Origin of the sequence: Enterobacter cloacae complex sp. SHL012 (genome assembly GCF_049237505.1) — a bacterium.
In the GTDB taxonomy this organism is placed as follows: Bacteria; Pseudomonadota; Gammaproteobacteria; order Enterobacterales; family Enterobacteriaceae; genus Enterobacter; species Enterobacter kobei.
The window spans coordinates 1-55,517 of record NZ_JBMKIZ010000007.1 but is presented as its reverse complement, the minus strand read 5'-3'; the positions used below and the strand labels follow the sequence as shown (position 1 = coordinate 55,517).

Sequence of the window (55,517 nt, the reverse complement as noted above, 5' to 3'; positions counted from 1 at the left end):
AACGAGGTTATCAGATCAGGCTCTCGGAGGAGGGGATCAGCTTGGGATTAAGGCAATTTTCATAATATTGCTGGATCTCAGCAAGACGGGTGCGCGAGCGTTGATAGCGGCGCAGCGCCATAATACCGTTCCAGACAATGGCGATAAGCATGGCGATCATCAGCAGAGAGGTGCCAATGTATCGCCACAATCCTGCGCTATCCGGCATCCGGTGCAGGCCGATATGACGGGTGCCGTTGGCATCGGTATAAATACTGGTGACAATCCCTTCGGCGCTGAAGGGGGTTTGCATCAGCATCTGCGCCAGACGCTGGAACTGACCCCACTGCTCCTGTGCCGGATAGTCATAAAGCGCCACCTGCGGGTAAGGCTGATCGACCAGGTCGCTGCCCTCATCGCTGACAATCACAAAGCCGCCCGGTGCCGGGCTGTTGAGCGCCTGCGCCGCACGGGTGGTTTCGCGCATCATAAACGGCGATGTCGACGTGGCGACCAGGTTATCCAGCGATTCGGCGCTTACCGGGCGCAGCAGGACGTTGACACCGTCCAGTCGTCCCGCTTCGGCGCGTTTGACCAGTGAGTCCCAGTCTTTGCTGTTCCCCAGGTTAACCAGCGCGTTTTTGAGGCGTATGCACTCATCCTGCGAGGAACATAAATCCTGGGTTTTGAGAACGATATCGCCAAAGTCATCCAGGAGAACCATGCCTGACTTCTGGATGGCAGAACGCAGCGCAGGGCTGACGCGTGAATCGTCATCCGCTTTCGGGTGCAGCTGGCGGTTAACCGTCTGGGTCAGCGCCGTGGCTTTATTCACCACTTCGGATTCCGGTAATGGCAGCGGCGGCGCGTCGTTCCAGATAATTTGCGAGCAGTCGAACGGCATGAAAGGCGAGCTCTGCCGCGTGTTCCATCCGCCCGGGCTGTGGATATTACACATCCCGGTTCCCTTCAGGCGCAGCGTATCGCCCACCCGTACCCCTGCTTCATCCAGCTGGTTGACGCTGGTCGCTTCGATGGTCTGCGCGCCTTTAATCCACGACAGGGTGAATTTGATGGGCATATCCAGCGGCACGAAAAGCAGCAGCATGATAAACACCAGCGCGGCGCCGCCAGCAATGACCGTGCTACGGAGCCAGTGCTGAAGCGGGAAATTTTTCACTTCATCATGCAGAGACAGGAAGCGTCCCTGACGCACAACGTGGCGGTCAAGGTAGATATCAATATCGGTTTTCTGCCCTAAATCCTGCGCGATCCACGGTTGCCAGTGGCGCGGATAGATAAGGTCGATAATACCGAGCGAAATATTGTTGAGATGCTCCTGATCGTTTTCACCGAACAGACCCCAGCGCTTTGGTGTGCCGCGCAGGCAGTGGATCTCCCGCAACGAGGTTTTGGCCGGCGGTGCAAAAAGCCCCCACAGTCCGGCAGCCAGAAGCAGCACAGCGCCCCCCGCCAGCCACGGAACAAAGACGTCCGGCGTCAGCAGGCAGACAAAAAAGAGCAGGAAAGCGGCAACGATCAGAATGGCTTCACGGATGCCGTCCGGACGGCTCAGGGCGTATTCTTCATGCGTTTCCTGACGAATGTTCAGCAGTTCGATCTGCTCGGTCTCTTCGCCACGAATGGAGGCCTGTGTTGAACTCGCGCGTTCCAGCGCAAAACGCGGAGCTTCGTGAAGATATTCACTCAGGGTATGACCGTTAAGCGAGATAACCAGCGGCAGCGAATCGGTATGAATCAGCTCAACGCTGTTTTCGTCGTTAATGTACTGTTCCCAGGAGGGGGGCAGATGTACCTCGACGGAATCAAGATAGTAGCGCCACTTGTTGGGGTCGTCCGTTGTGATACCGTAGCGAGTAATGGAACGCGTCACGCAGAGCACGGTGTCGCTCTGCGCGTTAAGTTTCAGTGCGACAGGCGCAGCTGTGGCTCCCGTCGGCCCAGGCGATAACTGGGTACGGTTCAGCGTTTCGAGATAGTTTTCAACTGCATCGCGCTCATCTTGCGCGAGTTTACGGGTGGTCGCACCCGCGAAGGCATTTAAAAAAGGCAGCCGGTAACGGCGCTGTGCGCGTCGCCAGTACAGCCACCCTGCAATCAATGCGCTGGCCAGCATAGCAGCGAGAACAATCAAAATGGTGCTCATGCTTTCCCCATCTTACTAATCTTCTTACAGGTGTAATCAGTAGCACCTTTACATTGAATGAGAGTCTGTGGCTGGCTATCGGCAAGTATGGAGTCGAACTTGAGCATTCTGAAGCGCATCCCAGTGACCGGTGATGATAGCAAAGCCTCTTATGGCGCGATATCAGCAAATTCCTGGAAACATTTCAACCTCTTGACATTTGTTTTGAATTGAGGATTGATCCCAGCTACGTTGCATAAATGTAAATAAAGAGCGATTGACATTGCCGAAACCGTGCGGCATATCGCACAATAAAGCCAGTTCACACTGTTAAGACCCCATCAAGATGAGCAAACCACTACAAAAACCCACCATTCTGAATGTTGAAACTGTCGCCAAATCGCGCCTGTTTAATGTTGAAAGTGTGGACCTGGAGTTCAGCAACGGTGTGCGTCGTGTTTATGAACGTATGCGCCCCTCTTCGCGCGAAGCGGTGATGATTGTCCCTATCGTCGACGATCATCTGATTTTGATCCGCGAATACGCCGTGGGAACAGAATCTTACGAACTTGGGTTCTCCAAAGGACTGATCGACCCGGGTGAAACGGTCTTTGAAGCGGCAAACCGTGAGCTGAAAGAAGAGGTGGGTTTTGGCGCGAATGAGCTGTCTTTCCTGAAAAAACTGAGCATGGCGCCGTCCTATTTTTCCAGCAAAATGAATATTGTGGTGGCTGAAGATCTCTACCCTGAATCGCTGGAGGGAGATGAGCCGGAACCGCTGCCGCAGGTGCGCTGGCCGCTGGCGCATCTGATGGATCTGCTGGAAGACCCAGACTTTAACGAGGCCCGCAACGTGAGCGCGTTGTTCCTGGTTCGGGAATGGTTGAAGGGGCAGGGGCGGTTGTAGGTCATAAAAAAAGCCGGGTGGCGGCTTCGCCTTACCCGGCCTGGGATTCTTTGCCCGGTTTTTACCGGGCATTTTTATGCTTAGAACAGCTCGTGCGTTTCGCCGTTATCAATAATCTCTGTACCCACCTCATGCACCGCCTGCGTGGTTGGCTGCGTGCCTTCGATGAAATACTCGGCGCGGCTATTACCGCCATTAGCGAGCTGTCCGGTGCTACGGTCGATATTGACCGTGACCACACCCGGCGGTGGCGTTAATGGCTGCTCTGGTACGCCTTCAAGAACGGATTTCATGTACGCATCCCACGCCGGTTGTGCGCTTTTCGCGCCGCCTTCGTAGCCGGAAATCTGATCTTTAATCGCGCCGGATGCCGTAGTACGACCTAAGTCACGGCGATGATCGTCGAAACCGATCCACACCGAGGTCACTACGCCCGGACCGTAGCCGGAGAACCACGCATCTTTCGAGCTGTTGGTGGTACCCGTTTTACCGCCGATATCATGGCGCTGTAAATCGCGTCCCGCACGCCAGCCGGTACCTTGCCAGCCTGGTTCACCGAAGATGTTGGTGTTCAACGCGCTCTTGATCAGGAACGACAGCGGCGTGTTGATCACATGCGGGGCATACTCCTGCGCGCCGGTCTGTGCAACCAGCGACTGGTTAGCCTGCTCCAGCTGTGGCTGCGGTACAACGATATTCGGCTGCTCCTGAGACACGGCAGGGTCTTCCATGTCCTTGTTTTCAAGCACCTCGGATTTCGGTGTATTGCCGTAAATGACCGGGATATCACACTCAGGGCAGGCAATTTTCGGTTTTGCCTCAAACAGCACGCCGCCCTGATCGTTCTCGATTTTACTGATGAAGAACGGGTCAACCAGGAAGCCACCGTTGGCCATCACCGAGTATCCACGTGCGACCTGAAGCGGCGTAAAGGAAGCGGAGCCTAACGCCAGCGACTCGGTGCGAACGATGTTCTGCGCCGGGAAGCCGAAACGCTGCAGATACTCTGCCGCATAGTCAACGCCCATTGCGCGCATGGCACGTACCATCACCACGTTTTTCGACTGTCCCAGACCCTGACGAAGACGAATAGGGCCGGCATATTCCGCAGGCGAGTTTTTCGGCTGCCAGTCGGAACCGGCACCAGCGTCCCAGCGGGAGATAGGCACGTCGTTAAGGATGCTGGCAAGGGTTAAGCCTTTATCCATCGCCGCGGTGTAGAGGAACGGCTTGATGTTGGAGCCAACCTGACGCAGTGCCTGAGTCGCGCGGTTGAACTTGCTCTGGTTGAAATCGAACCCGCCAACCAGCGCCATGACCGCACCATTCTGTGGATTGATCGAGACCAGGGCCGAGTTGACGTCAGGGACCTGCGCCAGCCACCAGGCATCGCCCACCTTACGCACCCAGATTTGCTGTCCGGTCTGTACCACATCGGTGACTTTACGCGGGGTTGGCCCTTGCAGAGTGTCCGAACGGTAAGGTCGTGCCCAACGCATCCCGTCCATACGCAGGGAGACGGAAGTGCCATCCGCCAGGGTCGCAACGGCTTCCTGAGGATTGGCCTGCGTCACGACAGCAGGGAGGAGCGGGCCATAGGTTGGCAGCGCCCTCAGCGTGCTGGTGATTTTTTTGCTGTCCCACGCGCTTTCACCCACTTTCCAGAGCACGTTTGACGGGCCGCGATAGCCGTGACGCATGTCGTAGTCCATCACGTTGTTGCGCACCGCCTCCTGAGCCGCCTGCTGCACTTTGCGAGTGACGGTGGTGTACACGCGATAGCCATCTTCATAGGCCTTGTCGCCATAACGGCTCACCATCTCCTGGCGCACCATTTCGGTCAGGTAAGGCGCAGAGAAGGCGATCTCAGGGGCGTGGTAGTTGGCGTCGATGACATCATTGCGCGCCTGGTCGTACTCGCTCTGGCTGATATAGCCTTCGCTCAGCATACGTGACAGGACGACGTTACGACGCGAGGTGGCGCGATCGAGCGAATAGAGCGGGTTAAACGTAGAAGGCGCTTTAGGCAGACCGGCGATGGTGGCCATTTCGCTTAAGGTGAGTTGATCCACCGGTTTACCGAAATACACCTGTGCCGCAGCCCCCACGCCATAAGCACGGTAGCCCAGGTAGATTTTATTGAGGTACAGCTCAAGGATTTCGTCCTTGCTCAGCAACTGCTCAATACGGATCGCCAGGAACACCTCTTTGATCTTACGTATCAGCGTTTTTTCAGGGCTGAGGAAGAAGTTACGCGCCAGCTGCTGCGTAATGGTACTTGCCCCCTGGGAGGCATGACCAGAGAACAACGCAATGCTCGCGGCGCGGAAAATCCCCACCGGATCGACACCGTGGTGCTCGTAAAAACGGCTGTCCTCGGTGGCGATAAAGGCTTTCACCATCACGGGCGGAATTTGGTTTAAGGTCAGCGGGATACGACGCTTCTCGCCATACTGCGCCATCAATTCGCCATCGGCGCTATAGACTTGCATCGGGATCTGGAGCCGCACATCGCGAAGCGTGGCGACATCAGGTAGCTGTGGCTCAATATATTTGTACAAACCGTAAATCGAGCCTGCTCCCAGCAGAATGCAACAGACTGCAAGGATGAATAAATACTTTACGAACTTCACCGGAGATTTCCCATTTGGTTTCACTTGGGCAGTTTCTAAACAATCGCGCGGTAGTATAAAGGCAAGCCTGATTCATTGATATAGCCGTCACGGCGACGGGCGATAAGGAGATCGTGAAGCATGGCTTTCAAAACATGGCAAACGGGCGTTCATATTCAACAGGATAGGGTGCTGATTGCGGCGCTGGCCCGGGAGAGAGGCGGCTGGTGTTTACGCCGCTGGTGGGCATTCACTCTTGCTGAAGGCACGATTCGTGACGGCAAAATTTGCCAGCCGGAACAGCTGGTTAATGCGTTGCGCGACTGGCGAAAGACGCTGCCGCATTATCACCGGGTCTATCTCTCATTCCCAGCCGCGCGCACTCTGCAAAGGTCGCTTCCCCGCCCGGCGGTTGCGCTGCGCGACAGCGAACAGCTCTCATGGCTGGGCGCGTCGCTCTCGCGCGAACTGGAGATGTCCGCAGATACCCTCTGTTTCGATTACACGCAGGATACGTTCAGCAATACGTATCACGTCACTGCCGCACAAAACAAGGAGGTTGAAACGCTGCTGGCGCTGGCGAAAACACTACATTTGCGGCTGGCGACCATCACCCCGGATGCCAGCGCGCTGGCGAACCTGCTCCCTGCGGTAGCACCGACGCCGTGCGTCGCCTGGCGGGATCAGCATCAATGGCTGTGGGCCATGCGCCACCAGTGGGGACGTCGATACACCACTGAAGCAGAAAACGTCACTGAGCTGGCGGCGCTGCTGGCCCTCAACCCGAACGACATCGCGCTGTTTGATACCCAACGGACGCCATGGGAAACCCTGCAACGCTGCCATGCTCCTCTCCCCGAATGCGGAGCTGACTTTACCGTCGCGCTGGCACTGGCTATGAGTGAGGAGCCTGAATGAACGTCACCAATTTCCTGCCCTGGCGTCAGCAGCGTCGCGCGCGATGCCTGCGTTTCTGGGGCGGCATGTTTATCAGCACGTCGCTGCTGATCCTCATGATCGTTTTCAGTCTGCGAATGAACCATCAGGTAACGCTGCGCGCGCTGCAAAGTCAGCTTGTGGGAACCCAGTCCGTGCAGCGTGGCCTTATGTCTCGCCAGAAACTGACCACCGTGACGCAGAAGCCTGCGGGCACGCTGCAACGACACGCATGGCAACCGGTGCTGGAATCACTTTCCCGCGCCATGCCCCCACAGGTCTGGCTGACAGAGCTGCGTTATCAGCCTCCCGCGCTGATGATGATCGGGTATGCCTCCACCCTTCCGGCTCTCTCTGCGCTGCGCAACGGGGTGGGACAACTCGCCGGCTTTACGCCCGGGCCTGAAGGGGAGCTTCGGCAGGATAGCCAGGGGCGCTGGATGTTCACGCTGTACCTGAAAAGCGAGGGGTAGCGCGTGGAGACTTTGTTAGAACGCTGGTGTGATAGCCGCCCCTGGTGTCGGCTGATCTGCATGTGTCTGGGGATTTTCCTTGTGGGACTGGCAGCATGGAGCACGGTGCTTCGGACAGTTGAGAGGCAGTGTACAGAGCGACAGCAGCAGCTGGTCCAGGAGGTGCGGACTAACGCGTCGCTGTGGCCTTCCGCCAGTAAGACAGCGCTTCGTCCGGAAACCCAGACGGCACGGGAGATGATGCCATTTTCGCCGCTCGATTTTCAGGGTGAAGGAACAAAGCTCCTGCACTGGAAGCCGTTGCAAAACGGCGGCGAACTGGCGCTGGAATCGGCGTGGCAGGCGATCCCCGCACTCTTTTCCCGGCTGGCACAGCGGGATGTGCAGGTCGCTGCTTTTACGATTTCGCCCCAAAGTACGGTGTTACGCCTGCGGCTGGAGCTGGAACATGCGAAATAGCGCGAAGTGCCTGCTGGTTTGTTCCGTGCTGTTATTGACCGGCATGCGCGATCCGTTTCGTCCGCCGGATGACCCTTGCGCTACGGGCGAGCTGGCGCAGTGGCACTACCGCGGAATGGTAGCAGGACAGCAGCGACTGGCTATTTTACAGGACGGGCAACAGCGCTGGCATCGTATGAAAATGCGCGATCGTTTTCCGGCGGGCTGGCAGATAACCGCCATCAATGAAACGGAACTGGTCATTGCCGTGGGGGAGACATGTGAACCCGGGCAATGGACGTGGCAACGAGAAGGAAAGGATACAAATGACGTTAAGGATAATAGTGCTGTTGCTGCTGGCGTTCAGCCACCCGCTGTGGGCCGCCGCGCCAAAGCCGGTCACGCTGGTGGTGGATGATGTTCCTGTGGCCCAGGTGCTCCAGGCACTGGTTACGCAGGAGAACCGTAATCTGGTGATATCGCCCGATGTCAGCGGCACGCTCTCGCTTAATCTGACGGGCGTCCCCTGGCGGCAAGCATTGCAGACGGTCGTTGCCAGCGCCGGGCTCGTTTTGCACGAGGAGCGCAGCATTTTTTATGTTCATACCCCGGCATGGCTGCGCGATCGGCGGGAACGTTTAGAGCAGGAGCGGGCGCGTCGACAGCTTGATGCACCGCTGGTCTCGCAAAGCCTCCCATTTTCATATGCGGATGCCGGGGAACTGCAAAAAGCCGCGGAAAAGCTACTGAGTCCAAAGGGGAGTGTATCGGTCGACAAACGTACCAACCGCCTGCTGGTCAGAGATAACGCGGCCGCGCTGGAAGCACTGCAGCAGTGGGCGTTGCAGATGGATATTCCCGTCGAGCAGGTTGAGCTGGCGGCGCACATTGTCACCATTAATGAAAAAAGCCTCCGTGAGCTGGGCGTGAAATGGAATCTCGCTGACGCTACCGAGGCGGGCAGGGTTGGACAGATTACGACGCTTGGCAGCGATCTGTCCGTGGCCAGCGCAACCAGCCATGTGGGGTTTAACATCGGGCGGATTAACGGCAGGCTGCTGGATCTGGAGTTATCTGCGCTGGAACGAAAACAGCAGGTCGATATCATCGCCAGCCCCCGGCTGCTGGCCTCGCATATGCAACCGGCAAGCATCAAGCAGGGCAGTGAGATCCCGTATCAGGTCTCCAGCGGCGAAAGCGGCGCGACCTCGGTGGAGTTTAAAGAGGCAGTACTCGGAATGGAGGTCACGCCGGTGGTATTGCCCGGTGGACGCGTGCGACTGAAATTACACATCAGTGAAAACATGCCGGGACAGGTATTGCAGCAGGCTGACGGTGAAACGCTGGCCATCGACAAGCAGGAGATAGAAACCCAGGTGGAGGTCAAAAGTGGAGAAACGCTGGCGCTGGGCGGGATTTTCTCGCAAAAGAATAAAACCGGTAGTGACGGCGTACCCGGGCTTAGCCGCATCCCCTGGCTGGGACAACTTTTTCGCCATGATGGAAAAGACAATGAACGGCGTGAGTTAGTGGTGTTTATTACACCACGTCTGGTGGCTATTCACTGACGGGTAACGATCCCCGCAATGATTTTGCATTCAGTTTGTTGCAGATGTTTGACGTGGGGCATGAATTAGCATACAAGGAGTACCGATTTGAGTTGGACTTACGTCTTATTACCTTATGCGACCGGCGTGGTGATTTAATCAGTTGCCAAACAAGCCGGAGTATTGAGATAATTTTTAGTCTGACTCTCGCTCTATTGCATATGAGGTTTCAGTTCATGTCCTGCTACGCCGGGTGTCTGCGAAGCGGGGATTACCATTAACGAATAGTCTTAGTAGTACCGATAAAATGGCAGAGAAACGCAATATCTTTCTGGTTGGGCCTATGGGTGCCGGCAAAAGCACTATTGGGCGTCAGTTAGCTCAACAACTCAATATGGAATTTTACGATTCTGATCAAGAGATTGAGAAACGAACCGGAGCTGATGTGGGCTGGGTTTTCGATGTAGAAGGCGAAGAAGGTTTCCGTGACCGAGAAGAAAAAGTGATCAACGAACTCACGGAAAAACAGGGCATCGTACTGGCAACAGGCGGCGGCTCTGTGAAATCTCGCGAAACCCGCAACCGTCTCTCCGCCCGTGGCGTAGTGGTCTATCTTGAGACGACCATTGAGAAACAGCTGGCACGTACGCAGCGCGATAAAAAGCGCCCGTTGCTGCAGGTTGAAACGCCACCTCGCGAAGTTCTGGAAGCGTTGGCCGATGAACGCAATCCGCTGTACGAAGAGATTGCCGATGTGACCATTCGCACTGACGATCAGAGCGCTAAAGTGGTTGCAAACCAGATTATTCATATGCTGGAAAGCAACTGATTCTGGCTTTATATACACTCGCCTGCGGGTAAAGCATTAAAGGTGGATGTCGCGTCATGGAGAGGATTACAGTTACTCTCGGGGAACGTAGTTACCCTATCACCATCGCGGCTGGTTTGTTTAACGACCCAGCTTCCTTTTTACCACTAAAAGCGGGTGATCAGGCGATGCTGGTCACCAATGAGACGCTGGCTCCGCTTTATCTCGACCGCGTACGCCACCTGCTTGAGCAGGCAGGCGTTAAAGTCGACAGTGTGATTCTGCCCGATGGCGAGCAGTATAAAAGCCTGACGGTACTGGATACCGTCTTTACCGCATTGCTGCAAAAACCGCATGGTCGCGATACAACACTGCTTGCCCTGGGCGGCGGTGTTGTGGGCGATCTGACCGGCTTTGCGGCCGCAAGTTATCAACGTGGCGTTCGTTTTATTCAAATCCCGACCACGTTGCTGTCACAGGTCGACTCCTCTGTCGGCGGCAAAACCGCAGTCAACCATCCGCTCGGCAAAAACATGATTGGCGCGTTCTACCAACCCGCATCGGTCGTGGTGGATCTCGACTGTCTGAAAACCCTGCCGACGCGCGAGCTGGCTTCGGGTCTGGCTGAAGTGATCAAATACGGCATTATTCTGGATGGCGAGTTCTTTAACTGGCTGGAAGAGAATATGGATGCGTTGTTGCGCCTGGATGAAGCAAAACTGGCATACTGCATTCGTCGTTGTTGTGAACTGAAAGCAGAAGTTGTCGCCGCAGACGAGCGTGAAACCGGCTTACGTGCTTTACTGAATCTTGGGCATACGTTTGGTCACGCCATTGAAGCCGAAATGGGTTACGGCAACTGGTTGCACGGTGAAGCCGTCGCAGCCGGAATGGTCATGGCAGCCCGCACCTCTGAACGTCTGGGTCAGTTTAAACCGGAAGAGACGGCACGTATCATTGCGCTGCTTGAACGTGCAGGTTTGTCGGTAACCGGGCCGCAGGAGATGTCGGCGCAAGCGTATTTACCCCACATGATGCGCGATAAAAAAGTATTGGCAGGTGAGATGCGTCTTGTACTCCCGCTTGCAATAGGGAAGAGTGAAGTGCGCGGCGGAGTGTCGCACGATGTCGTTCTTGGCGCTATCGCTGATTGTCAGCAGGCGTAACAACTAGAAAGGTCAGGCCACTTTTACCGGTGGTCGTTTAGCTTCAGGCGAAATGCAAAGACGTAGGCATAAGCCTTTGAGTGGGGTGTTAAATGGATGAATTCAAACCAGAAGACGAGCTGAAACCCGATCCCAGCGATCGTCGTACTGGTCGTTCTCGTCAATCTTCAGAACGTGATAACGAGCCGCAGATCAACTTTGACGATGTTGAACTGGATGCAGACGATCGTCGCCCTTCGCGTAGCCGCAACGCGCGTGATGAGCGAGAAGAAGAGGATTATGAGTCCGAAGAAGATTCAATGGACGAACAGCCTGTAGAGCGTCGCCCGCGTAAACGTAAAAAAGCCGCTGCGCAGAAACCGGCTTCCCGCCAGTATATTATGATGGGCCTTGGCGTTTTGGTGCTTGTGCTGCTGATTGTTGGCATTGGCTCCGCGCTGAAAGCACCGTCAACGAACTCAACCGAGCAGACGGCTTCTACTGAGAAGAGCATTAATCTTTCCGGTAACGATGCGACGGATCAGGCGAACGGTGCGCAGCCAGCGCCGGGCACCACTTCCGCTGAGCAGACTGCCAGCAACACCACGACGCCGCAGGATGTTTCCCTGCCGCCTGTGTCATCAACCCCAGCTCAGGGCCAGGCTCCCGTTACGCCTGAAGGCCAGCAGCGTGTAGAAGTTCAGGGAGACCTGAACAATGCACTGACGCAGCCACAGAACCAGCAGCAGGTTGATAACGTTGTGGTGAACTCTACGCTGCCAACTGAACCTGCAACCGTTGCGCCGATTCGCGGTGGTAACGCTCAGCCGCAAACTGCGGCGACGGAAACCAAGCCGCGTCAGACGCAAACGGCGACACGTCCTGAACGTAAGCAGGCGGTGATTGAACCTAAGCGTGAAACCAAACCTCAGGCCGTAGTCAAAGCGCCTGAAGTGAAAGCCGCACCGACACAGCCGAAACACACGGCTACAGCTGCCGTGAACGAGCCGGCCAAAGCGCCAGTCACGCAGACTGCACCGAAAGCGACGGCGACCACAACGGCACCGGCGGCCACCACTGCGCCTGCCGCGACGGCTTCCAGCACGACAGCAGGCAAAACCGCAGGCAACGTCAGCTCGCTGAAATCTGCGCCATCCAGCAACTACACGCTGCAGTTGAGCAGTTCGTCTAACTATGACAACCTCAACGGTTGGGCGAAGAAATCAAATCTGAAAAACTACGTGGTTTATCAGACGACCCGAAACGGTCAACCGTGGTATGTGTTGGTTAGCGGGGTTTATGCATCCAAAGATGAAGCGAAACGTGCCGTGGCGTCGCTGCCTGCAGATGTTCAGGCTAAAAACCCATGGGCGAAGCCGATTCATCAGGTTCAGGCCGATCTGAAGTAATGTTTAAAGCGCAGGATGCTGTCGGAGCTTTCTCCACAGCCGGAGAAGGTGTAATCAGTTAGTCAGCATGAAAAAAAATCGCGCTTTTCTGAAATGGGCAGGGGGGAAATACCCCCTGCTCGATGATATTAAAAAGCACCTGCCAAAAGGCGAGTGTCTTATCGAGCCCTTCGTGGGTGCAGGATCGGTGTTCCTGAACACTGATTTTTCTCGTTATATCCTCGCGGATATCAACAGCGACCTTATCAGCCTCTATAACATCGTCAAACTGCGTACCGATGAGTATGTGGAAGAGGCGCGTAAGCTGTTTACGCCTGAGAACAACAACCCTGACGTCTACTATCGGTTCCGCACGGAGTTTAATCAGAGCCAGGATCCGTTCCGCCGCGCTCTGTTGTTCCTCTATCTCAACCGTCATGGTTACAACGGCCTGTGCCGGTATAATCTGCGTGGTGAATTCAACGTGCCGTTTGGTCGTTATAAGCGCCCGTACTTCCCGCAGGACGAGTTATATCACTTTGCTGCAAAAGCGCAGAATGCAGAGTTCCACTGTCTCTCCTATGAGGAGTGTATGGAACTGGCGGGCGTAAATTCGGTGGTTTACTGTGACCCTCCGTACGCCCCGCTGTCGGCGACGGCGAATTTCACCGCCTACCATACCAACAGCTTCAGCCCGGCCGAACAGGCGCGTCTGGCGGAGATGGCGGAAAAGCTGGTCAGCAAAAGAATTCCGGTGTTAATTTCGAATCACGATACGCCTGATACGCGCGAATGGTATAAAGCCGCGAAGCATTTTCAGGTTAAAGTGCGGCGTAGCATTAGCAGCAACGGCGGCACACGTAAAAAGGTGGACGAACTCCTGGCTCTTTATCGCCCCTGAGCCGTTTTGCCCGCCGGTAAACACATTTCAAGGAGATGCGGATGAAACAGTTTTTGATTGCTCCCTCAATTCTGTCGGCCGATTTTGCCCGCCTGGGTGAAGATACGGCTAAAGCTCTCGCGGCTGGCGCAGATGTCGTCCATTTCGACGTTATGGATAACCACTATGTCCCCAACCTGACGATTGGCCCAATGGTGCTCAAGGCGCTGCGTAACTACGGCATCACCGCGCCGATCGACGTTCACCTGATGGTCAAGCCGGTCGACCGAATCGTGCCAGACTTCGCCGCGGCGGGGGCCAGCATCATCACTTTCCATCCGGAAGCCTCAGAACATGTGGACCGCACCCTGCAGCTGATCAAAGAGAATGGCTGTAAGGCGGGTCTGGTGTTTAACCCGGCCACGCCGTTGAGCTATCTCGATCATGTCATGGATAAACTGGACGTCATTTTGCTGATGTCTGTTAACCCGGGCTTTGGCGGTCAGTCGTTCATCCCTCATACGCTGGACAAGCTGCGCGAAGTGCGCCGTCGTATTGATGAGTCAGGATACGATATTCGCCTGGAAGTGGACGGCGGTGTGAAAGTGAATAACATTGGTGAAATTGCGGCAGCGGGCGCGGATATGTTCGTTGCCGGGTCGGCCATTTTCGACCAACCGGATTACAAAAAAGTCATTGATGAAATGCGCCGCGAGCTGGCGAAGGTAAGTCATGGATAAATTGCAGGCAATTCGGGGTGTAGCGTTCGACCTCGACGGCACGCTGGTTGACAGCGCGCCGGGCTTAACGAGCGCCGTGGATCAGGCGCTGTATGCCCTTGAACTGCCCGTTGCGGGCGAAGAACGTGTTGTGACGTGGATTGGCAACGGTGCCGATGTGCTGATGGAGCGCGCGTTAACGTGGGCTCGCCAGGAGCGCGCGTCGCAGCGTTCCGCGCAGGGCAAACCGAGCGTCGATCACGCGGATATCCCTCAGGATGAGCAGCTGCGTATTCTGCGCAAACTGTTCAATCGTTTCTATGAAGAGACCGTTGAAGAGGGGAGTTTTCTCTTCCCGGACGTCCAGGAAACCCTGAGCGTGCTGCATGCCAAAGGCATCCCGCTTGGGCTAGTGACCAATAAACCCACGCCGTTTGTTGCCCCTCTTCTCGACGCGCTGGATATCGCGAAATATTTCTCCGTGATTGTGGGCGGCGATGATGTGCAAAACAAAAAGCCGCATCCGGAACCGCTGTTGCTGGTGGCAGGAAAATTATCCTTAACACCTGCGGAGCTGCTCTTTGTCGGGGATTCCCGCAATGATATTCTGGCTGCCCGCGCGGCAGGATGTCCTTCCGTCGGATTGACCTATGGCTACAACTACGGTGAGGCCATAACGCTGAGTGAGCCGGATGTTGTGTTCGACCACTTCAAAGATTTGTTGCCCGCACTCGGGCTTTCGCACAGTGAACATCAGGAATTGAATAATGACTAAGCCCATCGTATTTAGTGGCGCACAGCCGTCAGGTGAATTGACCATTGGTAACTACATGGGTGCGTTGCGTCAGTGGGTCAGCATGCAGGATGACTACCATTGCATTTACTGCATCGTGGATCTTCATGCTATCACTGCGCGTCAGGATCCTGAGAAGCTGCGCAAAGCCACCCTGGACACCCTGGCCCTCTATCTGGCCTGCGGCATCGATCCTGAGAAGAGCACCATTTTCGTTCAGTCACATGTACCAGAGCACGCACAGCTGGGCTGGGCGCTGAACTGCTACACCTACTTCGGTGAACTGAGCCGCATGACCCAGTTCAAGGATAAATCCGCACGCTATTCTGAAAACATCAACGCCGGTCTGTTTGACTATCCGGTGCTGATGGCGGCTGACATTCTGCTGTACCAGACCAACCAGGTTCCTGTCGGTGAAGACCAGAAACAGCACCTGGAGCTGAGCCGCGATATCGCCCAGCGCTTCAACGCGCTTTATGGCGAGGTGTTTAAAGTACCAGAGCCGTTTATTCCGAAATCGGGCGCACGCGTCATGTCGCTGCTGGAACCGACCAAGAAGATGTCCAAGTCAGACGATAACCGCAACAACGTTATCGGCCTGCTGGAAGATCCGAAATCCGTGGTTAAAAAGCTTAAGCGTGCGGTGACCGACTCCGACGAGCCGCCAGTGGTGCGCTACGACGTGCAGAATAAAGCGGGCGTTTCCAACCTGCTGGATATTCTCTCCGGTGTCACCGGCCAGAGCATTTCAGAGCTGGAACAGCACTTCGAAGGCAAGATGTACGGCCACCTGAAAGGTGAAGTGGCAGACGCCGTTTCCGGCATGTTGACCGAGTTGCAGGAGCGTTATCACCGCTACCGTAACGACGAAGCTTTCCTGCAGAAGGTGATGAAAGACGGCGCGGAAAAAGCCAGCGCGCGCGCGTCAGAAACCCTCAAAGCGGTGTATGAAGCGATTGGGTTTGTGGGTAAACCATAGGTAAAAGCAAAACGGTAACCACGTTACCGTTTTTAGGGTTTGTTCCCTCTCCCTGTGGGAGAGGGTCAGCGTGAGGGCATCAGGCCGCACTTCCCAAAACTAAAAAACCGGGAAATCCCGGTTTTTTTACGCCTGAAAACGACTTACTGCTGTGCCGCCTGTCCGCAACCACCGATGATCTTCGAAATTGAGATCGCCGGGTGCAGCAGATAATCGTAGCTGCAGTTATTTTTGGTGTTTTGAACGTGACCGGTACAGGCCGTCAGGGTCGATAACAGGCCAACCAGAACGGCGGCTTTTGCCAGCTTGAACATACGCATTCCTTGTCTAAAAAATTGGATGTAATACGAGGGAATAAATGGAAAAGTTCCACTATGCGGGCGGTATGTTAGCGGTAGCCGTTAGAGGGGAGTAGTCCGCTTAAGGACTACTCGAAGAGGGAAAAATATGTGTCAGTGATTCGAGAACCAGTTCAGCTTATCGCGTAATTCAACCACGCGACCCACCACAATCAACGCCGGACTTTCAACCTGCTGCGCCAGCTCGCCGAGTTGAGTCAGCACACCATCGACCACACGCTGCGTAATGGCGGTACCGTTTTCCACCAGCGCAACGGGCATATCTGCCTCCATGCCGTGCTCCAGCAGTTTCGCCTGAATGGTGGCGGCCTGATTTAGCCCCATGTAGAAGACCAGCGTCTGCTTTTCAGCGGCCAGGTTATGCCAGTCCAGTTCGCTGCCGGTTTTGAGGTGGCCCGTCACAAGACGCACGCTCTGCGCGTAATCGCGGTGGGTCAGCGGGATGCCGGAGTAGGCTGAGCAGCCGGACGCCGCCGTAATCCCTGGCACCACGGAGAACGGAATACCTGCGTTGCACAGGGTTTCCAGCTCTTCGCCGCCGCGACCAAAGATAAACGGATCGCCGCCTTTCAGACGCACCACGCGCTTACCTTTCTGCGCCTCGCGCAGCAGGATCTGGTTAATCTCTTCCTGCGGTACGCAGTGGTAGCCCGCGCGCTTGCCGACGAAGACGCGATCGGCGTCGCGACGCACCAGGTTCATGATGTCATCGGAGACCAGGCGGTCGTAGACCACGATATCCGCCTGCTGGATCTGTTGCAGGCCTTTCAGCGTCAGTAAGCCTGCATCGCCAGGACCCGCGCCGACCAGCACCACTTCACCACGGTGATCCAGCGGTTCGTTCAGTAACTGTTCGGTCGTCTCTTCCACCGCTTTTGTGTCCTGGTTCGCCAGCGACTGCGCCAGCCTGTCGTTCACAAAGAACTTTTCCCAGAAGCGACGGCGCTCCCCTACGGTCGCGAAGGTTTGCTTCACGCGGGAACGAAGTTGTCCGGCATAGTGGGCAATCTGACCAAGATGCTGCGGCAGCACGGCTTCCAGTTTTTCCCGCAGCAGGCGGGCGAGAACAGGAGAGCGTCCACCGGATGACACCGCAATCATCAGCGGTGAGCGGTCGATAATCGACGGCATGATAAAGCTGGCTTCTTTCGGCGCATCTACCACGTTGCAGAAGATACGCCGCGCTTCGCAGGCATCGCTGACGCGCTGATTCACGGCATCGTCATCCGTTGCGGCAATGGTCAGCCAGCAGGTATCCAGCAGGGATTCATCAAACTCTCCTTGTACCCGCGTGAGCATCCCTTCCTGGGCCCAGACGTCAAACTGCGGGGTGAAGGTGAGAGCATTCACGGTCAGTCGGGCCCCCGCTTCCAGCAGCAGGCGCGCCTTGCGCTCAGCCACATCGCCGCCGCCTACAAGCAGGCAGTCGCGATGGCGTAATTGACAAAAAATCGGCAGGTGGTCCACGACGATACCTCACAGCATTCAAGGAGGGGGTAAGCATTGACGTCAGGATAACAGCAGGAATCGCCGAAAATATACGGTTTTTCCTGCCGTTACCCATAAGGGGTCATAAGCCTTTCCTATTGAAAAGGCGGGGGGTTACGCTTTGAGCTGCACCTTGCCGTCCTTCACGCGGACGTCATAGTGCTTCACGGAGACGCTTTCATCTTCCATGCAGCGTCCGTCGGTTAAACGGAAACGCTGCTTTTTCAGCGGGCTGGCGACCCACAGTTCACCCTGGTGCTCGGCAATCAGGCCACGGGAGAGCACGCTGGCCTCGAAGAACGGGTCGATATTGCTGATGGCAAAAACCTGTTCATCGTGACGGGGACGGAAAATCGCGACCTGCTCGTTACCCAGCAGCGCACACACGCCGGTGGCGGGCAGAATGTCGTTAATCTCGCAAATGTTTACCCACTGGCTCATGCGTTTTCCTCCACCAGCGTGACTGGAATGCGTTCATACGGTGTTGCCGGGCGATGCTGCTCGCGCTCTGGCACTACCTGCACATTCGGGTCGCGCTGGGTGCTGTTGATAAAGTGTTTGAAGCGTGTCTGCGCCGCAGGGGTATTCACGGTTTCGGTCCACTCGCAGATCACTGCCTCGCGCAGGCGAGCCATCTCTGCTTCCAGATGCTCGTTCAGGCCCAGCTTGTCGTCGATGATCACCGCTTTCAGATAATCAATGCCGCCTTCCAGGTTATCCAGCCAGGACGCTGTACGGGTCAGCTTATCGGCGGTACGGATGTAGAACATCATGAAGCGGTCGAGGTACTTAATCAGCGTGTCGTGGTCAAGATCCGCTGCCAGCAGGTCTGCATGGCGTGGTTTCATCCCGCCGTTACCGCAGACGTACAGGTTCCAGCCTTTTTCGGTGGCGATAATACCCACGTCTTTACCCTGCGCTTCGGCACATTCACGGGTACAGCCGGAGACGCCGAACTTCATTTTGTGCGGGGTACGGATGCCTTTGTAGCGGTTTTCCAGCTCCACGCCGAAGCCGACGCTGTCGCCCACGCCGTAGCGGCACCAGGTGCTGCCCACGCAGGTTTTCGCCATACGCAGCGCTTTGGCATACGCGTGGCCGGTTTCGAAGCCTGCTTCAATCAGCTGGCGCCAGATTTCTGGCAGGTCGTCTTTCTGCGCCCCAAACAGCCCGATACGTTGTGAACCGGTAATTTTGGTGTACAGGTTAAATTCGCGGGCGATCCGGCCCACCGCGACCAGCCCTTCCGGCGTGATTTCGCCACCGGCGGAACGTGGAATGACGGAGTAGGTGCCGTCTTTCTGAATGTTCGCCAGGAAGTTGTCATTGGTATCCTGCAGCGGCGTGTGCTCGGGTTTGAGCACGTATTCATTCCAGCAGGAGGCCAGCAGGGAGCCGACGGTCGGTTTACACACTTCACAGCCGTAACCCTGGCCGTGTTTCGCCAGCAGTTCGTCGAAGGACTTAATGCCTTCCACACGGATCAGGTGATACAGCTCCTGGCGAGAGTAAGCAAAATGCTCGCACAGGTTGTTGTTCACTTCGATGCCCTGTTTCGCCAGCTCGGCGTTCAGCACCTGAGTTACCAGTGGAATACATCCGCCACAGCCGGTACCGGCTTTAGTTTCGGCTTTCAGCGCGGCAACGGTATGGCAGCCCTTGTTGATGGCAGAGATCAGCATGCCTTTAGTGACGTCGAAGCAGGAGCAAATCTGCGCGCTGTCCGGCAGTTTATCCACCCCGATGGACGGTTTACCGCTGGAGGCGTGCGCCGGGAGGATCAGCGCGTCCGGGTTTTCCGGCAGCTCGATGGCGTTGAGCACCAGCTGGAGCAGGTTACCGAAGTCGCTGGTATCGCCTACCAGTACTGCGCCGAGCAGGGTTTTATTGTCCTTACTGACGATAAGACGTTTGTAGACTTCTTTGCTTTCGTCGAGATAGACGTAGCTGCGAGCGCCAGGCGTGCGACCGTGCGCATCGCCGATACCGCCCACGTCCACGCCCAGCAGCTTCAGCTTGGCGCTCATATCCGCGCCGGTGAAGGCGTTTTCGCTGCCGAGAATATGGTCCACGGCGACCTGCGCCATTTTGTAGCCTGGCGCCACGAGACCGTATACGCGGTTATTCCAGCTGGCGCATTCGCCAATCGCGTAGATATCCGGGTCGGAGGTCTGGCAGGTATCGTTAATCATGATCCCGCCGCGCTGCGCGACGGCCAGACCGCACTGGGTTGCCAGTTTGTCGCGTGGACGAATACCGGTGGAGAAGACGATAAAATCTACTTCCAGCTCGCTGCCGTCAGCAAAGCGCATGGTTTTACGTGCTTCGGTGCCTTCCTGCACGATCTCTTTGGTGTTCTTGCTGGTGTGAACTTTCACGCCCATGCTTTCGATTTTACGGCGAAGCTGGTCGCCACCCATGTGGTCGAGCTGTTCGGCCATCAGCATCGGGGCAAATTCGATGACGTGGGTTTCTACGCCGAGGTTTTTCAGCGCGCCCGCGGCTTCTAAGCCCAGCAGACCGCCGCCGACAACGGCGCCGCGCTTGCTGCGGCGTGCGCAGGATTCAATGGCGTTGAGGTCTTCAATCGTACGGTAAACGAAGCAATCCTGAGTTTCAGAACCTTTAATAGGCGGGATCCACGGATACGAGCCTGTCGCCATGATCAGCTTGTCGTAAAAAACCGTACGCCCGGCGCTGGAGTGGATCACTTTTTCCTGACGGTTGATGGTGATGGCGCGTTCGCCCACCAGCACTTTTACGCCATGCTTCTCATAGAAACCTTCACGCACTAAAGAGAGCTCTTCGGCGGTATGATGGGAGAAGTAGGAAGACAAGTGCACACGGTCGTACGCCTTGCGGGGTTCTTCACAGAACACGGTAATATCGAACTGGTCGGCACCGGCTTTATCGAGAAGATCCTCAATAAAGCGATGGCCGACCATGCCGTTACCGATGATAGCGAGTCTGACTTTGCTCATTTTTGCCTCGATTTCTTTTCTATTACTGCCTACCTTAACGATTCAGCAGGGGCGCTTATTGATGTAAATCAAATACGTCTTCGCCTACTCCTTAGGTGGTATGCGGCTGATTTGTCAGGATTTTTATAAGTTATGGAAATCGCAGGCTTTTCGGGGGCGTCGATTTTGTGTACAAAGCAATGGCGTATTTTTGAACAAAAATATGCTTAAACAACGTTGCGTTGATCAGGGGATAAGAAATGTCTACAACACCGCTTTGGCTTGTTCAGAATGTTCGCTTACCGGGCCGGGAAGGACTATGGCAACTCGCCATTGAGAACGGGCGATTTGGTGACATCACCCCAATGGACGACACCCGCGCTGAAAGTTATGAAGTGTTGAACGCGCGCGGTGGGCTGGCGATCCCACCGTTTATCGAGCCGCATATCCATCTTGATACCACCCAGACGGCAGGCGAGCCGAACTGGAATCAGTCGGGCACGCTCTTTGAGGGCATTGAACGCTGGGCGGAGCGCAAAGCGTTACTCAGCCATGACGACGTCAAAGCGCGCGCCTGGAAAACGCTGAAGTGGCAAATCGCCAACGGCATTCAGTTTGTCCGTACCCATGTGGATGTCTCCGACCCGACGCTCACCGCCCTGAAGGCCATGCTGGAGGTGAAGCAGGAGGTGGCCCCGTGGGTGACGCTGCAAATCGTCGCGTTCCCCCAGGAGGGTATTCTCTCTTACCCGAACGGCGCGGCGCTGCTGGAAGAGGCGTTAAAACTGGGTGCCGACGTGGTGGGGGCGATCCCGCACTTCGAATTCACCCGCGAGTATGGCGTCCAGTCGCTGCATATTGCTTTTGCACTGGCGAAGAAATATGACCGTCCGCTGGATATCCATTGCGATGAAATTGACGACGAACAGTCGCGGTTTGTCGAGACGGTGGCTACCCTGGCCTACGAGGCCGGCATCGGTCCGCGCGTGACCGCCAGCCATACTACCGCCATGCACTCCTACAACGGTGCGTACACCTCGCGCCTGTTCCGCCTGTTGAAGATGTCGGGGATTAACTTCGTCGCTAACCCGCTGGTCAATATCCACCTGCAGGGGCGTTTTGACGACTATCCTAAGCGCCGCGGCATCACGCGCGTGAAGGAACTCCAGGAAGCAGGCATTAACGTCTGCTTTGGTCATGACGATGTTTTTGACCCCTGGTACCCGCTGGGAACCGGCAATATGCTCCAGGTGCTGCACATGGGGTTACACGTCTGCCAGATGATGGGCTATCCGCAAATCGACAGCGGCCTGGATCTGATCACCCATAACAGCGCCCGTACCTTTGGCCTGAGCGATTACGGTATTGCCACGGGCAATCCGGCGAATCTGGTGATTTTGCCTGCGGAAAGCGGGTTTGAAGCGGTGCGCTGTCAGGTGCCGGTGCGCTGGTCGATTCGTCAGGGGCGGGTGATTGCCACGACGCAGCTGGCGCAGACGTGGATCCAGATGGATATCGGGGGGGAGGAGGTCAGCTTTGCCAGAAACAGCCCCTCTGCGTAGCGCAAAGGGGCGTGAAGGTTAGTGAGACGCTACCGCGTTGTGCTGGCGGTGGCGAGTCACGAAGCCCAGCACGAAGCACATGATGAACACCACGGCATACAGACCGTTAGCGGTGTGCAGCGCCGCCAGCGGGCCGCTGTGGGCAACGATCGGCCCCGTCACCACAAAGGTGAGCATGGTGCCGATGGTACCGCAGGTCAGCACGAAGTTAACCAGCTTCGGCGAAGCTACTTTGGTTTGCAGGGAGCCCAGCGTGATGATAGAGGTGTAAATCGCGCTGGAGAAGAAGCCCAGGGTCATAATGAACCACGGCATATTGTCCGGGGAACCGTTGATGAACAGATACATCAGCACGGTTGCCAGGCCCGCCAGCACCGTCAGGATGCGCTGCAGATCGAAGAAGCGCAGGATGAAGCTAAACGCCCACATGCCGAACATGTAAGACATCCAGAAATCGCTTACCAGTTTACCCGCGTCGTTCAGGCTCATGCCCAGGCCTTTCGCGTATTCCGGTACCCAGGAGATAAAGCCCAGCTGGCCCAGGATATAGCACAGGGCGGCGATGGAGAGGAACAGTACGCCGATGCCCCATTTCTCTTTCGCGACGGGTTCTGCGCTGGTTTGCGCTTTTTTGCCCAGAACCGGGAATTCACAGCCGAAGGTCAGAATAAAAATTGCTACATAAACCAGACCGATACAGGCATAGACCCAGTACCACTCAATGCTGCGTGCCAGCAGAACGGCGGCCACCATCGGGAAAATCATCCCGGCCATGCTGAAGAAGGAGTCGGTGAACAGCAGGCGCGCGCCGCGCTGACGGCCTTCATACATATGGGTAATCAGGAACGTACCGATCGACATGGTGATCCCGCTGACCAGGCCGAGCACGAACATGGCGGCGGAGAACAACGCGATGCTGTGACTCAGCATCAGACCCGCCACGGCGGCGACCATCAGCACAAAACCAAAACGCAACTGCGTCTTCAGCGGCACGATTTCCATCAGCCAGGCATTCAGGAAGATAGAGATGAGAATACCGGCGTTGAGGAAGGTAAAGGTGTTACTCATACTGGAGACGGGCAGCTGGAAGTAGTCTGCGATATTCCCCATCACCATCCCGGTGACGATCACCAACGCGCCGGTCAGGGCGTAGGAGAAGAAGCTGATCCATGTGAGCTTGATGCGATTGCTGTTAGTCATGTCTGGCCTGTTCAAAAAAAGAAAAGCGCCCGGAGGGCGCTGAGAGCGGGCAGATTTTAGACATTAAAGTGATCCATTCATACCTTTTCAAAGAAATTTAAACTTCATTGCAGTTTTTTATGTGATCTCTATCACATAAAAAGACGCCGTAACCAATCGTTTGCGTGGTTACAACTGTTTCAATTTCGTAAAATTAGGTAAAAGGCTGGTCTCCGTTCATACTGCTCTTTAGAATCAAGCCATTCGCTTTTTATACTGCGCTTTGTTAAGGAATTCTCATGCTCAAATCAACACTGGCGGCTGTCGCAGCTGTGTTTGCTCTTTCTGCCGTTTCCCCTGCTGCGCTGGCAGCCAAAGGGGACCCTCACGTTCTGCTGACCACCTCTGCCGGGAATATTGAGCTGGAACTGAATAGCCAGAAAGCTCCGGTTTCCGTGAAAAACTTCCTCGACTATGTGAACAGTGGTTTTTATAACAACACCACTTTCCACCGCGTGATCCCTGGCTTCATGATTCAGGGCGGCGGTTTCAACGAGCAGATGCAGCAGAAGCAGCCGAACCCGCCGATCAAAAACGAAGCGGACAACGGCTTGCTGAACAAGCGCGGCACGATTTCCATGGCACGTACGGCGGATAAAGACAGCGCCACCAGCCAGTTCTTCCTCAATGTGGCGGATAACGCCTTTCTCGACCATGGCCAGCGCGACTTCGGTTACGCGGTCTTCGGTAAAATTGTGAAAGGGATGGACGTGGCGGATAAGATTTCTCAGGTTCCTACTCATGACGTCGGCCCGTACCAGAATGTGCCGTCCAAACCGGTCGTGATCCTCTCCGCAAAAGTACTGCCGTAACCCTCTTTGACACGGGCGGCGCTCGCCCGTGTAATGCCCCCTCCCTGCGAAAGCGCGTTTTGCTGCTTATACTTGTGGCAAACGGACTATTCAGGGAGGCGTTAAGTGAAAAAACTCACCGACAAGCAAAAATCCCGTATTTGGGAGCAGCAGCGTAACGTCAATCTTCAGGCCAGTTGTCTCCTTGAAAAAGGTCATGGTCCTTCAGAACCCCATATTGAGACGCTGGAGCTCGGGCCTTCCGCGCCCGGTTTACCCCATCTTTGCCTTATTCACCGCCATCTGTATCGCAAAGAGCTGAAGCGGGCGGGCGAATACCGTACCGACGATATTTTTAAAGGTGACATTCCTTTCTGCCACTTCGAGTACATCGAGAAGATGGGCAATGAATTGATGGCGGACCTGGAAAGCGAAAAGTATCTGGTGGGTCTTCAGAAAGAAACCTTTGTGAACAGAGTTAGTCACTACTACTGTGAAATCAATATGCTGCATCCTTTTATGAGCGGCAATGGTATTGCCCAACGGGTCTTCTTTGAGCAGTTGGCCATTCATGCCGGGTATATGCTGGACTGGCGGGGTATCGATCCCGAGCAGTGGGTGGCGGCGAACCGAAGCGGCGCCACGGGCGATTTGACTGCGCTGAACGCTGTCTTTGCCAAAGTAGTGAGCGAAGCGCGGGAATCTGAGTAGAATAGGGCGGCATTTTTTTCGGGAGCCGCCATGATTCTGCTGATTGATAACTACGATTCCTTCACCTGGAACCTTTACCAGTATTTTTGTGAGCTGGGAGCTGAGGTGGTTGTCCGCCGTAACGATGACGTGACTCTGACCGATATTGCGACGCTGGCTCCGCAGAAAATTGTGATTTCACCCGGCCCCTGCACGCCGTCGGAATCGGGCGTGTCTCTGGATGTTATCCGGCACTATGCTGGCAAGCTGCCCATTCTGGGCGTCTGCCTGGGCCATCAGGCCATTGCCCAGGTATTCGGCGCCACCATCGTGCGTGCCGCGAAAGTGATGCACGGAAAAACGTCGCCGGTCACGCATACCAGTACCGGGGTATTCACGGGGCTCAATAATCCCTTAACCGTGACGCGCTACCATTCGCTGATGATTGACCCGCCGACGCTGCCAGACTGCTTTGAGGTGACCGCCTGGAGCGATACGCAGGAGATCATGGGGATTCGCCACCGCGAGTGGGATCTTGAGGGCGTGCAATTCCATCCGGAAAGTATCCTTAGCGAGCAAGGGCATGACCTGCTGGCTAATTTCTTCCATCGCTGAATATCTGTTGCCTTGCTGTGATTTTTTATGCATATTTTGTGATTATATTTTCACAATCAATGTGACATAAAATGGATGGGCATGACATGGCAACTGAACAACCAGCAATTACCCGCGCAACATTCGATGAAGTGATTCTGCCGATTTATGCACCGGCTGAGTTTATCCCGGTTAAGGGGAAAGGCAGCCGCGTCTGGGATCAGCAGGGAAAAGAGTATGTGGATTTCGCGGGCGGTATTGCGGTCACGGCGCTGGGTCATTGCCATCCTGCGCTGGTGGAGGCGCTGAAAACCCAGGGCGAAACCCTGTGGCACACCAGTAACGTATTCACCAACGAGCCGGCGCTGCGTCTGGGCCGCAAAATCATTGATGCCACGTTTGCCGAGCGTGTGCTGTTTATGAACTCCGGCACCGAAGCCAACGAAACCGCCTTTAAGCTGGCGCGCTATTACGCGACGACGCGTCACAGCCCGTACAAAACCAAAATCATCGCCTTCCACAACGCCTTCCACGGGCGCTCGTTCTTTACCGTCTCCGTCGGCGGCCAGCCGAAGTATTCCGACGGCTTTGGCCCAAAACCGGCCGACATCATCCATGTGCCGTTTAACGATCTGCATGCGGTGAAAGCGGTGATGGACGACCACACCTGCGCGGTAGTCGTGGAGCCAATTCAGGGCGAAGGCGGCGTGACGGCGGCCACCCCGGAATTCCTGCAAGGGCTGCGCGCGCTGTGTGATGAGCATCAGGCGCTGCTGGTGTTTGATGAAGTGCAGTGCGGAATGGGACGTACCGGCGATCTGTTCGCTTATATGCACTACGGCGTGACGCCGGATATTTTGACCAGTGCCAAAGCGCTCGGCGGTGGTTTCCCGGTGAGTGCGGTGCTGACGACTCAGGAGATCGCCTCTGCGTTTCATGTCGGTTCGCACGGCTCAACCTATGGCGGTAACCCGCTGGCGAGCGCCGTGGCGGGTGCGGCATTCGATATCATCAATACTCCAGAAGTGCTGAACGGTGTGAACGCGAAGCGTGAGCTGTTCGTAAAACATCTGCAAAAGATCAATGACCAGTATGATGTGTTCAGCGAAATCCGTGGCATGGGTCTGCTGATGGGTGCCGAGCTCACGCCACAGTACAAAGGCCGCGCCCGCGATTTTCTGCATGCTGCCGCCCACGAAGGGGTAATGGTGCTGAATGCGGGGCCAGACGTGATGCGTTTCGCCCCGTCGCTGGTGGTGGAAAAGAAAGACATTGAAGACGGGTTAACCCGCTTTGCCGCAGCGGTCGCGAAGATCGTTAAAGGCTAATACTCGGTTCGTTTTAACCGGCGCGTTAACCAAATGCCATGATGCGGACGCTGACGCCATGCCACCGACGAAATGGTGTGCATGGTGTTCAGGTGGCCCAGCACGCGCTGCAAATGCTGCTCCAGGGTGCTCATCGGCCCGTGGGTCAGCGTTTCCGGCGCTTCCAGAATGTTCGAATCCCCCGACTCACCCGGCGCGTCATACTCCAGACGCTGCTGACACCTCTGCAGGGCGATTTCACACGACTGCAAATAACGCTGCGCCAGATCCGGCGTCAGCATCGTGTGCTCGCGCGCCAGGGTGGTCATGGCGTTAATATGCTCGACGATAAACTGGCTATGCGTGACCCAGAGCTTCATGTCCGCCAGATAGTGCGCGTTAAAGCCTGGCTCCTGCATCGCCTGGTTGAGCGAGTTAAACAGGGCGTTGTGCGCCTGATTAACTTTCATCCGCTGATACGCCAGCGGGGAGGGCTGCGGGTCGTCGCTCAGGATCAGACGAATGGCCTGCTGGTCAGCCTCCAGCGCGTCGTGGGCGTTCTGGCGCAGCAATCCGCTTTGCCACTGCGGCCACAGCCAGACCATGCCACCAAAGGCGATCAGGCAGCCAATCAGCGTATCGATCAGGCGGGCAACGATAAACTGTTCGCCGTTTAGCGTAAGCAGCTGAAGGGTATATACCGCCGTCACCGTAAAGCCCACCATCGCCCAGCCGTAGTTTTTGCGGATAATCAGGTAACTCACCAGCGTAATCACCAGCATCCCAGCCAGGGTATACCCCTCGGGAACGTGGAAGTGTAGCGTTACGCCCGCAATAATCAGCCCCGCCATCGTGCCGCCTGCCCGGTGCAGAATACGTACCCGTGTGGCGCCGTAGCCGTTCTGGGTGACAAACAGCACGGTCATTAAGATCCAGTACGGTTTCGGCAGATGCAGCGCCATGCCCATTAGACTGGCGATACTGAGCATAACGCTAATCCGCGCGGCATTGCGCAGGGCAGAAGACTTAAGCGAGAGATAGCTTCTGAGTGCTGGCAGGAGCGGCAGACGTTTTTGCTTATCCGCCATCAGGTCGCGGGGATACAGCGGGCGCTGGGTGCGCAGCACGCGGGCAATGCGGCTGAAGTGCCAGGCGGCAAACTGGCCGACCGGGTTATCCGGATGCTGACGAGCAATTTTCTCCAGCGCGCCGAGCTGTTTATCCATGTTAAAGCGCGTGGGGTAGCGGTGATAGAGAATGTCGTCCGCCAGCACCCGCAGGCGCGCGGAGACGGTCTGCGCATTCCAGCGGATCACCGCCTCGGCGTGGCTGCGCTCGACCAGCTTTTGCACCTCTTGTGGGTGATGAAGGCTCACGGAGATATGCTCCTGCAGATCCAACCCCACCTGGAAGGTGCGCAGCAGGCGTTTATATTCGTGATTCTTGTTAGCGGCGAGCATATGCAGCTGCTGATAGCACTGGCTTATCAGATCCACCACCTTTTGCTGGCGCGTCAGCAGCGGCGGTAAGGATTTTTCCGGGTCGGTATGCTGGGTCAGCAAGGTGTATTTGGCTTCGCAGTAATCCGCAAGCTGGACATACAACAGGCTCAGAGATTCACGCAGCGGCTGTTCCCGCCACAGCCAGAACCAGAACCAGTTAAACAGCCCGTACCACAGCGTGCCGAGGGCATAGATCAGCAGCGGCTCCCACACCGGCATATTCCCGGCGAGGCTCAGTGTGAAGATGGCGGCAATCAGTGAAGCGGGAAGCAGGCGGGCGTGCAGGGAACTGATTTCTGCGGTAACACCGAGGCTCATCGCCAGTACGGTCAGGATCAGCGGCAGCGGAATATCGCGCGCCAGTAAAAGCTGCACGGCGAGGCTACAGCCAGCAAACAGCGAACCGCCAACGATCAGGCGTTTGAAAAAGCGTTTATGCGGCGTGTCCAGACCGGCGATGTTGCAGCAGGCGGGAACGAGAGAAAACAGCAGACCCTGCTGGAGATGTCCCAGAATCAGGCCCACGGCCACAGGAAGGCACAACACCAGCGTTTGTCGCAGTGCGTAATTAACTTCCGGGTGATAGATCAGCCTGCGCCACATGGGGAATAGAGACAAAAACGGCGTGACACCTTGCGATGGCACGCCGTTTGAGCGGAATTAACGCGTTCCGTAGACCACGATGGTTTTACCGTGGGCAGAGATCAGGTTCTGATCTTCCAGCATTTTCAGGATACGACCCACCGTTTCGCGGGAGCAACCGACGATCTGACCAATTTCCTGACGGGTAATTTTAATTTGCATGCCGTCCGGGTGGGTCATGGCGTCTGGCTGTTTCGCCAGGTTCAGCAGGGTCTGCGCGATACGACCGGTGACGTCCAGGAAGGCGAGGTTACCCACTTTCTCGGATGTGACCTGCAGACGACGCGCCATCTGGGAAGAAAGACGCATCAGGATGTCAGGGTTTACCTGAATCAACTGACGGAATTTCTTGTAAGAAATTTCAGCCACTTCACATGCTGTCTTTGCACGAACCCAGGCGCTACGTTCCTGGCCTTCTTCAAACAGGCCCAGTTCACCGATAAAATCGCCCTGGTTCAGATAAGAAAGGATCATCTCTTTCCCTTCCTCATCTTTGATCAGCACTGCCACCGAGCCTTTGACGATGTAATACAACGTTTCCGCTTTTTCACCCTGGTGAATCAGCGTGCTCTTCGATGGGTACTTATGAATGTGGCAATGAGACAAGAACCATTCGAGAGTCGGGTCTGTTTGCGGTTTGCCAAGCACCATGCGCTGTTATCCTCTGTTATAAGCTGTCACCAGAGTCATCAGATGCATCCGGACTCTGGGGTTGCAATCGAATTCTTACCCATACCCTGGGAAGTCGGCTGTCGTAACGTTTCGCAGCCAGTAAAGTTTGATGTCCTCTGCATACATGTGTAACGTCAATGTATTACTGTAGCATCCTGAGTGTTTTAGCATAGCTTTCGCCGCGTGTCTCCTGGTGTCTCGCTTCAGCATGATGCAGGTCGCCTTCCGTTGCGAGAAATGTAACGCACGCGTAATCTGTCACCGAAAATGCAACGTTGGAGTTAAAGAATATGCAAGCGCGCGTGAAATGGGTTGAAGGTTTAACGTTCCTGGGCGAATCCGCGTCAGGGCACCAGATTTTGATGGACGGTAACTCCGGCGATAAAGCCCCCAGCCCAATGGAAATGGTGCTGATGGCGGCGGGTGGATGCAGCGCGATTGACGTTGTGTCGATTCTGCAAAAAGGTCGTCATGACGTAACGGATTGCGAGGTTAAACTCACCTCAGAACGTCGCGAAGAGGCGCCACGCCTGTTCACCCACATCAATCTGCACTTTGTGGTCACCGGTAAAGCGCTTAAAGACGCGGCGGTTTCGCGTGCGGTGGATCTGTCTGCTGAAAAATACTGCTCTGTGGCGTTAATGCTGGAGAAAGCGGTAAAAATCACGCATTCGTATGAAGTGATCGAGGCTTAATCTTTTGGCGGGTGGCGCTTCGCTGACCCGCCCTACAAAAGCATGAACGTAGGCCCGGTAAGCGCAGCGCCACCGGGCAGAACAACTCACGCAATCTGCTTCCCTTCCATCAACCGCTCCACCAGCGGCGTCATGATGAGCTCCATCGCCAGCCCCATTTTTCCGCCTGGTACCACTAACGTATTCATGTGCGAAATAAACGAGCCCTGCAGCATCGCCAGCAGCCAGGGGTAATCAATGCCTTCGAGATTGCGGAAGTGGATCACCACAAAGCTCTCGTCCAGCGACGGGATGGTTTTCGCCGCGAACGGGTTAGAGGTGTCCACCGTCGGCACGCGCTGGAAGTTAATGTGCGTGCGGGAGAACTGTGGCGTGAGGTAGTTGATGTAGTCTTCCATGGAGCGCACCACCGAATCCATCACCGCTTCGCGCGAATGGCCGCGCTCGCTCATGTCGCGCGTCAGCTTCTGGATCCACTCCAGGTTCACGATAGGCACCACGCCAACCAGCAGATCCACATGACGCGCCACGTCATGCTGTGGGGTGACTACGCCGCCGTGTAATCCCTCATAAAACAGCACATCGGTGGGTTCCGGCAGCGGCTGCCAGGGGGTAAAGGTGCCCGGCACCTGATTCCACGGCACAGCTTCATCATAGGTATGCAGATACTTACGCGATTGCCCTTTGCCGCTCTGACCGTACTCCAGGAAGGTTTGCTCAAGAAGGCCAAAGTCATTGGCTTCAGGACCGAAATAGCTGATGTGTTTACCCAGATCGCGCGCCTTACGGATCGCCATGTCCATTTCAGGTCGCGTATAGCGGTGAAAACTGTCGCCTTCGACCTCCGCCGCCCGGAGATTCAGTTGGGCGAAAATCTTACGAAACGCGAGGCTGGTGGTGGTCGTTCCCGCACCACTCGACCCCGTAACGGCAATAATGGGATGTCTGGCAGACATAGCAACTCCCTGACTGAAAAGGTTGGAAGGTCAGCCGTGAAACGCGTTGCGGGGCATGATATTGACCGTCTCATGCAGTTCTGACCACACCAGCACCACGTCGCCGCTTTTCAGCTGGCGTTTTACATCGTTGACCTTCTGCTCGAGTGAGCGTTCATGTTCACCATAATCGGTGCCTTCACGTAATACAAAGCTTTCAATCAGATTATCGAGCGTTTCGGGAGACAGATCCTGCCAGGGGATGATCATTTTGCACCGTCCAGATAAAGAGTAAGCCAGTCAGGAATACGCGCCTCCAGCCACATTTTCGGGCGGCGCAGCGTCCCGCCAATAAACCCAACGTGGCCGCCATGTTCAGTCAACTGATAGTGAACATTGTCGGGAAGGAATTCCTGCGCGGGAATAGAGTGATGATCCATAAACGGGTCATCTTTGGCGTGAATAATCAGCGTCGGCTGGGTAATTTTGCTGAGCAACGGCATGGCGCTGCACTGACGGTAATAGTCGATCGCATCGGCGAAGCCGTGAATTTTTGCGGTGATCAGATCGTCGAATTCACGAATGCGGCGCACCTTTTTCAGCTGGCGCAGGCTGACCGGCAGGGTATCCGGGTAAGCCTTCAGCTTACGTGCGGCGTTGGCTTTCAGCAGGTTGAGCAGATAGCGCTGATAGACGCGGGAAAACCCTTTATCCATATGGTAGCTGCACTGCTCCAGCATAAACGGCGCGGAGACAATCACTGCGGCATTGAGCGGTACGCTGTCGCCCTCTTTGGCCAGCAGGCAGGCGAGCATATTTCCGCCCAGCGAATACCCCACGGCCGCCGTTGGCACGGTGCCATAGTTTTCCCGCAGCCAGTGTAAAAACCAGGTTCCGTCTTCGGTTTCACCCGAGTGATAGATGCGTTTCTGACGATTTGGCTCGCCGCTGCAGCCACGAAAATGCATCACCACCCCGAGCCAGCCGCGCGCTTTTGCCGCCTCAATCAATCCATGCGCATAAGGGCTGTGCAGACTCCCTTCCAGACCATGAAAAACCACCAGACGCGGCTTATGACGTGCCTGCTCGGGGTCTTCGCTCCAGGCGAGATCCAGAAAATCACCGTCTGGCAGGTCAAGCCGCTGCCAGTGCGGCGTGAACTGAACCTTACGGCGGATCAGCCGTGGCAGCATGGTCTGCAAATGGCAGTTGGACACACCGCGCATGGGCACGAACTCGGTGCTGTCTTCGGCTGCAATGTCGAAGTCTGTTGGAATGATTTGGGTCATAAGCGCGATGCTGATTCTTGTCGGAAATTAACGATACTTTCCGAATTGTACCCCGTTTAGCCTGGTTTTCCGAAACATGAACTGATCCCGATCACAAATCTTTACCGTGATTATTACTCTCAGGCTAATGATTCCGCTCTACGCTTAATTGATGCCTTTCCCACCAGAGCGCACACTTTACTCAACGTTAAGCAAATCAAAATGATTAGCTGAATCAGGAGGTTAATAATGTTATCTGGGCAAACACCCACCCGGCAATGGAACACGCGACGCAGCGAAAAAGCGCGTCGTCTGGCGTCCGTACCGGTGCAGGGCAAGGTACTGCCAACCGGCGACCTTGTCGCCATGCTGGAAAAACTGATCGCCCCTGGCGATAAGGTCGTTCTGGAAGGTAACAACCAGAAGCAGGCCGATTTCCTTTCACGCTCGCTGGCTGAAGTGAACCCGCAAATTGTCCACGATCTGCATATGATCATGCCGAGCGTCGGCCGTAGCGAGCATCTGGATATCTTTGAGAAAGGCATCGCCCGCAAGCTGGACTTCTCCTTCTCCGGGACGCAGAGCCTGCGAATCTCCCAGCTGCTGGAAGATGGTCAGCTCGAAATCGGCGCTATCCATACCTATATCGAGCTCTATTCACGCCTCTACGTCGACCTCTCGCCCAACGTGGCGCTGATTGCGGGGTTTAAAGCAGACCGCAAAGGCAACCTCTACACCGGGGCGAGCACCGAAGATACTCCGGCACTGGTGGAAGCCGCGGCCTTCCACGACGGGATTGTGATTGCGCAGGTGAATGAACTGGTGGACGACGAATGCGACCTGCCGCGCGTCGATATTCCGGGCTCCTGGATTGACTATGTTGTCGTTGCCGACAAGCCATTCTTTATCGAACCGCTGTTTACCCGTGATCCGCGACTGATCAAACAGGAACACATCCTGATGGCGATGATGGCGATTAAGGGCATCTACGCGGAACATCAGGTGCAGTCCCTCAACCACGGGATCGGTTTTAACACCGCAGCGATTGAACTGCTGCTGCCGACCTACGGCGAACAGCTCGGCCTGAAGGGCAAAATCTGTAAGCACTGGACCCTGAACCCGCACCCAACGCTGATCCCGGCAATTGAAAGCGGCTGGGTAGAAAGCGTGCACTGCTTCGGCGGCGAGCTGGGGATGGAAGAGTACATCCGCGCCCGTCCGGACATCTTCTTTACCGGTGCCGACGGCTCCATGCGTTCCAACCGTGCGTTCTGTCAACTGGCCGGTCAGTATGCGGTCGATATGTTTATCGGCTCAACCCTGCAGGTTGATGGTTACGCCAACTCCTCAACGGTGACACGCGGTCGTCTTTCCGGCTTCGGCGGTGCGCCAAACATGGGGCACGACCCACACGGTCGTCGCCACGCCACACCGGCCTGGCTGAACATGATCACCGAACCTGACCCGATGCAGCGCGGTAAAAAACTGGTCGTGCAGATGGTGGAAACCTTCCAGGCGGGCGTAAAGCCGACCTTTGTGGAAAAGCTTGATGCTGTTGACGTGGCAAAAGCGTCCGGGATGCCTCTGGCGCCGGTCATGATATACGGCGACGACGTGACGCACGTGCTGACGGAAGAGGGGATTGCTTACCTCTATCGCGCCAAAGATCTTGAGGAGCGTCGTGCCATGGTCGCCGCTGTGGCGGGGATTACCGATATAGGCCTGGGCGTGGATGCTAAACGCGTGGCGGAACTGCGCCAGAGCGGCAAGGTTGTTTATCCGGAAGATATGGGTATTCGCCGCACTGACGCCACCCGCTCTCTGCTGGCGGCGGGCAGCGTGTCAGACCTCGTTGAATGGTCCGGCGGTCTGTACAACCCACCTGCGAAATTCCGGAGCTGGTAATGAAACTTCTGCCCCAGATTCAGGTTGAAGGCGGTGCCGAATGGCTGGCGCGAACCGCCACGCAGTGTCTGATTGACGAAGCACGATTAAGCCCGAAACCCGGTCTGGTGGACAGTCGGGGGAACGGTGCGCACCACGATTTATCCCTTGCGCTGATGGAGCGCTCCGCGCGCAGCCTGACCCCGACGTTTCAGGCGCTGGCACAGCAAAGCTGGCTGCGTCCGGCAGATATTGCGCTTCGGCAAACCGTTGGCCGTCTTGGTCGTGAAGGCGAGCAGCAGATGATGGCTGCAACGTGTGGCGTAAACACCCATCGCGGCGCGATTTGGGCGCTGGGGTTGCTGGTCAGCGCGGTGGCGATGCTGGACGGGGAAGCCAGGGCGCACGACGTCGCCCGCACCGCCGCGCAGCTGGCGAAACTCCCTGACGAGGCGGCGCCGAAAGTGTTCAGCAAAGGCCTTCGCGCCACGCACCGCTACCGCGTACCGGGTGCACGCGAAGAGGCTCAGCAGGCGTTCCCGCACATTATGCAGCGCGCGTTGCCGCAGCTTCGCCTGAGCCGTCTCAACGGCAGCAGTGAAACGCACGCCAGGCTTGACGCGCTGATGGCGATCATGACGTCGCTTACCGACACCTGCGTGCTGTCGCGCGCCGGGCTGGAGGGGCTGGACGCCATGCAGGACGGTGCCCGTGCGGTACTGAACGCCGGAGGTTGTGAAACGGCTGCAGGCCAGCAGGCGCTGGCGAACTTAGACCGTCAGATGCTGGCGCTAAACGCCTCCCCAGGCGGCGCTGCTGACCTGCTTGCTGCCACGCTGTTTCTCGATCGCGTCGAAACGCCTTATTCAAAGCATTAAGAGGATGTTATGGAAAAAATCACATTGACCGTGCCAGCCAGCCGCGCGTTAAGCGGCAGGGCCCTGGCAGGGGTAGTCGGTTCCGGGGATATGGAGGTGCTCTTCACCGCCGAACGGGGCCAGACGTTAACCATTGATATCACCACCTCCGTCGACAACAGCCGGGGTCGCTGGGAGGCACTGTTCAACCGCCTGCAAACGGTCAGTAGCCTGCCAGCAGGAAAACTGACCATTCATGATTTCGGCGCGACGCCGGGCGTGGCTCGCATTCGTATCGAACAGGTTTTTGAGGGGGTGAGCCATGCGTGATGACAGCAGCTTTATCGAATTGAAAGCACGCCAGCGTGCGCAGGCCCTGCTCGATGAGGGTAGCTATCGCGAACTGCTGGATCCGTTTGAAGGCATTATCTCTCCGTGGCTTGGGCCACAGGGCATTGTTCCGCAGGCGGACGACGGCATGGTGGTGGCGAAAGGCACGATCAACGGTCAGCCAGCCGTTGTGGTCGCCATTGAAGGTGCGTTCCAGGGCGGCAGCATGGGTGAAGTGTCCGGTGCCAAAATGGCGGCGGCGCTGGAGCTGGCGGCAGAAGATAAACGCAACGGCATTCCGACTCAGGCTGTGCTGTGCCTCGAAACCGGCGGCGTTCGTCTGCAGGAGGCGAACCTGGGTCTGGCCGCCATTGCCGATATCCACGCGGCGATTGTTGACCTGCGTCGTTACACGCCCGTTATCGGGATTGTCGCAGGGACCGTGGGCTGCTTCGGTGGGATGTCCATCGCGGCGGCGCTGTGCAGCTACCTGATTGTGACCCGCGAAGCGCGTCTCGGACTGAACGGTCCGCAGGTCATCGAGCAGGAAGCGGGGATTGAAGAGTACGACTCCCGAGACCGTCCGTTTATCTGGAGCATGACCGGTGGCGAAGTGCGCTATCAAAGCGGGCTGGTTGACGCGCTGGTCGGTGACGGTATCAACGCGGTGAAAGCGGCGATGAACGACGCGATTGCCAGGGGCGTACCCGCGAAACACCGCACCGATAACTACGACGATTACCTGAACCGTCTGACGAATTTCGACACCCGCAAACAGGCCGATGCCGAACAAATTAACGCGCTTTTTGCCCGGGAGGTGAAATGATGACTAACGCAATAAGCCGTGGCGAACTCTGGATGACTCTGCTCGCGCCGAATGCAAAACGTGTGGAAGGGCTTTGCCCGTCCGTGCAGGCGGCAGACGGCGAACTGAACGGTGAAGCGGTGCGTTTTGTTGCCGTGGTGCCGGATGCCCACAACCATTTCCCGCGCGCGGCGAAAGGGGAAGTCGGTCTGCTGGAGGGCTGGACGCTGGCGAAAGTGGTGAGCGAAACCGTGGCCGAGGATGCCAGTAAGTCCGTGAAGCGTCCGATTGTGGCGGTGATTGACGTCCCAAGCCAGGCCTATGGCCGTCGCGAAGAGGCGTTTGGTATCCACCAGGCGCTGGCGGGGGCTGCCGCCGCGTATGCGAATGCGCGTCTGGCCGGTCATCCGGTGATTGGGCTTATCGTCGGTAAAGCGATGTCCGGCGCATTTCTGGCGCATGGCTACCAGGCTAATCGCCTGATTGCTTTCAACGATAAAGGGGTGTTGATCCACGCGATGGGTAAAGAGTCTGCGGCGCGCATTACGTTGCGAACCGTCGACGCGCTGGAAAAACTGGCGGCCACCATTCCGCCGATGGCCTATGACATCAGCAACTACGCCACCCTGGGGCTGCTTTCAAACCTGCTGGACATCAGCAACCCGGATGCCCCCTCCGATAACGATCTGGCGCAGGTGAAAACCACCCTGCAACAGGCCATCAGTGACGCTCGTCAGGACACCACGCTGAACAATCGTCTGGGTGCTGACAACCGCCGCAGCTCTGCCCTCGTACGCGAACGCATGCGGGCAAGCTGGTAAGTAAAAAGAGACCTGCCAGATGCACGACCCCGCGGACGTAACCGTTACGTCCGCGCGGGAACCTGCATCCTGAAAATAATAATCATCGCGCCAGTGCTTAAACTTTTTTACTACAGGTGAATTATGACTTACGTAATTGTTCATGCTCTTGCACCGATTTTCGTCATCATGCTGCTGGGATTCTGGGCCGGTAAGGCAAAGATGGTCGATAACAAAAACGTTTCCCTGCTTAATATTTTCGTGATGGATTTTGCACTGCCTGCCGCGCTGTTCAGCGCCACCGTGCAAACGCCGTGGACCGGCATTGTGGCCCAGTCGCCGCTGATTCTGGTACTGACCCTGGCGATGTGGATAACCTATGCGGCCATCTACTTCCTCGCCACCGGCGTCTTTAAAAAATCGCCGCAGGATGCCGCCGTGCTGACGCTGACCGTCGCCCTGCCAAACTATGCGGCGCTCGGCCTGCCTATTCTGGGCAGCGTGCTGGGTGAAGGTTCATCGACATCACTGTCTGTTGCGGTCTCCATCGCCTGCGGTTCGGTGCTGATGACCCCGTTCTGCCTGCTCATTCTGGAACGTGAAAAAGCGCGCACCGAAGGGAATAACTCTGGCTCAACGCTCTCCATGCTGCCGGTGCTGATGTGGCGTTCGATTAAAAAACCGATCGTGATGGGCCCGCTGCTGGGTGTCATTTTGTCCGCCATCGGTATCAAAATGCCGGAACTGGTGCTGGCGGCGATTAAACCGCTGGGGCTGTCCGCGACCGCTGCAGCGCTGTTCCTGACCGGGGTGATCCTCTCTGCCCGTAAGCTGCAGATCAACACCATGGTCATCACGTCAACTATCGCCAAGCTGCTGATTCAGCCTGCGATTGCCTGGGGTATCGTTTTACTCTTTGGTCTGCACGGTTCCGTGGCGATCACCGCTATCCTGATGATTGCGCTTTCTGCGGGCTTCTTCGGTGTGGTGTTCGGTAACCGCTTTGGCGTGCAGTCTCCGGATGCGGAAGCCGTGCTGCTGTTAAGCTCCGTACTGTGTATCCTGTCGCTGCCGCTGTTTATCTCGCTGACCTCAGGAATGTAATCATGACCACAACATTACGCCCCCACGACCTCATCTGGCTTACCGCGCGAGACGCGCTGGAAGGCATCACCGACGACTGGGTGGAGGCGGCCTGGCATACCGGTTTGCCGGTCGTAGTGCGGCGTGATGTTGATAACGCTGGCCGTGTTCCCGTTGGCGTGCGCGGCCTGCGCCGCGACCAGCGGGCGGGCGGATGGGTGAAACCAGAACACGTAACGCGTGTGGTGTCACCCGAATCACTGAGCGTAACGGCGGATCTGCTGCGCTCGCCCTTTGTGACGCAGCCACCGGTACAGGTGGCGCTACAACTTTCTCAGCAGCCGTGGCCATGGTCGTGGGGCATTACCGGCAGCACTGGCTATGCGCTGGCGACCGGTATTCCGGTTATCCACGCCGACAGCGATCTCGACCTGTTGATCCGCGCCCCGCAGCCGATTTCCCCTGATGCGTTTACCGCATGGCAGTCGCAGCTGAGTCGCGCATTGTGCCGGGCGGATACGCAGGTCGATACACCCGAAGGGGGATTCGCGCTGGCGGAGTGGCTGCGCGACGGCAAAACGCTGCTGAAAACCCGCCGCGGACCGCGTCTGGTAACGGATCCGTGGCGCAGGGAGGAGTAATGAAAATACTGTTTACCTTTCCGGGGCAGGGCACGCAGCATGAAGGTATGCTGCATAACCTGCCGGGTACCGAGCTGGCTCAGGCGCGCGAGGTGTTGGGGGCGGAGGTTGATACGCTGGATAGCGCAGCTTCGTTATCCCATACCCGCGCGGTGCAGCTTTCGCTGCTGATAGCCGGTGTCGCATGGGCGCGCGAGCTTGAGCGACGCGGCGTAACGCCGGATATCGTCAGCGGGCTGTCCATTGGCGCATACCCGGCAGCGGTTATCGCGGGCGCGCTGGATTTCACCGATGCGCTTAGGCTGGTCGCGCTGCGTGGCGATTTAATGGAGCAGGCGTATCCGCACGGCTATGGCCTGACGGCGATTATGGGCTTGACCCTGCCGCAGGTGGAACAGCTTATCGAAGGCACCGGAACCTATATTGCGAACCTGAACGCCGAAACGCAGATTGTGATCGCCGGACGCGATGACGGGATGGCGCAGGTAGCCGAGCGCGCGCTGGCGAAAGGGGCGAGCAAGGCCAAACGACTGGCGGTCAGCGTACCATCGCACTGCGCGCTGCTGGCGGACCCGGCGCAGAAGCTGGCGGCAGCGTTTGAATCGGTCACGCTTTCACGCCCACGCTGCGCGTATCTGAGCGGCAGTACCGGACGCGTGCTCTGGCAGCCGGAGAAGATCGCCGACGATCTGGCGATGAATATGGCGCGTACCGTGCGCTGGCAGGAGGCGGTGATATCCGCGAATGAACGCGATGCGCGGCTGGCAATCGAGATGCCGCCCGGCGGCGTGCTGACCTGCTTAACGCGACAAGCGGCGTGGGAAGGGGAATCCATTTCGCTGGAACGCAGCGGGGTGGATGTGGCGGTGCATCTGGCGGGGCGGCTTCAGCGGTGAGTTTTGCCCGGCGGCGCTTTCGAAAAACGTAAGGTAAGTTTGGCACTTATAGCTCAGGGTGGAAATCTCCCTGAGCATGCGTCAGCGACGCTGATGATGAGTGTTAGGGTAAACACCTTTTTTTGTTAACTCGATTGCCTGCTCAAGTTGCTGGTAAAGCCTATGGCTCAAATCTTCCAGTTCGTCATTTTCTTTACGGAGCGGTTGCCCATTTTTGTGAAGAACAATATCGTTAAATGATCCCATTCCACCGTAAACTTTTTTTAATGCGAATATTGAAGCTTCACAGTCGACGTCAAGTTCACTACCAAGTGTCTCAAAGGTTTTGGCCCATGCATTCTCATTGTTTGAGTGCAGTATGCTAATAATATTGGTTAACGTTTTCTTTATTTCATTTATCATTTCAGCCCCCCACTACTCAGTATATTCACATCAGGTATTTTCCACGTTTCACGCACAACTACTGGTCGTTTTTCGCGGATCCTGCCAGTTTGAGATTTGACGCATATTAATTCACCGTATCAATTAGTGCGGATAACAATCCGTGAAATTGGTTATGTGATTCTATTACATAATCCGTTGAGACTTTATCACGGATCTGAAAGCAATCATCAGCGAAACTGTAGACAATAACGGATATACCATCCTCACCAATGAGCACCTTATCAGTGAGATTCTGATCAAGATAGATTTCATCGGTGCGTGTATCAACGTTGCGGATGTAGATATTTGACCATAATGGCACACTATTTTCTGCCTGAACTATGTTATATAAAGTCAGTCCGTTATACTCCAGACCATCCATAATGTTGAACATATTCAGGTAGTCAGGTCGGGTAACCATCAGGCGCTGTATATCCTCGTAAACCGTTCTTTTCTGACTACCCCATTCGGCGGGTGGAGCATTGCGCATGAGATCTGCCATCACGGCAGGATGGACAGGATTGGCTATCGGGTAGTTATCAGCAGTCATTAGGGTCTTGAATATGCCTAACAATCCATCGGTATCCTTCATTTCTTCTCCTTAATGCCAGCGGGATAAATTACATCTTTTGGAGCAGGCCATAACACTTTTGCGCTTTCATTATAGGGAAGAACTTTCGTTATTGTGCCCTGGGCCTTTGAAAGCGTGTAATGATAGGGCGAACTTTGTATCAGCGTTAGGTTTTCAAAGGTATTTGCCCCCCCATCATCAAGGGGAATTTTATGATGGACCTCCCATCCTGCGGGGACTTTTCCATTGGCAAGTCGGAGCAGGTTGTCAGAGTCAAAAGTTGTTAAAGCATCAGGGTGATTGGCAAGAGATTTGAGAAAAGCAGGGCGAACAGTACTATTAAATTCTTTTCGTAGCACATTATATTCGAGACGGTTCCTGCGAAAGTAATTTAGCTCCGTAACATTTATATCACTTAGCAGAACGTGGTTGTTTTTATATTTTCCCAGATAGTCGGTCAACTGTTTCGCTGTCGCTGGATTTCTGATGAGCAGCAGCGAGGCGGCGGTTATCATCATACCGGACGTGGTTTCATTTAAAACGCTGTCGTAGCCTGTAACGGCTTCTCCACCAAGTTGCTCCGCTGTTTGCCTAAAGCCTTCAATGTTGCCGTTGTAGATTCCACCTGCCGCCAGTAATCGTCCGGCTGCTTTGCTGTTGATGGTTTTGGTGGCCTGTGCGTGCTGTACGGGAGCATCGGAATCATGCTGTTTAATGGTCGGAGCGGGTTTTCGTCCCGGATGTGCGTTCAGGCAATGTTCGTAAATATTTTGTACTTCCCGCTGGAAACTGTCGCTATAGCTGTCCATGAAACGGTCATAAACCAGATTACCGTCGTCATCGAAGAAGAAGGGGTTACGGAAACGGTCCCACTTCTCTGCGGTGTTTACGCCAACCATCCAGCCCTGCTCAAGATTCCATTTTACTTCATCATAAAGGCTGTCGTATTCCGTGTGGTGCTTGCGTTTGTATGGTTGCGCCGCGAAGCGGTGGTATACGCCGTCACGTCGTCTGGGGATGGTGAAATGTTGAAAACGGGTTTGAGGGGCATATTTCAGATAATCCAGTTCGTAAAATACGCTCGCCATTTCCAGTGCATCGCGTGGCGTGAGGATGAACTGAATATCAGCCGGTGCTAAATCACAGCCAGCATCCCATTTCATGTAGAGTGTGAACATCCTGTTCCTGCTTTAAGCCATGTTATTTTTGTGGATATTCAGAGATAACGGATGATAAGTCAAACGTGGCGTTCAGTTTCTGTTGAGCACTTCCCCCATTGTACCTGCCTCTCACTTCGGTTGGATATAATCTGCCACCTGGCTGGGTAACAGTGAAGGCATTGCAATAGTTCGCCCATCATCATCAACAAATTCAACCATATAAGCCAGATGGGGTTTTTCATGTACTAATACTATGGCACCCAGCATGCCTTTAGTTAACCCTTCCACCGGCAAATCTTCCGCTAACACAACCACCTCAAACTCTTCTCTTATCATCGGCTGTACTCACTTAACAAAAATCGTCGTCATGCATGGAACGACGAGCATCTGGTTCATATATCCAACTAAACGCCGTTCCGTTGCTTGGGAGGGGGAGATGTTGATAACGGGGACACGGTTCATATTCCAGGTAATCCAGTTCGTAAAATACGCTCGCCATTTCAGTGCATCGCGTGGCGTTCAGCTTTAGTGAACCCTGGAACAGGGAGAAAGCACCAGGCTTACGGGGCCGAGGCATCTGCTGTGAGGCTTCGCGCATACATCCGCCCTTCGGCGGCCAGTGCGCGGAGGCTCGGATCCTGCTCGCGGTTGCGGGCAAAGACAATCGCAATCAACTGCTGCATCTGGTACGGTTCCGCCAGCTTCAGTAGCTGCACCGAGTTCTCATACACTTTCTTCATCCTCCCCGGCATCAGCGTAAAGCCGACCCCCGCCTGCACCAGGCTCAGCATTGAGAAAATGTCATTCACGCGAGTGACGATCTCCGGTTCGAATCCGGCGATATGAAACGCCTCCTGAAACCCGGCGTAGGTCGCAAACCCTTCTGCCAGCGAGACAAATTTCTGATGTTTGTAATCACGAAGATCCGCTGGCCCATGGGCGTTCAGCGTGGCGGACGCGGGCGCGGCAAGGAAAATGTCGTCGTGAAACAGGGGCAGCACTTCGAGGCTGTTACGGTCGATATCGCTTTCGGAGATGGAGATCAATATGGCGTCCAGCGACCCTTCGTCCAGCATGTGTAGCAACGTGTCGTTAGAGCCCATCGTCAGATCCATCTCCAGATCCGGACGGCGTAATTTCATGCCCATAATCAGGCGCGGTACGGTTTCCAGGGTGAGCGAGTAGAGCGTACCGACGCGCAACCGACCCTGGCCGATACCGGCGATTTTGCGCGACTCTTCCAGCCCGCGCTCCATCACCTGCATGACTTCCTGGCAATATTCCAGCAGCGTCCAGGCGGAAGGCAGCGCAATCAGATTGCGCCCCTTGTGGGTAAAAAGCGGGCAGCGCACGTTCTCTTCCAGCGTGTGCAGCGCGCGGTGCACACTGACACCGCTCAGCCCGAGCGTTTCGGCGGTACGGGCGATATTCCCTTTCTCCATGAAGGTCATGAAGATGCTGAGTTTGCGGAATGTAATCTCGCTCGTGGTATCGAAACGCATAACCCTCCCGGTGTGTTAGTCGGCCTGCAGCATCGCTTCCAGCTGTTCCTGCGCGTCCAGCCACGCCATTTCGCACGCTTCGAGGCTCGATTTGGTCTTTGCCTGCGTTTGCAGGCAATCCGTCAGCTCCGCTTTACGGCTTTGATCGTACAGGCCGCTGTCGCCTAGCTTCTCTTCAACGGTGGCAAGCGTGGCGTTGAGCTTCTCCATCTCTTTTTCCAGACGGGCAATCTCTTTACGCAGCGGCTGAGTCTGAGTGCGCAGCTCCGCTTCGCGACGCTTCTGGTCTTTACGCGCCTGCGCGCTGTTGGCGTTGTCTTTCGCCGACTCGTCCGGCTGGTTTTCCTGCTTCTGCACGTCCGTCAGCCACTGCTGGTAGTCTTCCAGATCGCCGTCGAACGGTTCAACTTTGCCATCATGCACCAGGTAGAGATCGTCTGTGGTGGAGCGGATCAGGTGACGATCGTGCGAGACCACCACCAGCGCGCCTTCGAACTCAATCAGCGCTTCGGTCAGCGCCTGACGCATGTCGAGATCCAGGTGGTTGGTCGGTTCATCGAGCAGTAGCAGGTTCGGGCGCTGCCAGACGATCAGCGCCAGTACCAGGCGGGCTTTTTCACCGCCGGAGAAACGCTCTGTGTTTTCGGTGACTTTATCGCCCTGGAAGCCGAAGCCGCCGAGGTAATCGCGCAGCTTCTGCTCCATTTCCTGCGGTGCCAGACGCGCAAGGTGCTGGATAGGCGATTCATCCGCGCGTAAAAATTCCAGCTGATGCTGAGCGAAATAGCCAAGCTTAATGCCTTTCGCCAGGCCGATTTCGCCGCTGACCGGGTTAAGTTCGCCCGCCAGGAGTTTGATTAGCGTTGATTTACCGGCGCCGTTACGCCCCAGCAGACCGATACGTGAGCCCGGCACCAGGTTGAGTTTGATGGAGTCGAGAATAATGCGATCGCCATAGCCCGCGCTCACTTTTTCCATTTTCAGCAGCGGATTCGGCAGGCTTTCTGGTTCGCGGAAATTGAAGTGGAACGGGTTATCGACGTGCGCCGGGGCAATCATCTCCATGCGTTCCAGCATCTTGATGCGGCTCTGGGCCTGCTTGGCTTTAGAGGCTTTGGCCTTAAAGCGATCCACAAAGCTTTGCAGGTGCGCCACGCGCTGCTGCTGGCTTTCGTACATCGCCTGCTGCTGGGCCAGGCGCGTCGCGCGCTGGCGCTCGAAAGAGCTGTAGTTGCCGGTATATTCGAACATCGTTTGCTGTTCGATATGAATGATTTTATCCACCACCGGATCGAGGAAGTCGCGGTCGTGGGAGATCAGAATCAGAGTGCCCTGATAGCTCTTAAGCCACTTCTCCAGCCAAATAACCGCATCGAGATCGAGGTGGTTAGTCGGTTCATCGAGTAGCAAAAGATCAGAACGGCAGATCAGCGCCTGCGCCAGGTTGAGGCGCATACGCCAGCCGCCGGAGAAGTCGCTGACCGGGCGTTCCAGCTGTTCATTGCTGAAGCCCAGGCCGTGCAGCAGGCTGGAGGCGCGGGAGCGAATGGTCCACGCGTCGATGGCGTCCAGCTTGCCATGAACGGTGGCGATGGCGTGACCGTCGTTGCGCTCGTTGGCGGCGTGGAGTTCCGCTTCGAGTTTGCGGTATTCACGGTCGCCGTCGATAACATAGTCGAGGGCCGGTTCGCTCAGGGCAGGCGTCTCCTGGTTCACCCAGGCGAGCTGCCAGTTTCCCGGATAAGTAAAGCTTCCGCCATCCGCGCTAATCTCGTTTTTCAGCAGCGCCAGCAGCGTGGATTTGCCACAGCCGTTTTTGCCGACCAGACCCACTTTTTGGCCCGGGTTGATGGTAGCAGTGGCGTTATCGAGCAGAACGCGCACGCCGCGACGAATTTGTAACGAGGAGAAAACAATCATAGAAGCGCCGTATGTTCCGACTATGTTAATTTGTCATTATGATAATGTAAGGTGTGGGCCATTTTCCGCACCGGGCCGCCATGGTAGCCCAAAACAACAACGATACACAAAAACAGAAACACGACCGGGAGGGGAATGATGTCTCAGACAGCGAAAGTGCTGCTGCTGTATGCCCATCCGGAATCTCAGGACTCGGTGGCGAACCGGGTGCTGCTTAAGCCGGCCACACAGCTCAGTAACGTTACGGTGCACGATCTCTACGCGCACTATCCTGATTTCTTTATTGATATTCCGTACGAGCAGGAACTGCTGCGTCAGCATGACGTGATTGTGTTCCAGCACCCGCTTTATACCTATAGCTGTCCGGCACTGCTGAAAGAGTGGCTGGACCGCGTGCTGAGCCGCGGCTTCTCCAGTGGGGTGGGGGGAAACCAGCTGGCGGGAAAGTACTGGCGTAGCGTGATCACCACCGGTGAACCCGAAAGTGCTTACCGTCACGACGGGCTGAACCGTTATCCGATGAGCGATATCCTGCGGCCATTCGAGCTGACGGCGGCGATGTGCCGTATGCACTGGATGAGCCCGATCATTGTCTACTGGGCGCGGCGTCAGGATCCGAAAGAACTGGCCAGCCACGCCAGAGCTTATGGCGAGTGGCTGGCATCGCCGATTCCGGCAGGAGGTCGTTAATGGAAGGATCGAATTTGCTCCTCGCCGGGGTACTGTTTTTATTTGCGGCCGTCGTCGCGGTTCCGCTTGCCGCCCGTCTCGGCATCGGTGCGGTACTGGGATATTTGCTCGCGGGGATCGCCATTGGTCCCTGGGGACTGGGATTCATCAGCGATGTGGATGAAATTCTCCATTTCTCCGAGCTAGGCGTGGTGTTCCTGATGTTCATCATCGGTCTGGAACTGAACCCCTCTAAATTGTGGCAGCTCCGACGCTCTATCTTTGGCGTGGGTGCCGCGCAGGTGTTGTTCAGCGCCGCGATTCTGGCTGGCCTGCTAATGCTGACCCACTTTTCATGGCAGGCCGCGGTGATAGGCGGGATTGGTCTCGCCATGTCGTCGACGGCGATGGCGTTGCAGCTGATGCGCGACAAAGGGATGAACCGCAATGAAGCCGGGCAACTGGGCTTTTCGGTGCTGCTGTTTCAGGATTTAGCGGTGATCCCGGCGCTGGCGCTGGTGCCGCTGCTGGCGGGTTCTGGCGACGATAGCTTCGACTGGGCAAAGATTTCCATGAAGGTGCTGGCTTTTGCGGGCATGCTGATTGGCGGACGCTTCCTGTTGCGTCCGGTGTTCCGCTTTATTGCCGCATCGGGCGTGCGTGAAGTGTTTACCGCTGCGACGCTGTTGCTGGTGCTTGGCTCGGCGCTGTTTATGGACGCGCTGGGGCTATCAATGGCGCTGGGTACTTTTATCGCCGGGGTGCTGCTGGCGGAGAGCGAGTATCGTCACGAGCTGGAAATTGCCATCGATCCCTTCAAAGGGCTGCTGCTAGGGTTGTTCTTTATTTCGGTGGGGATGGCGCTCAATCTCGGTGTACTTTATACCCATCTGCTCTGGGTTGTGGTCAGCGTCGCCATCCTGGTGGCGGTGAAAATGCTGGTGCTGTACGTCATGGCGCGTATTTACGGGTTGCGCAGTTCGGAACGCATGCAGTTTGCCAGCGTGTTAAGCCAGGGGGGAGAGTTCGCGTTTGTGCTGTTTTCCGCCGCGTCCTCTCAGAAGCTGTTTAAGGACGATCAGATGGCGCTGCTGCTGGTGACGGTGACGCTGTCGATGATGACCACGCCGCTGCTGATGAAGCTGGTGGATAAACTGCTGTCGCGCCGCTTAAACCCGACGGACGATGAAGATGAAGCGCCATGGGTAGAAGACGATAAACCCCAGGTGATAGTGGTGGGCTTTGGCCGCTTCGGGCAGGTGATTGGTCGCCTGTTGATGGCGAATAAGATGCGCATTACGGTGCTGGAACGCGATATCAGTGCGGTTAACCTGATGCGTAAATATGGCTACAAGGTTTATTACGGCGACGCGACCCAGCTTGAGCTGCTGCGCTCGGCGGGCGCTGAGGCCGCCGAGTCCATCGTGATCACCTGTAACGATCCGGAAGACACGATGAAACTGGTGGAGCTGTGTCAACAGCACTTCCCGCACCTGCATATACTGGCGCGTGCCCGGGGACGTGTTGAAGCTCACGAATTGTTGCAGGCGGGTGTGAAACACTTCTCCCGTGAGACGTTCTCCAGTGCGCTGGAGTTAGGCCGTAAGGCGTTGATCTCGCTGGGTATGCATCCTCATCAGGCGCAACGTGCCCAGATGCACTTCCGTCGGCTGGATATGCGAATGCTGCGCGAACTGATGCCGGTACATACCGACACGGCGCAGATCTCCCGCGTGCGGGAAGCGCGTCGCGAGCTGGAGGAGATCTTCCAGCGAGAGATGCAACAGGAACGACGCCAGCTTGATGGCTGGGATGAATTTGAATAAAGGGTAACGAAAGATGGCTGTCCGTAAACGCTTTATCGCAGGTGCAAAATGCCCGTCCTGCCAGGCGCAAGATACTCTGGCGATGTGGCGAGAAAATAATATTGATATCGTTGAGTGTGTTAAGTGTGGTCACCAGATGCGTGAGGCCGATAAAGAGGCCCGCGATCATGTTCGCAAAGAAGAGCAAGTGATCGGCATTTTTCATCCGGACTAGCGATATGCCCTGAGTTTTTTTAAGCTAAAGGGTACACGGGTGCAGATTTCCGCTACAATCTGCGCCAGCAATTTTCCCACGCTCAGGAGATATCATGAAAGTAGCAAAAGACCTGGTGGTCAGCCTGGCCTATCAGGTACGTACAGAAGACGGTGTGTTGGTTGATGAGTCTCCGGTGAGTGCGCCGCTGGACTACCTGCATGGCCACGGTTCCCTGATTTCTGGCCTGGAAACTGCGCTGGAAGGTCATGAAGTTGGCGACAAATTCGACGTTGCTGTCGGCGCGAACGACGCTTACGGTCAGTATGACGACAACCTGGTTCAGCGCGTTCCTAAAGACGTGTTCATGGGCGTTGACGAACTGCAGGTTGGCATGCGCTTCCTGGCTGAAACTGACCAGGGTCCGGTGCCTGTTGAAATCACTGAAGTTGAAGACGACCACGTTGTGGTTGACGGCAACCACATGCTGGCTGGCCAGAACCTGAAGTTCAACGTAGAAGTTGTTGCGATCCGTGAAGCGACCGAAGAAGAGCTGGCTCATGGCCACGTTCACGGTGCGCACGGTCACGACCATGACCACGATCACGGCCACGACGGCTGCTGCGGTGGTCACGGCCACGATCACGACCATGGTCATGACCATGGCAAAGGTGGTTGCGGTAACGGCGGCTGCGGTTGCCACTAATTCCGCTAAGCGGAAAATAAAAAAGCGGGGGAACCCCGCTTTTTTTACGCCTCAATAATGAGGTGGTGGTGTCTCTTCAGACTGAGAGGCAATGTTTGACGGCTGCGTTGCCTTTAGCTTTTCCGTCAGCAGACGCATGTGATCCCGCAGCTTCGCCATTTCGAGTTCATGTGCTGTGACGGTCTGGTTTAGTTCTTCGATGGTGATGTCCTGAAAAGCCAGGCGGCTTTCCAGCTCAGCCATTCTCGCTTCTATCGTTGTATCCTTCATCATTCACCTCGTTTATGTCTGATTTACCTGATGGTCCAGCGGCGGCGCAGTTTAACTGAGTTTATCCTTAAGTGCAGTCTCTATCCCGCTGGCAAGAAACTTATTTAAACAAAAATAGTCTGAAAAGTGGTGAGAATTGGGAGTGTCTGTCTGTAGATTTCTTCTGCAACGTTTTATAGTACGTCACTCATTTACGTTTAACGCTGGGGTGAGAGTCCCCAGGCCCTGGAGATATGGATGAAATCACTGTTTAAAGTAACGCTGCTGGCGACGACGATGGCTGTTGCGCTGAACGCGCCGCTGTCATTCGCTGCTGATACTGCTGCGAAGCCTGCTGCCACTGCAGACAGCAAAGCGGCGTTCAAAAATGACGACCAGAAATCCGCCTACGCACTGGGCGCATCTCTGGGTCGTTACATGGAAAACTCTCTGAAAGAACAAGAGAAACTGGGCATCAAACTGGATAAAGCCCAGCTGATCGCAGGCGTACAAGACGCATTTGCGGATAAGAGCAAGCTGTCTGACCAGGAAATTGAGCAGACGCTGCAGGCGTTCGAAGCACGCGTGAAGGGTGCCGCTCAGACCAAGATGGAAGCGGACGCGAAAGACAACGAAGCGAAAGGCAAAGCCTACCGCGATACCTTTGCTAAAGAGAAGGGTGTGAAGACCTCCTCTACTGGCCTGGTGTACAAAGTTGAGAAAGAAGGTACCGGCGATGCGCCGAAAGACAGCGATACTGTTGTCGTAAACTACAAAGGTACGCTGATCGACGGTAAAGAGTTCGATAACTCTTACACCCGCGGTGAGCCGCTCTCCTTCCGTCTGGACGGTGTGATTCCTGGCTGGACTGAAGGCCTGAAAAACATCAAGAAAGGCGGCAAGATCAAGCTGGTTATTCCACCGGATCTGGCCTACGGCAAAACGGGCGTTCCGGGTATCCCGGCTAACTCCACGCTGGTCTTCGACGTAGAGCTGCTGGACATTAAACCAGCACCGAAAGCGGATGCGAAACCGGAAGCGCAGGCAGATCAGAAAGCTGCGACAGACACTAAGAAGTAATGTAATGAAAACCGCCGCCTTTAAGGCGGCGGTTTTTTTATTGCGGGGCAGATATAATTAACACTGGAAAGCGTCTGGTACGCTGTATTAATTTAGTTGTCCGTGTAGATAATGAGCCTGCCCTGAAAACCTAACGACAGGCTCCTGAAAAGGAGTGTTTTTTTCATGTCCAGGTCGCTTTTAACCAACGAAACCAGTGAACTTGATTTGCTGGATCAACGTCCTTTTGACCAGACCGACTTCGATATTCTTAAATCCTATGAGGCGGTGGTGGACGGGTTAGCGATGCTCATTGGTTCCCACTGCGAAATCGTATTGCACTCCCTGCAAGATCTGAAGTGTTCCGCCATCCGCATTGCTAATGGTGAGCATACCGGCCGTAAAATTGGTTCGCCAATCACCGACCTTGCACTGCGTATGTTGCATGACATGACCGGCGCGGACAGCAGCGTCTCCAAATGTTATTTCACCCGCGCCAAAAGCGGCGTGCTGATGAAATCAGAAACTATCGCGATTCGAAACCGCGAACATCGTGTGATTGGGCTGCTGTGCATCAACATGAACCTTGATGTGCCTTTCTCGCAGATCATGAGCACCTTTATTCCGCCTGAAACGCCAGACGTTGGCTCTTCCGTTAACTTTGCCTCCTCCGTAGAAGATCTGGTGACTCAAACGCTTGAGTTTACGATTGAAGAGGTGAATGCCGATCGCAACGTCTCGAACAATGCCAAGAATCGTCAGATCGTACTCAATCTCTACGAGAAAGGGATTTTTGATATCAAAGACGCCATTAACCAGGTGGCCGATCGTCTGAATATCTCCAAGCATACGGTCTACCTCTACATCCGCCAGTTCAAAAGTGGCGACTTCGTAGGGCAAGATAAGTAATGCGTTTTGCGTTAATGGTGACAGGCCCGGCGTACGGCACTCAGCAGGCCAGCAGCGCGCTGCAGTTTGCGCATGCGCTACTGGCGGCCGGACATGAACTGGCGAGCGTCTTTTTCTATCGGGAAGGGGTGTATAACGCGAACCAGTTTACGTCACCGGCGAGCGATGAGTTTGATCTGGTCCGCGCGTGGCAGGCGTTAAATGAAAAGCAGGGCGTTGAGCTGAACATCTGCGTGGCGGCGGCACTGCGTCGCGGCGTGACGGATGCAACCGAAGCCGATCGCCTGGGGTTATCGGGCGCTAACCTTCAGCCTGGCTTTTCGTTAAGTGGTCTGGGCGCGCTGGCTCAGGCGGCGTTAATCTGCGACAGAGTGGTGCAATTCTGATGAAGCGCGTGGCATTTGTTTTTACTTCTGCACCGCACGGTAGCGCCTCGGGCCGCGAAGGGCTGGATGCGTTACTTGCGACATCGGCATTAACAGAAGATATCGGCGTCTTCTTTCTGGGGGACGGGGTGTTTCAACTGCTCGCGGGCCAAAAGCCGCAGGCCATCCTGGCGCGCGATTACATCGCAACCTTCAAAGTGCTGCCGCTGTACGATATCGAAACCTGCTATGTCTGTGCCGACTCCTTAACGGCGCGCGGTTTGAGTGATAAGTCGTCTTTTGTGCTGGATGTGACGATCTTACCTTCCTCTGATCTGCGTGAACACCTTTCCCACTACGACACCGTTTTGACGTTCTGAGGCCACCATGCTCCATATTCTGAGCCACTCACCGTGGCAATGTGATATCGACACACTGTTGAGCATGCTGCGCGAAGGTGATGATTTGCTGCTCATTCAGGACGGCGTGCTCGCGGCGCTTGAAGGCAGCCGTTTCGTTGAAATTCTCACGAATGCCCCCATAACAGTCTCTGCGCTGAAGGACGATCTGGACGCGCGAGGTCTTTCTGGTCAAATTTCAGCCAAAATTGACGTGGTTGGCTATACTGATTTCGTCAATCTTACTGTGACGCACGCCAGTCAAATGAACTGGTGATCCGAGATCGCTGTATATTTCTTGACACCTTTTCGACGTAGCCCTAAAATTTCGCGTCCTCATATTGTATGAGGTCGTTTTATTACGTGTTTACGAAGCAAAAGCTAAAACCAGGAGCTATTTAATGGCAACAGTTAACCAGCTGGTACGCAAACCACGCGCACGCAAAGTTGCAAAGAGCAACGTGCCTGCGCTGGAAGCCTGCCCGCAGAAACGTGGTGTATGTACTCGTGTATATACCACCACTCCTAAAAAACCAAACTCCGCACTGCGTAAAGTATGCCGTGTGCGTTTGACTAACGGTTTCGAAGTGACTTCCTACATCGGTGGTGAAGGTCACAACCTGCAGGAGCACTCCGTGATCCTGATCCGTGGCGGTCGTGTTAAAGACCTTCCGGGTGTTCGTTACCACACCGTTCGTGGTGCGCTGGACTGCTCAGGTGTTAAAGACCGTAAGCAGGCTCGCTCCAAGTACGGCGTGAAGCGTCCTAAGGCTTAATGGTTCTCCGTTAAGTAAGGCCAAACTGATTTATCTTAATGTCAAACTAAACTCGTAGAGTTTTGGACAATCCTGAATTAACAACGGAGTATTCCCATGCCACGTCGTCGCGTCATTGGTCAGCGTAAAATTCTTCCAGATCCGAAGTTCGGATCAGAACTGCTGGCAAAATTTGTAAATATCCTGATGGTAGATGGTAAAAAATCTACTGCAGAAGCCATCGTATACAGCGCGCTTGAGACCCTGGCTCAGCGTTCTGGTAAAAATGAACTGGAAGCTTTCGAAGTCGCTCTCGACAACGTTCGCCCAACTGTAGAAGTTAAGTCCCGCCGCGTTGGTGGTTCTACTTATCAGGTTCCAGTTGAAGTTCGTCCGGTTCGTCGTAATGCTCTGGCAATGCGTTGGATCGTTGAAGCTGCTCGTAAACGCGGTGATAAATCCATGGCTCTGCGTCTGGCGAACGAACTTTCTGATGCTGCAGAAAACAAAGGTACTGCAGTTAAGAAACGTGAAGACGTTCACCGTATGGCAGAAGCCAACAAGGCGTTCGCACACTACCGTTGGTAATCCCTTCGGAGTATTAGTCACCAGGCGGGCGCTTCAGAGAAGCCGCCCGCTCTGGGTAACTTAACTGAACGCCTAAAGAAACAAACGAGGAATCAAATGGCTCGTACAACACCCATCGCACGCTACCGTAACATCGGTATCAGTGCGCACATCGACGCCGGTAAGACCACTACTACCGAACGTATTCTGTTCTACACCGGTGTAAACCATAAAATCGGTGAAGTTCATGACGGCGCAGCCACCATGGACTGGATGGAACAGGAGCAGGAGCGTGGTATCACTATCACCTCCGCAGCGACTACTGCATTCTGGTCAGGTATGGCTAAGCAGTACGAACCGCATCGCGTAAACATCATCGACACCCCAGGGCACGTTGACTTCACCATCGAAGTAGAACGTTCCATGCGTGTGCTCGACGGCGCGGTAATGGTTTATTGCGCAGTTGGTGGTGTTCAGCCACAGTCTGAAACCGTATGGCGTCAGGCGAACAAATATAAAGTTCCACGCATCGCGTTCGTTAACAAAATGGACCGTATGGGTGCTAACTTCCTGAAAGTTGTTGGTCAGATCAAAACCCGTCTGGGCGCGAACCCTGTTCCGCTGCAGCTGGCAATTGGTGCTGAAGAAGGCTTCACCGGCGTTATCGACCTGGTGAAAATGAAAGCCATCAACTGGAACGACGCAGACCAGGGCGTGACCTTCGAATACGAAGACATCCCGGCTGAGATGCAGGACCTGGCTGACGAATGGCACCAGAACCTGATCGAATCCGCTGCTGAAGCTTCTGAAGAGCTGATGGAGAAATACCTGGGTGGTGAAGAACTGACTGAAGAAGAGATCAAAAAAGCTCTGCGTCAGCGTGTTCTGAACAACGAAATCATCCTGGTAACCTGTGGTTCTGCGTTCAAGAACAAAGGTGTTCAGGCGATGCTGGATGCGGTAGTTGACTACCTGCCATCCCCGGTTGACGTTCCTGCGATCAACGGCATCCTGGACGACGGTAAAGATACTCCGGCTGAGCGTCACGCAAGCGACGACGAGCCGTTCTCTGCACTGGCGTTCAAAATTGCTACCGACCCATTCGTGGGTAACCTGACCTTCTTCCGCGTTTACTCTGGTGTGGTTAACTCCGGTGACACCATCCTGAACTCCGTGAAAGCGGCGCGTGAGCGTTTTGGCCGTATCGTACAGATGCACGCTAACAAACGTGAAGAGATCAAAGAAGTTCGTGCGGGCGACATCGCTGCAGCTATCGGTCTGAAAGACGTGACCACTGGTGACACCCTGTGTGACCCGGATCACCCGATCATTCTGGAGCGTATGGAATTCCCAGAGCCGGTAATCTCCATCGCGGTTGAACCAAAAACCAAAGCTGACCAGGAAAAAATGGGTCTGGCTCTGGGCCGTCTGGCGAAAGAAGACCCATCATTCCGCGTATGGACTGATGAAGAATCTAACCAGACCATCATCGCTGGTATGGGTGAACTGCACCTGGACATCATCGTTGACCGTATGAAGCGTGAATTCAACGTTGAAGCGAACGTGGGTAAACCTCAGGTTGCTTACCGCGAAGCGATTCGCGCGAAAGTTACCGATGTTGAAGGTAAACACGCTAAGCAGTCTGGTGGTCGCGGTCAGTACGGTCACGTTGTGATCGACATGTACCCACTGGAGCCGGGCTCTAACCCGAAAGGTTACGAGTTCATCAACGACATCAAAGGTGGTGTAATTCCTGGCGAATACATCCCAGCCGTTGATAAAGGCATCCAGGAACAGCTGAAAGCGGGCCCTCTGGCTGGCTACCCAGTTGTTGACATGGGTATCCGTCTGCACTTCGGTTCTTACCACGACGTTGACTCCTCTGAACTGGCGTTTAAACTGGCTGCGTCTATTGCCTTTAAAGAAGGCTTTAAGAAAGCAAAACCAGTTCTGCTTGAGCCAATCATGAAGGTTGAAGTAGAAACTCCTGAAGAGAACACCGGTGACGTTATCGGTGACTTGAGCCGTCGTCGCGGTATGCTGCGTGGTCAGGAATCTGAAGTAACTGGCGTTAAGATCCACGCTGAAGTTCCGCTGTCTGAAATGTTCGGATATGCAACTCAGCTGCGTTCTCTGACCAAAGGTCGTGCATCATACACCATGGAATTCCTGAAGTATGATGATGCGCCTAACAACGTTGCTCAGGCCGTTATTGAAGCCCGTGGTAAGTAATCCACAGGATTAAAACCTAAGTCCCGTGCTCTCTCCGAAGGGGAGAGCACTATAGTAAGGAATATAGCCGTGTCTAAAGAAAAATTTGAACGTACAAAACCGCACGTTAACGTTGGTACTATCGGCCACGTTGACCATGGTAAAACTACCCTGACTGCTGCAATCACTACCGTTCTGGCTAAAACCTACGGTGGTTCTGCTCGTGCATTCGACCAGATCGATAACGCACCAGAAGAAAAAGCTCGTGGTATCACCATCAACAC

General features: G+C 55.5%; 59 protein-coding genes. 40 read left to right on the top strand and 19 right to left on the bottom strand.

The features are described from left to right. Nucleotides 1–10 precede the first annotated feature (10 nt). Nucleotides 11–2,146 carry an intracellular growth attenuator family protein gene (locus ACOTY9_RS19315; RefSeq protein WP_014885533.1) on the bottom strand — a complete coding sequence of 712 codons (2,136 nt, stop codon included), beginning with the start codon at nt 2,144–2,146 and terminating at the stop codon, nt 11–13. A gap of 325 nt (nt 2,147–2,471) precedes the next feature. Here ACOTY9_RS19315 and nudE point away from each other — a divergent pair, with 325 nt between their 5' ends. Further along, nucleotides 2,472–3,032, top strand: coding sequence for an ADP compounds hydrolase NudE (nudE, locus tag ACOTY9_RS19310; protein ID WP_008503041.1), 561 nt, complete (start codon nt 2,472–2,474; stop codon nt 3,030–3,032). An 80-nt stretch (nt 3,033–3,112) separates the two neighbouring features. On the opposite strand, the gene mrcA is transcribed toward nudE, so the two are convergent. After that, nucleotides 3,113–5,665 (bottom strand): peptidoglycan glycosyltransferase/peptidoglycan DD-transpeptidase MrcA, encoded by a 2,553-nt coding sequence (gene mrcA, locus ACOTY9_RS19305; protein WP_014885532.1) that lies wholly within the window; start codon nt 5,663–5,665, stop codon nt 3,113–3,115. Nucleotides 5,666–5,785: 120 nt separating this feature from the next. Here mrcA and ACOTY9_RS19300 point away from each other — a divergent pair, with 120 nt between their 5' ends. The 12 genes from ACOTY9_RS19300 to trpS all read left to right on the top strand — a co-directional run bounded on the left by ACOTY9_RS19300 (nt 5,786) and on the right by trpS (nt 15,750). Next, entirely contained in the window at nt 5,786–6,562 is a 777-nt protein-coding gene (locus tag ACOTY9_RS19300) for a hypothetical protein (RefSeq protein ID WP_047343543.1), read from the top strand. Further along, nucleotides 6,559–7,053, top strand: a complete 495-nt coding sequence (locus tag ACOTY9_RS19295; RefSeq protein ID WP_047027073.1) for a PilN domain-containing protein — start codon at nt 6,559–6,561, stop codon at nt 7,051–7,053. Before ACOTY9_RS19300 ends, ACOTY9_RS19295 begins: the two co-directional genes overlap by 4 nt. A gap of 3 nt (nt 7,054–7,056) precedes the next feature. After that, on the top strand, nt 7,057–7,512 hold the full coding sequence (locus ACOTY9_RS19290) for a HofO (protein ID WP_348566052.1): 456 nt from the start codon (nt 7,057–7,059) through the stop codon (nt 7,510–7,512). After that, nucleotides 7,502–7,909 (top strand): HofP DNA utilization family protein, encoded by a 408-nt coding sequence (locus ACOTY9_RS19285; protein ID WP_348566051.1) that lies wholly within the window; start codon nt 7,502–7,504, stop codon nt 7,907–7,909. The genes ACOTY9_RS19290 and ACOTY9_RS19285 overlap by 11 nt, the downstream gene beginning before the upstream one ends. Next, entirely contained in the window at nt 7,818–9,059 is a 1,242-nt protein-coding gene (gene hofQ, locus ACOTY9_RS19280; RefSeq protein WP_348566050.1) for a DNA uptake porin HofQ, read from the top strand. The genes ACOTY9_RS19285 and hofQ overlap by 92 nt, the downstream gene beginning before the upstream one ends. A gap of 286 nt (nt 9,060–9,345) precedes the next feature. Further along, entirely contained in the window at nt 9,346–9,867 is a 522-nt protein-coding gene (gene aroK / locus ACOTY9_RS19275) for a shikimate kinase AroK (RefSeq protein WP_003861630.1), read from the top strand. 56 nt (nt 9,868–9,923) lie between these two features. Then, entirely contained in the window at nt 9,924–11,012 is a 1,089-nt protein-coding gene (gene aroB, locus ACOTY9_RS19270) for a 3-dehydroquinate synthase (protein ID WP_023331481.1), read from the top strand. Between the two features lie 92 nt (nt 11,013–11,104). Further along, complete coding sequence (gene damX / locus ACOTY9_RS19265; protein WP_014885525.1) at nt 11,105–12,400, top strand: cell division protein DamX; 1,296 nt, start codon at nt 11,105–11,107, stop codon at nt 12,398–12,400. A gap of 67 nt (nt 12,401–12,467) precedes the next feature. After that, complete coding sequence (dam, locus tag ACOTY9_RS19260) at nt 12,468–13,280, top strand: adenine-specific DNA-methyltransferase (protein WP_014885524.1); 813 nt, start codon at nt 12,468–12,470, stop codon at nt 13,278–13,280. A gap of 41 nt (nt 13,281–13,321) precedes the next feature. After that, the gene (rpe, locus tag ACOTY9_RS19255; RefSeq protein WP_014885523.1) at nt 13,322–13,999 is read left to right on the top strand and encodes a ribulose-phosphate 3-epimerase; all 678 of its coding nucleotides are present in this window, start codon (nt 13,322–13,324) and stop codon (nt 13,997–13,999) included. Next, complete coding sequence (gph, locus tag ACOTY9_RS19250; protein WP_023331480.1) at nt 13,992–14,753, top strand: phosphoglycolate phosphatase; 762 nt, start codon at nt 13,992–13,994, stop codon at nt 14,751–14,753. Before rpe ends, gph begins: the two co-directional genes overlap by 8 nt. Beyond that, nucleotides 14,746–15,750: a tryptophan--tRNA ligase gene (gene trpS / locus ACOTY9_RS19245; RefSeq protein ID WP_023337905.1), complete on the top strand. Its 1,005-nt coding sequence runs from the start codon at nt 14,746–14,748 to the stop codon at nt 15,748–15,750. Before gph ends, trpS begins: the two co-directional genes overlap by 8 nt. A gap of 143 nt (nt 15,751–15,893) precedes the next feature. On the opposite strand, the gene ACOTY9_RS19240 is transcribed toward trpS, so the two are convergent. The 4 genes from ACOTY9_RS19240 to nirB all read right to left on the bottom strand — a co-directional run bounded on the left by ACOTY9_RS19240 (nt 15,894) and on the right by nirB (nt 20,578). After that, complete coding sequence (locus ACOTY9_RS19240) at nt 15,894–16,064, bottom strand: YhfL family protein (protein WP_014885520.1); 171 nt, start codon at nt 16,062–16,064, stop codon at nt 15,894–15,896. A 138-nt stretch (nt 16,065–16,202) separates the two neighbouring features. Further along, complete coding sequence (gene cysG, locus ACOTY9_RS19235) at nt 16,203–17,576, bottom strand: siroheme synthase CysG (RefSeq protein WP_014885519.1); 1,374 nt, start codon at nt 17,574–17,576, stop codon at nt 16,203–16,205. A gap of 135 nt (nt 17,577–17,711) precedes the next feature. Continuing rightward, nucleotides 17,712–18,038, bottom strand: coding sequence for a nitrite reductase small subunit NirD (gene nirD, locus ACOTY9_RS19230; protein ID WP_014885518.1), 327 nt, complete (start codon nt 18,036–18,038; stop codon nt 17,712–17,714). Then, complete coding sequence (gene nirB / locus ACOTY9_RS19225) at nt 18,035–20,578, bottom strand: nitrite reductase large subunit NirB (protein ID WP_023331478.1); 2,544 nt, start codon at nt 20,576–20,578, stop codon at nt 18,035–18,037. The genes nirD and nirB overlap by 4 nt, the downstream gene beginning before the upstream one ends. A gap of 239 nt (nt 20,579–20,817) precedes the next feature. Between nirB and ACOTY9_RS19220 the strand changes: the two genes are divergently transcribed. Beyond that, complete coding sequence (locus ACOTY9_RS19220; protein ID WP_023331477.1) at nt 20,818–22,119, top strand: cytosine deaminase; 1,302 nt, start codon at nt 20,818–20,820, stop codon at nt 22,117–22,119. 18 nt (nt 22,120–22,137) lie between these two features. On the opposite strand, the gene tsgA is transcribed toward ACOTY9_RS19220, so the two are convergent. Next, nucleotides 22,138–23,319 (bottom strand): MFS transporter TsgA, encoded by a 1,182-nt coding sequence (gene tsgA / locus ACOTY9_RS19215; RefSeq protein ID WP_023331476.1) that lies wholly within the window; start codon nt 23,317–23,319, stop codon nt 22,138–22,140. Nucleotides 23,320–23,597: 278 nt separating this feature from the next. Here tsgA and ppiA point away from each other — a divergent pair, with 278 nt between their 5' ends. The 4 genes from ppiA to argD all read left to right on the top strand — a co-directional run bounded on the left by ppiA (nt 23,598) and on the right by argD (nt 26,761). Further along, nucleotides 23,598–24,170: a peptidylprolyl isomerase A gene (gene ppiA, locus ACOTY9_RS19210; RefSeq protein ID WP_014885514.1), complete on the top strand. Its 573-nt coding sequence runs from the start codon at nt 23,598–23,600 to the stop codon at nt 24,168–24,170. 105 nt (nt 24,171–24,275) lie between these two features. Then, nucleotides 24,276–24,860 carry a putative adenosine monophosphate-protein transferase Fic gene (locus ACOTY9_RS19205; RefSeq protein WP_014885513.1) on the top strand — a complete coding sequence of 195 codons (585 nt, stop codon included), beginning with the start codon at nt 24,276–24,278 and terminating at the stop codon, nt 24,858–24,860. Between the two features lie 30 nt (nt 24,861–24,890). Continuing rightward, the gene (pabA, locus tag ACOTY9_RS19200) at nt 24,891–25,454 is read left to right on the top strand and encodes an aminodeoxychorismate synthase component 2 (RefSeq protein WP_023337903.1); all 564 of its coding nucleotides are present in this window, start codon (nt 24,891–24,893) and stop codon (nt 25,452–25,454) included. A gap of 86 nt (nt 25,455–25,540) precedes the next feature. Next, entirely contained in the window at nt 25,541–26,761 is a 1,221-nt protein-coding gene (gene argD, locus ACOTY9_RS19195; RefSeq protein WP_348566049.1) for a bifunctional acetylornithine/succinyldiaminopimelate transaminase, read from the top strand. Here the strand turns inward: argD and ACOTY9_RS19190 are convergent. Together ACOTY9_RS19190 and crp are read right to left on the bottom strand one after the other, a co-directional pair. After that, complete coding sequence (locus ACOTY9_RS19190) at nt 26,758–28,845, bottom strand: YccS/YhfK family putative transporter (protein WP_023331472.1); 2,088 nt, start codon at nt 28,843–28,845, stop codon at nt 26,758–26,760. The genes argD and ACOTY9_RS19190 overlap by 4 nt on opposite strands. Nucleotides 28,846–28,902: 57 nt before the next feature. After that, nucleotides 28,903–29,535 (bottom strand): cAMP-activated global transcriptional regulator CRP, encoded by a 633-nt coding sequence (gene crp, locus ACOTY9_RS19185; RefSeq protein WP_000242758.1) that lies wholly within the window; start codon nt 29,533–29,535, stop codon nt 28,903–28,905. 311 nt (nt 29,536–29,846) lie between these two features. On the opposite strand from crp, the gene ACOTY9_RS19180 reads away from it, so the two are divergent. Beyond that, complete coding sequence (locus ACOTY9_RS19180; RefSeq protein WP_014885509.1) at nt 29,847–30,251, top strand: OsmC family protein; 405 nt, start codon at nt 29,847–29,849, stop codon at nt 30,249–30,251. An 86-nt stretch (nt 30,252–30,337) separates the two neighbouring features. Here ACOTY9_RS19180 and ACOTY9_RS19175 read toward each other — a convergent pair whose 3' ends face one another. The 3 genes from ACOTY9_RS19175 to ACOTY9_RS19165 are packed head-to-tail and all read right to left on the bottom strand — an operon-like array spanning nt 30,338 to nt 32,475. Continuing rightward, the gene (locus ACOTY9_RS19175; RefSeq protein WP_014885508.1) at nt 30,338–31,207 is read right to left on the bottom strand and encodes a phosphoribulokinase; all 870 of its coding nucleotides are present in this window, start codon (nt 31,205–31,207) and stop codon (nt 30,338–30,340) included. 30 nt (nt 31,208–31,237) lie between these two features. Next, on the bottom strand, nt 31,238–31,456 hold the full coding sequence (locus ACOTY9_RS19170; RefSeq protein ID WP_003861664.1) for a YheU family protein: 219 nt from the start codon (nt 31,454–31,456) through the stop codon (nt 31,238–31,240). After that, nucleotides 31,453–32,475 (bottom strand): hydrolase, encoded by a 1,023-nt coding sequence (locus tag ACOTY9_RS19165; protein WP_014885507.1) that lies wholly within the window; start codon nt 32,473–32,475, stop codon nt 31,453–31,455. Before ACOTY9_RS19165 ends, ACOTY9_RS19170 begins: the two co-directional genes overlap by 4 nt. Nucleotides 32,476–32,703: 228 nt before the next feature. Between ACOTY9_RS19165 and mdcA the strand changes: the two genes are divergently transcribed. The 8 genes from mdcA (at nt 32,704) to mdcH (ending at nt 39,750) form a co-directional block, all read left to right on the top strand. Further along, complete coding sequence (mdcA, locus tag ACOTY9_RS19160) at nt 32,704–34,359, top strand: malonate decarboxylase subunit alpha (protein ID WP_014885506.1); 1,656 nt, start codon at nt 32,704–32,706, stop codon at nt 34,357–34,359. Further along, entirely contained in the window at nt 34,359–35,216 is an 858-nt protein-coding gene (locus tag ACOTY9_RS19155) for a triphosphoribosyl-dephospho-CoA synthase (protein WP_348566047.1), read from the top strand. Before mdcA ends, ACOTY9_RS19155 begins: the two co-directional genes overlap by 1 nt. Nucleotides 35,217–35,225: 9 nt before the next feature. Further along, the gene (gene mdcC / locus ACOTY9_RS19150) at nt 35,226–35,525 is read left to right on the top strand and encodes a malonate decarboxylase acyl carrier protein (protein ID WP_348566046.1); all 300 of its coding nucleotides are present in this window, start codon (nt 35,226–35,228) and stop codon (nt 35,523–35,525) included. Continuing rightward, nucleotides 35,518–36,351 (top strand): biotin-independent malonate decarboxylase subunit beta, encoded by an 834-nt coding sequence (locus ACOTY9_RS19145; protein ID WP_348566045.1) that lies wholly within the window; start codon nt 35,518–35,520, stop codon nt 36,349–36,351. Before mdcC ends, ACOTY9_RS19145 begins: the two co-directional genes overlap by 8 nt. Beyond that, nucleotides 36,351–37,151 carry a biotin-independent malonate decarboxylase subunit gamma gene (mdcE, locus tag ACOTY9_RS19140; RefSeq protein ID WP_014885502.1) on the top strand — a complete coding sequence of 267 codons (801 nt, stop codon included), beginning with the start codon at nt 36,351–36,353 and terminating at the stop codon, nt 37,149–37,151. Before ACOTY9_RS19145 ends, mdcE begins: the two co-directional genes overlap by 1 nt. Before the next feature lie 123 nt (nt 37,152–37,274). Beyond that, complete coding sequence (locus ACOTY9_RS19135; RefSeq protein WP_023331468.1) at nt 37,275–38,234, top strand: AEC family transporter; 960 nt, start codon at nt 37,275–37,277, stop codon at nt 38,232–38,234. Between the two features lie 2 nt (nt 38,235–38,236). Next, nucleotides 38,237–38,854, top strand: a complete 618-nt coding sequence (locus ACOTY9_RS19130; protein ID WP_348566044.1) for a malonate decarboxylase holo-ACP synthase — start codon at nt 38,237–38,239, stop codon at nt 38,852–38,854. Further along, on the top strand, nt 38,854–39,750 hold the full coding sequence (mdcH, locus tag ACOTY9_RS19125; RefSeq protein ID WP_348566043.1) for a malonate decarboxylase subunit epsilon: 897 nt from the start codon (nt 38,854–38,856) through the stop codon (nt 39,748–39,750). The genes ACOTY9_RS19130 and mdcH overlap by 1 nt, the downstream gene beginning before the upstream one ends. A gap of 81 nt (nt 39,751–39,831) precedes the next feature. Here mdcH and ACOTY9_RS19120 read toward each other — a convergent pair whose 3' ends face one another. From ACOTY9_RS19120 to ACOTY9_RS19095, 6 genes are all read right to left on the bottom strand, one after another. Beyond that, nucleotides 39,832–40,152 (bottom strand): DUF6966 domain-containing protein, encoded by a 321-nt coding sequence (locus ACOTY9_RS19120; RefSeq protein WP_023331465.1) that lies wholly within the window; start codon nt 40,150–40,152, stop codon nt 39,832–39,834. Nucleotides 40,153–40,258: 106 nt separating this feature from the next. Further along, complete coding sequence (locus ACOTY9_RS19115; RefSeq protein ID WP_348566042.1) at nt 40,259–40,765, bottom strand: YrhA family protein; 507 nt, start codon at nt 40,763–40,765, stop codon at nt 40,259–40,261. Then, entirely contained in the window at nt 40,762–41,922 is a 1,161-nt protein-coding gene (locus ACOTY9_RS19110; RefSeq protein WP_023331463.1) for an HNH endonuclease signature motif containing protein, read from the bottom strand. Before ACOTY9_RS19110 ends, ACOTY9_RS19115 begins: the two co-directional genes overlap by 4 nt. A gap of 111 nt (nt 41,923–42,033) precedes the next feature. Further along, a complete protein-coding gene (locus ACOTY9_RS19105) occupies nt 42,034–42,240 on the bottom strand; it encodes a DUF4926 domain-containing protein (RefSeq protein WP_023331462.1) in 207 nt (68 codons plus the stop codon). A 224-nt stretch (nt 42,241–42,464) separates the two neighbouring features. Continuing rightward, a complete protein-coding gene (locus tag ACOTY9_RS19100; RefSeq protein ID WP_023331461.1) occupies nt 42,465–43,406 on the bottom strand; it encodes a LysR family transcriptional regulator in 942 nt (313 codons plus the stop codon). 15 nt (nt 43,407–43,421) lie between these two features. Continuing rightward, nucleotides 43,422–45,326 carry an ABC transporter ATP-binding protein gene (locus ACOTY9_RS19095; protein ID WP_023331460.1) on the bottom strand — a complete coding sequence of 635 codons (1,905 nt, stop codon included), beginning with the start codon at nt 45,324–45,326 and terminating at the stop codon, nt 43,422–43,424. 135 nt (nt 45,327–45,461) lie between these two features. On the opposite strand from ACOTY9_RS19095, the gene kefG reads away from it, so the two are divergent. From kefG to slyD, 4 genes are all read left to right on the top strand, one after another. After that, complete coding sequence (gene kefG / locus ACOTY9_RS19090; protein ID WP_021242220.1) at nt 45,462–46,016, top strand: glutathione-regulated potassium-efflux system ancillary protein KefG; 555 nt, start codon at nt 45,462–45,464, stop codon at nt 46,014–46,016. Beyond that, nucleotides 46,016–47,821 carry a glutathione-regulated potassium-efflux system protein KefB gene (kefB, locus tag ACOTY9_RS19085; RefSeq protein ID WP_014885492.1) on the top strand — a complete coding sequence of 602 codons (1,806 nt, stop codon included), beginning with the start codon at nt 46,016–46,018 and terminating at the stop codon, nt 47,819–47,821. Before kefG ends, kefB begins: the two co-directional genes overlap by 1 nt. A gap of 13 nt (nt 47,822–47,834) precedes the next feature. Continuing rightward, nucleotides 47,835–48,035 (top strand): YheV family putative zinc ribbon protein, encoded by a 201-nt coding sequence (locus tag ACOTY9_RS19080; protein WP_003861689.1) that lies wholly within the window; start codon nt 47,835–47,837, stop codon nt 48,033–48,035. A 94-nt stretch (nt 48,036–48,129) separates the two neighbouring features. Beyond that, complete coding sequence (slyD, locus tag ACOTY9_RS19075) at nt 48,130–48,720, top strand: peptidylprolyl isomerase (RefSeq protein ID WP_014885491.1); 591 nt, start codon at nt 48,130–48,132, stop codon at nt 48,718–48,720. A gap of 51 nt (nt 48,721–48,771) precedes the next feature. Here slyD and ACOTY9_RS19070 read toward each other — a convergent pair whose 3' ends face one another. Continuing rightward, complete coding sequence (locus ACOTY9_RS19070) at nt 48,772–48,990, bottom strand: protein SlyX (RefSeq protein WP_008503009.1); 219 nt, start codon at nt 48,988–48,990, stop codon at nt 48,772–48,774. 237 nt (nt 48,991–49,227) lie between these two features. Here ACOTY9_RS19070 and fkpA point away from each other — a divergent pair, with 237 nt between their 5' ends. The 9 genes from fkpA to ACOTY9_RS19025 form a co-directional block, all read left to right on the top strand. Beyond that, nucleotides 49,228–50,049, top strand: a complete 822-nt coding sequence (gene fkpA, locus ACOTY9_RS19065) for an FKBP-type peptidyl-prolyl cis-trans isomerase (RefSeq protein ID WP_047027061.1) — start codon at nt 49,228–49,230, stop codon at nt 50,047–50,049. A 165-nt stretch (nt 50,050–50,214) separates the two neighbouring features. Next, on the top strand, nt 50,215–50,937 hold the full coding sequence (locus ACOTY9_RS19060) for a helix-turn-helix transcriptional regulator (RefSeq protein WP_014885489.1): 723 nt from the start codon (nt 50,215–50,217) through the stop codon (nt 50,935–50,937). Beyond that, the gene (gene tusD / locus ACOTY9_RS19055; protein WP_047027060.1) at nt 50,937–51,323 is read left to right on the top strand and encodes a sulfurtransferase complex subunit TusD; all 387 of its coding nucleotides are present in this window, start codon (nt 50,937–50,939) and stop codon (nt 51,321–51,323) included. Before ACOTY9_RS19060 ends, tusD begins: the two co-directional genes overlap by 1 nt. Further along, nucleotides 51,323–51,682, top strand: coding sequence for a sulfurtransferase complex subunit TusC (gene tusC / locus ACOTY9_RS19050; RefSeq protein ID WP_047343533.1), 360 nt, complete (start codon nt 51,323–51,325; stop codon nt 51,680–51,682). Before tusD ends, tusC begins: the two co-directional genes overlap by 1 nt. A 7-nt stretch (nt 51,683–51,689) precedes the next feature. Next, nucleotides 51,690–51,977: a sulfurtransferase complex subunit TusB gene (gene tusB, locus ACOTY9_RS19045; RefSeq protein ID WP_014885486.1), complete on the top strand. Its 288-nt coding sequence runs from the start codon at nt 51,690–51,692 to the stop codon at nt 51,975–51,977. Between the two features lie 124 nt (nt 51,978–52,101). Continuing rightward, a complete protein-coding gene (gene rpsL, locus ACOTY9_RS19040) occupies nt 52,102–52,476 on the top strand; it encodes a 30S ribosomal protein S12 (protein WP_000246815.1) in 375 nt (124 codons plus the stop codon). A 96-nt stretch (nt 52,477–52,572) separates the two neighbouring features. Continuing rightward, nucleotides 52,573–53,043: a 30S ribosomal protein S7 gene (rpsG, locus tag ACOTY9_RS19035; RefSeq protein WP_003861706.1), complete on the top strand. Its 471-nt coding sequence runs from the start codon at nt 52,573–52,575 to the stop codon at nt 53,041–53,043. Between the two features lie 96 nt (nt 53,044–53,139). After that, the gene (gene fusA / locus ACOTY9_RS19030; RefSeq protein ID WP_014885485.1) at nt 53,140–55,254 is read left to right on the top strand and encodes an elongation factor G; all 2,115 of its coding nucleotides are present in this window, start codon (nt 53,140–53,142) and stop codon (nt 55,252–55,254) included. A gap of 69 nt (nt 55,255–55,323) precedes the next feature. Next, nucleotides 55,324–55,517, top strand: a 194-nt coding sequence (locus ACOTY9_RS19025) for a GTP-binding protein (RefSeq protein WP_004929415.1), incomplete at its 3' end; no start/stop codon positions are given.

Excerpts from the sequence above, each read along its gene's own strand:
- ACOTY9_RS19315 (WP_014885533.1), bottom strand. The coding sequence starts at position 2,146 with ATGAGCACCATTTTGATTGTTCTCGCTGCTATGCTGGCCAGCGCATTG.
- nudE (WP_008503041.1), top strand. The coding sequence starts at position 2,472 with ATGAGCAAACCACTACAAAAACCCACCATTCTGAATGTTGAAACTGTC.
- ACOTY9_RS19300 (WP_047343543.1), top strand. The coding sequence starts at position 5,786 with ATGGCTTTCAAAACATGGCAAACGGGCGTTCATATTCAACAGGATAGG.
- ACOTY9_RS19295 (WP_047027073.1), top strand. The coding sequence starts at position 6,559 with ATGAACGTCACCAATTTCCTGCCCTGGCGTCAGCAGCGTCGCGCGCGA.
- ACOTY9_RS19285 (WP_348566051.1), top strand. The coding sequence starts at position 7,502 with ATGCGAAATAGCGCGAAGTGCCTGCTGGTTTGTTCCGTGCTGTTATTG.
- hofQ (WP_348566050.1), top strand. The coding sequence starts at position 7,818 with ATGACGTTAAGGATAATAGTGCTGTTGCTGCTGGCGTTCAGCCACCCG.
- aroK (WP_003861630.1), top strand. The coding sequence starts at position 9,346 with ATGGCAGAGAAACGCAATATCTTTCTGGTTGGGCCTATGGGTGCCGGC.
- aroB (WP_023331481.1), top strand. The coding sequence starts at position 9,924 with ATGGAGAGGATTACAGTTACTCTCGGGGAACGTAGTTACCCTATCACC.
- damX (WP_014885525.1), top strand. The coding sequence starts at position 11,105 with ATGGATGAATTCAAACCAGAAGACGAGCTGAAACCCGATCCCAGCGAT.
- dam (WP_014885524.1), top strand. The coding sequence starts at position 12,468 with ATGAAAAAAAATCGCGCTTTTCTGAAATGGGCAGGGGGGAAATACCCC.
- rpe (WP_014885523.1), top strand. The coding sequence starts at position 13,322 with ATGAAACAGTTTTTGATTGCTCCCTCAATTCTGTCGGCCGATTTTGCC.
- gph (WP_023331480.1), top strand. The coding sequence starts at position 13,992 with ATGGATAAATTGCAGGCAATTCGGGGTGTAGCGTTCGACCTCGACGGC.
- trpS (WP_023337905.1), top strand. The coding sequence starts at position 14,746 with ATGACTAAGCCCATCGTATTTAGTGGCGCACAGCCGTCAGGTGAATTG.
- ACOTY9_RS19240 (WP_014885520.1), bottom strand. The coding sequence starts at position 16,064 with ATGTTCAAGCTGGCAAAAGCCGCCGTTCTGGTTGGCCTGTTATCGACC.
- nirD (WP_014885518.1), bottom strand. The coding sequence starts at position 18,038 with ATGAGCCAGTGGGTAAACATTTGCGAGATTAACGACATTCTGCCCGCC.
- nirB (WP_023331478.1), bottom strand. The coding sequence starts at position 20,578 with ATGAGCAAAGTCAGACTCGCTATCATCGGTAACGGCATGGTCGGCCAT.
- ACOTY9_RS19220 (WP_023331477.1), top strand. The coding sequence starts at position 20,818 with ATGTCTACAACACCGCTTTGGCTTGTTCAGAATGTTCGCTTACCGGGC.
- tsgA (WP_023331476.1), bottom strand. The coding sequence starts at position 23,319 with ATGACTAACAGCAATCGCATCAAGCTCACATGGATCAGCTTCTTCTCC.
- ppiA (WP_014885514.1), top strand. The coding sequence starts at position 23,598 with ATGCTCAAATCAACACTGGCGGCTGTCGCAGCTGTGTTTGCTCTTTCT.
- pabA (WP_023337903.1), top strand. The coding sequence starts at position 24,891 with ATGATTCTGCTGATTGATAACTACGATTCCTTCACCTGGAACCTTTAC.
- argD (WP_348566049.1), top strand. The coding sequence starts at position 25,541 with ATGGCAACTGAACAACCAGCAATTACCCGCGCAACATTCGATGAAGTG.
- ACOTY9_RS19190 (WP_023331472.1), bottom strand. The coding sequence starts at position 28,845 with ATGTGGCGCAGGCTGATCTATCACCCGGAAGTTAATTACGCACTGCGA.
- crp (WP_000242758.1), bottom strand. The coding sequence starts at position 29,535 with ATGGTGCTTGGCAAACCGCAAACAGACCCGACTCTCGAATGGTTCTTG.
- ACOTY9_RS19180 (WP_014885509.1), top strand. The coding sequence starts at position 29,847 with ATGCAAGCGCGCGTGAAATGGGTTGAAGGTTTAACGTTCCTGGGCGAA.
- ACOTY9_RS19175 (WP_014885508.1), bottom strand. The coding sequence starts at position 31,207 with ATGTCTGCCAGACATCCCATTATTGCCGTTACGGGGTCGAGTGGTGCG.
- ACOTY9_RS19170 (WP_003861664.1), bottom strand. The coding sequence starts at position 31,456 with ATGATCATCCCCTGGCAGGATCTGTCTCCCGAAACGCTCGATAATCTG.
- ACOTY9_RS19165 (WP_014885507.1), bottom strand. The coding sequence starts at position 32,475 with ATGACCCAAATCATTCCAACAGACTTCGACATTGCAGCCGAAGACAGC.
- mdcA (WP_014885506.1), top strand. The coding sequence starts at position 32,704 with ATGTTATCTGGGCAAACACCCACCCGGCAATGGAACACGCGACGCAGC.
- ACOTY9_RS19155 (WP_348566047.1), top strand. The coding sequence starts at position 34,359 with ATGAAACTTCTGCCCCAGATTCAGGTTGAAGGCGGTGCCGAATGGCTG.
- mdcC (WP_348566046.1), top strand. The coding sequence starts at position 35,226 with ATGGAAAAAATCACATTGACCGTGCCAGCCAGCCGCGCGTTAAGCGGC.
- ACOTY9_RS19145 (WP_348566045.1), top strand. The coding sequence starts at position 35,518 with ATGCGTGATGACAGCAGCTTTATCGAATTGAAAGCACGCCAGCGTGCG.
- mdcE (WP_014885502.1), top strand. The coding sequence starts at position 36,351 with ATGACTAACGCAATAAGCCGTGGCGAACTCTGGATGACTCTGCTCGCG.
- ACOTY9_RS19135 (WP_023331468.1), top strand. The coding sequence starts at position 37,275 with ATGACTTACGTAATTGTTCATGCTCTTGCACCGATTTTCGTCATCATG.
- ACOTY9_RS19130 (WP_348566044.1), top strand. The coding sequence starts at position 38,237 with ATGACCACAACATTACGCCCCCACGACCTCATCTGGCTTACCGCGCGA.
- mdcH (WP_348566043.1), top strand. The coding sequence starts at position 38,854 with ATGAAAATACTGTTTACCTTTCCGGGGCAGGGCACGCAGCATGAAGGT.
- ACOTY9_RS19120 (WP_023331465.1), bottom strand. The coding sequence starts at position 40,152 with ATGATAAATGAAATAAAGAAAACGTTAACCAATATTATTAGCATACTG.
- ACOTY9_RS19115 (WP_348566042.1), bottom strand. The coding sequence starts at position 40,765 with ATGAAGGATACCGATGGATTGTTAGGCATATTCAAGACCCTAATGACT.
- ACOTY9_RS19110 (WP_023331463.1), bottom strand. The coding sequence starts at position 41,922 with ATGTTCACACTCTACATGAAATGGGATGCTGGCTGTGATTTAGCACCG.
- ACOTY9_RS19105 (WP_023331462.1), bottom strand. The coding sequence starts at position 42,240 with ATGATAAGAGAAGAGTTTGAGGTGGTTGTGTTAGCGGAAGATTTGCCG.
- ACOTY9_RS19100 (WP_023331461.1), bottom strand. The coding sequence starts at position 43,406 with ATGCGTTTCGATACCACGAGCGAGATTACATTCCGCAAACTCAGCATC.
- ACOTY9_RS19095 (WP_023331460.1), bottom strand. The coding sequence starts at position 45,326 with ATGATTGTTTTCTCCTCGTTACAAATTCGTCGCGGCGTGCGCGTTCTG.
- kefG (WP_021242220.1), top strand. The coding sequence starts at position 45,462 with ATGATGTCTCAGACAGCGAAAGTGCTGCTGCTGTATGCCCATCCGGAA.
- kefB (WP_014885492.1), top strand. The coding sequence starts at position 46,016 with ATGGAAGGATCGAATTTGCTCCTCGCCGGGGTACTGTTTTTATTTGCG.
- ACOTY9_RS19080 (WP_003861689.1), top strand. The coding sequence starts at position 47,835 with ATGGCTGTCCGTAAACGCTTTATCGCAGGTGCAAAATGCCCGTCCTGC.
- slyD (WP_014885491.1), top strand. The coding sequence starts at position 48,130 with ATGAAAGTAGCAAAAGACCTGGTGGTCAGCCTGGCCTATCAGGTACGT.
- ACOTY9_RS19070 (WP_008503009.1), bottom strand. The coding sequence starts at position 48,990 with ATGAAGGATACAACGATAGAAGCGAGAATGGCTGAGCTGGAAAGCCGC.
- fkpA (WP_047027061.1), top strand. The coding sequence starts at position 49,228 with ATGAAATCACTGTTTAAAGTAACGCTGCTGGCGACGACGATGGCTGTT.
- ACOTY9_RS19060 (WP_014885489.1), top strand. The coding sequence starts at position 50,215 with ATGTCCAGGTCGCTTTTAACCAACGAAACCAGTGAACTTGATTTGCTG.
- tusD (WP_047027060.1), top strand. The coding sequence starts at position 50,937 with ATGCGTTTTGCGTTAATGGTGACAGGCCCGGCGTACGGCACTCAGCAG.
- tusC (WP_047343533.1), top strand. The coding sequence starts at position 51,323 with ATGAAGCGCGTGGCATTTGTTTTTACTTCTGCACCGCACGGTAGCGCC.
- tusB (WP_014885486.1), top strand. The coding sequence starts at position 51,690 with ATGCTCCATATTCTGAGCCACTCACCGTGGCAATGTGATATCGACACA.
- rpsL (WP_000246815.1), top strand. The coding sequence starts at position 52,102 with ATGGCAACAGTTAACCAGCTGGTACGCAAACCACGCGCACGCAAAGTT.
- rpsG (WP_003861706.1), top strand. The coding sequence starts at position 52,573 with ATGCCACGTCGTCGCGTCATTGGTCAGCGTAAAATTCTTCCAGATCCG.
- fusA (WP_014885485.1), top strand. The coding sequence starts at position 53,140 with ATGGCTCGTACAACACCCATCGCACGCTACCGTAACATCGGTATCAGT.